Genomic DNA, 56,095 nt, shown 5'->3' on the forward strand with positions numbered 1-56,095 from the left:
GCTCGGAGCCCTCAGGACCAGCGGAACCTTGAGGGATGGAGCGAGGCAACGCCGCGCATGGCGGCGCGTTCCTCGGCTTCGAGGCGTTTCTTCTCTTCTTCCTCGGCGCCCTCCGGGTCGACGAGATGCACCAGCCGGGTGGCGAGGACCCGCAGCTGGGTGGGGCCCAGGGTGTCGACGTAGTCGAGGATCGTGTCCTGGCAGGTGGCCAGGTCTGCCCGGGTCAGGTGGGAGGGGAGTTTCCGCAACCCGGTCACGATGGCGTTGGCCTGCTGCAGGGAGATGCGGCCCTCGTTCAACGCGTCGGCGATCTTCGGGAACCGTTCCCCGAGTTCGAGGGAGAGTTTCAGCATGGCGGTGGCCTCGCCGACGGTGGTCGACACCGAGTGCTGCACTTCGTCCAGCACCGCGGCAGCGCCGGACAGTGACGCCTCGTGCATCGCCCGCAACCGCAGGCCGGCCAGTTGTGCCTCCACGTCCCGGGTGGAGGCGATCACCGCACCCAGGCGGGCCGCTGCGGCGCCCGGGTCTGCGATGTGGGTGTTCAAGGCATCCCACAGGGCAGCGACGTATCGCTGGCCCAGATCGACTGCCTCGTTCATGTAAACCAATCTAAACGTACACACAGACAAAACTGGACGCATGGTCTCGCGAGGGGGCGCGTGCGCCTTGGCGCTGATGTGCTCCTCCCAAGCTGGATGGCGCGAGGCACGCCCTACTCTGGGTGCATGTCAGCAGAGCCGCTGGAGATCCACATCATCGCCGACTCGACCGGCGAGACCGCAGCCCGCATCGCCAGGGCCGCCATCACCCAGTTCCCGACGCGCGAGTTCAGCCTGGTGCGGCACCGGAAGATGAGCACCACAGCGTCGCTGCTGACGGCGCTCGAGAACATCAAGGAACGATCCGAGCACGGCCCCATCGCCGTGTTCTTCACGCTGGTCAATGAGGAGCTCGCCGAGCTGGTCAAGGCGTTCTGCAAGGACATCGAGGTGCCCTACGCCGACCTCATGACGCAGGCGATGAACGCGCTCGAGCAGATCTCGGGCATCGAGGCCGACCAGGTGCCGATGCGCCCGCTCGGCGTCGAGGCCGAGTACTTCGTCCGCATGGCCGCCATCGACTTCGCCGTGCGGCACGACGACGGTTCGCTCCCCGCCGCGCTCAACGAGTGCGACATCTGTCTCGTCGGCCCGTCGCGCTCCGGCAAGACGCCCCTGTCGATCTACCTCGGCTACCTCGGTTACAAGGCCGTCAACGTGCCGCTGGTGCCGGGCATCGACCCGCCGCAGGAACTGTGGGAGCTGGACCGTTGGCGGATCATCGGCCTCACCATGGACGCCGAGCGCCTCAACCAGATCCGCAGCCAGCGGGTGCGCGGCATGGGCGGCTTCGGCACGAAGGACGGCTATGCCGACCTGGTGAAGATCTACGACGAGCTCGACGAGATCGGCCGGGTGCAGCGCAAGCTGGGCTGCCCCGTCATCGACACCACGGGCGTCGCCATCGAGGAGGCGGCGTCGCGGATCATCGACGTGGTCGACGACCGGGCCCGCAAGGTGGGCCAGCGCCTCCGTCGCCCACCCGGCATCGTCCGCCCGGCTGGTGCCTGGGCCCCGCCGCCCAAGTAGCGGCACGCCGAGAAATAGGTTCCGGGGCTCACCGGTTCTGAACCGGCGGCTGCCTAGTGTGCTCGGTGAGGAGGCCCCATGTCAGACCCCCAGATCGCCACCCTGATGAGCCGCATCGCCCAAGCCATCGGCCACGGCGGCCCCGTCGACTGGCACGCCCGGCCGGACCGCGAGGTCACCCATGCCGCACCGTCGGGTCGCGTCGAGGTGAGCCTGCGCGGCTTCACCGTCACCGATGTGCGCATCGACTCCGCGTGGCTGCGCGAGGCACCCCACGACGACGTCGAGGCCGAGCTGCGCAAGGCGTTCACCGGCGCCCTGGCAGCGCTGGTCGACGCGGAGGTCGACGCCGCCATGCACGCCGACTACGAGCAGGCCCCCGTCCGCGACCAGCTGATCCAGCTCTCGCGCGAGGCCGGCGGCCTGTTCGACGACCAACTCCGCGCGCTGGGACGGCTTGCATGAGCGTCGAGTTCGAGCCCTCCACCTGGGACCGCGGCGGCAGCGCCGTCGCCGAGGAGGCGGCGTCGTTCGCCTCGCGGGCCAGGTCCGCGCTCGGCGGCATGAGCACCGACGCCCTGGGCTGCAACGGCAACGGCACCCTGATGGACGCCGCCTTCGCCATCCTGTTCCCGGCCGCCATCGGTGCCTTCGCGGAGACCGCCGATGGACTGGCCACCGGGTTCGACAACATCGGGCTGGCGATGCAGGACATGGGTGATGCCTACCGCGGCATCGAGGTCCTCAACGCCGAAGAGGCGCGGGAGGCGGGTCTCTGATGGCGATGATGCTCCCGGGCTGGCTGGGGGAGGCCCTCAACTACCTCGGCTTCAACTGGCCGCTCAGCAACGAGGACGTCCTCTCCGGCTGGGCGGGCGACTTCCGCGCGCTCGCCGCAGACGGCCGCACGCTCGAATCGGAGATCGCGGCCGCCGTCGCGCACGTCACCAGCCACAACCACGGCCCGACTGTGGACGCGTTCGTCGGCTGCGTCCGTGACGGCGACTCCAACCTGGCGGCGCTCGGCTCCTTCATCGACGCCTGCGACACCGCGGCGGGCGTCTGCGACGTCTGCTCGGGCATCGTGGTGACGCTCAAGTGGGTCTTCATCGTCCAGCTGGGCATCATGGCCGCCTCGCTCGCCTCGGGCCCCGGCGCCCTCATCGTGCGGGAGGTGGTGCGGCGCGCCATCAACGCCGGCATCGAACTGGCAGCCGAGCAGATCCTCGAGGAGGCCCTCTGATGGCGAAGGTCCCCAGCGAGGCCGCGAAGGGCATCATGGCCAAGGCCATGCGCAAGCTGAAATGGGTCGACGAGCCGTTCGAGCGCGTCGGCAACGTGCACAAGCTCAAGAAGGACGCCATCTACGAGTCCGGCAAGAAGGGCACCAACGTCCGCTACGTCTACACCACCGACGCGCAGGGCCGCATCTCGTCGGCACACGCGCGCCCGCTGGAGCTGCCGCCCAAGACCCCGCGCGCCAACCACAACTCGAAGACGCCGGACAAGCTGCCCGGCGACCACGCCGGGCACCTGTTCGCCGACATGTTCGGCGGCTCCGGCAGGCTCGACAACCTCGTCTCGCAGGCCAGCGACGTCAACCTCGGGAAGATGGGCGCGTTGGAGCGCGACTGGCGCAAGCGCCTCGAGGCGGGCGAGAAGTTCGACGTCGACATCGACGTGCGCTACGGCGACAACGCACGCCCGACGCAGTTCATCGTGCGTGAGACACTGGCCGACGGCACCGTCGTGCGACACAGGTTCAGGAACGAGTAGGGGACGAACATGACTGGTCTGAGAGAGGCGTTCGAGCAGGCGGCGCCGCAACTCGTCGCGGCGGCGTGGGACTACACAGGCCGTGACGACGCGGTGGAGAAGCTGTGGGTCTACGTCACCGAGGAGGAGCGGGTCGGCGTCGTGCAGGCGTACTACCAGGTGCGCGGTGAGGTGCACACCGCCCGGGGCGTGGCACAGGTGCTGCCGGACGTCGACGGCTCACCGGCCGCACAGGGTGCGCTGTTCGACGAACTCGACGACGTCGTGAGCGACATGTACGACGCGCGCGGCGACGACGAGTTCCCCACCCGCCTGGTACTGTCCTTCTCGCCGGCAGAGCAGGAACTCAACGCCGACTTCTCCTACGAGCCGCTGCAGCCGGGGGTGCCCGACGATGAACTCGTCCCGGACGCGCAGTTGGCGGACCGCTGGCTCGAGCGGCTGCGGGCGACGGGAAACGAGTCGGCGACGCTTTGACCCGTCGGGTGAACGACTCGCACACTGGGTGAACAACACATCTGATCACCTGAGTTCCGAAGATCCCAGGTGGCCAGCGCAGTACTTAGTGTGCCCTCGGGAACCTCCGACCCGATGACGAGCTAGGACCTCCACCATGCCGAACCTCAGACGTGCGTTCGAGCGAGCCGCCCCGAGATTCGTGGCGGCCGCCTGGGACTTCGCGGACCGCGCGCCCGCCGTCGACCACCTCTGGGTCTACGTGACCCATGAGCGCGACATCAACGTGATCATCGCCTACTACCGGGTGGGTGGCGCCGTCCACAGCGCCGCCGACCTCGCCGAGGCCCTGCCCGGCATCGACTGGTCCGACGAGGCGCAGCACCGCCTCCTCGACCGCCTCTACGCCATCCTCGACGACGTGCTCGCCGCCGCCGGCGACGGCCGGTTCCCCACCCGGATGGTGCTGTCGATGGACACCGCCACGCAGCAGGTCAACGCCGAGTTCTCCTACTCGCCGCTGCAGCCGGGCGTGCCCTACGACCAGAACGTCGCCGACGTGACACTGGCAGACCAGTGGCTCCAGCGGCTGCGCACGACGGGCAACGACTCGGCCACCCTCTGACCTTCCCCCGGCACTCCCACGGGCCGTGCACGGCTGCTCGCGACGGGGCGGGCGGCCCGGGATTTCTCCCACCCCGCCCTCCTCGCTGCGCTTGTCAGGACTACGCTGATGGCAACGGGGGGCCAACGATGGTTCCCCAGGGTGTTGTCAAAGGAGATATCCCCACATGAGCGAGGATCGTTACATCTACGACCTGTCCGAGGGCGACGCGTCGATGCGCAGCCTCCTCGGCGGCAAGGGCGCCAACGTCGCTGAGATGGCGAAGGTCGGCCTTCCCGTCCCGGACCTGTTCACCGTCACCACCACGGCATGCGTCAAGACGATGAACAACGGTGGCACGTGGCCCGAGGGCCTGGCCGACGAGATCGCCGAGGCCTTGAAGCGCCTCGAGCAGCGCACCGGCCGTACGCTCGGCGCCGCCGAGAAGCCCCTGCTGCTGTCGGTGCGCTCCGGCGCGGTCCACTCGATGCCCGGCATGATGGACACCGTCCTCAACCTCGGTATCTCCGATGAATCCGTCAAGGCGCTGGCGGAGGAATCCGGCAACGAGCGCTTCGCCTGGGACTCCTACCGCCGCTTCATCCAGATGTACGGCGAGGTCGGCGAGGGCGTACCGGCGCACCTGTACGAGGACGCGCTGGCCGCGCTCAAGCACGAGCGCGGCGCGGCCCAGGACACCGACCTGACCGCAGACGACCTCAAGGCCCTCGTGGCCACCTACAAGGAGATCTCCAACGAGTACCTGGGCGGCGAGTGGTCCTCCGACCCGCACGAGCAGCTCAACCGCGCCGTCGACGCGGTGTTCCGCTCCTGGAGCAACCCCCGCGCGGAGGTCTACCGCCGCGCCCACAACATCTCCGCCTCGCTGGGCACCGCCGTCAACGTGCAGCAGATGGTCTTCGGCAACCGCGGCGACACGTCGGCCACCGGCGTGTGCTTCACCCGCAACCCCTCCACCGGTGAGAAGGCCCTCTACGGCGAGTTCCTCGTCAACGCGCAGGGCGAGGACGTCGTCGCGGGCATCCGCACCCCGCGCCAGCTGCACGAGATGCAGGAGGTGCTGCCCGAGGCCTACGCGCAGCTGATCAAGACGATGAACGACATGGAACTGCACTACAAGGACATGCAGGACATGGAGTTCACCATCGAGGACGGCAAGCTGTACATGCTGCAGACCCGCAACGGCAAGCGCACCGCGGCCGCTGCGCTGAAGATCGCCTCCGACCTGGTGGGCGAGGGCGTCATCACGCAGAAGGAGGCGCTGCTGCGCATCGAACCGGGCCAGCTCGACCAGCTCCTGCATCCCGCCATCCCGCCGAAGCACGGCAAGGACCCGATCGCCACCGGCCTGCCCGCGTCGCCGGGCGCCGCCGTCGGTGGGGTCGTCTTCGACGCCGACACCGCCGCCGACCTGGGCGGCAAGGGCGAGGCCGTCGTCCTGGTGCGCTACGAGACCACGCCCGACGACATCCACGGCGTCATCGTGGCCCAGGGCATCCTCACCGCGCACGGCGGCATGACCTCGCACGCCGCCGTCGTGGCGCGCGGCATGGGCAAGCCGTGCGTGGCGGGCGCGCAGGGCATCAAGATCGACACCGCAGCCAAGACCCTCACCATCGGCGACCGCGTCATCCGCGAGGGTGACGTCATCACGCTCGACGGCTCCGAGGGCAAGGTGTACGGCGAGGCGCTCGAGCTCATCCCGCCGCAGATCAACGAGGACTTCCTCAACGTGGTGCAGTGGGCCGACGACGTGCGCCGGCTCGGCGTGCGCGCCAACGCCGACAACTTCGAGGACGCCTCCAAGGCCCGCGAGCTGGGCGCCGAGGGCATCGGACTGTGCCGCACGGAGCACATGTTCATGGCGCAGGACCGCCTGCCGGCCGTGCGCAAGATGATCCTCGCGGAGACGCCCGAGCAGCGCGCCGCGGCGCTGGAGGAGATCCTCCCGATGCAGCAGCAGGACTTCGAGGGCATCTTCACCGCCATGAAGGGGCTCCCGGTCACGGTGCGGCTGCTCGACCCGCCGCTGCACGAGTTCCTGCCGAACCTGGTGGAGCAGTCGTTGCTGGTGCAACGCCTGGAGCTGACCGACGGCGACTCGGGGGAACTGGCCGAGGCCCGCGCCACGCTGGCCCAGGTGAAGCGGCTGCATGAACTCAACCCGATGCTCGGCACCCGCGGCGTCCGGCTGGCGATGCTGTACCCGGAGATCCCGGACATGCAGGCCCGCGCCATCATCCGGGCCGCGCTGGCCGTCAAGGAGCGTGAGGGTGAGACCGTCGGCGTGGAGATCATGATCCCGCTGGTGGCGCTCAGCCAGGAGCTGGAGACGCAGCGCGCCATCGTCGTGGCCGCCGTCGACGACGAGCTGGCCAAGGCGGGCCAGCAGCTCGACTACACCGTCGGCACCATGATCGAGCTGCCGCGGGCAGCGCTGGTGGCCGACAAGATCGCCGAGCACGCCGACTTCTTCTCCTTCGGCACCAACGACCTCACCCAGACCACCATCGGCATCTCGCGCGACGACGCCGAGAACGGCTTCCTCACCAACTACGTGATGGAGCACGTGTTGGAGCGCAACCCGTTCGAGTCGATCGACGTGGAGGGCGTGGGCTCGCTGGTGGAGATCGGCGTCGAGAAGGGCCGCCAGACGAAGGCCAAGCTGAAGACCGGTGTGTGCGGTGAGCACGGCGGCGACCCGGACTCCGTGTCGTTCTTCCACGGGGCGGGCCTGGACTACGTGAGTTGCTCCCCGTTCCGGGTGCCGATCGCCCGGTTCGCGGCGGCGAAGGCGGTGCTCCAGGAGCAGGCCGGCTGATTCCTTCGGCGGGAGTGTCGCCCCGGGCGTGAGACTGGTTGCAGCCACGCCCGGGGCTTCACCACTTCGGCCCTAGACTGGCGGCGAGACCAGGAGGTTCATCGGTGTCGAACGACCAGTACCCGCCGTCGGAGCCCAAGCCCTACGGCACGCCGCGAGGCCCGGAATTCGGTGGGCCCGGCTACGACCCGTACCAGGCTGAGCCGTACCGGCAGCCCTCGCCGCCCCCGCCGGTCAGCCCCTACCAGGCGGCCGCTCCGGTGGCGCCGCAGCCGTCGCCCTATGGTTACCCCTCGGCGCCACACCAGCAGCCCAACCCGTACCAGCAGCCGAACCCGTACCAGCCGAACCCCTATCAGCCGGGGCCGTACCCCCAGCCGGGTCAGTACTGGCACCCCTACCCGGTGGCGCCGGAGCACCCGTCGAACGGCACCGTTCTGGTGTTGGGCATCCTCAGCGTGTTCTTCATGGTCACCGGGCCCTTCGCGTGGTGGCTCGGCAGCAAGGCCAAGCGGGAGATCGCCGACGGCGCCCCCTACCGGTGGGCAGCCGGCGGCCAGGTGGGCTGGGTGCTGGGCATCATCTATTCGGCGTTCATGATCTTCATCGCCCTCATGGTGCTGATCGGGATCACCACCGGCTGAGCGGCCACTGACCGGTTTGCAGGTCCTTGTGGACAATTCCGCCACGGTGGACCGGGGATGCACCACAATTGCGGCGTCCGCTACCGAAAGGAACCGACATGTCCCAGCAGGACTACCAGGGCCCGCAGGGCCAGCCCGATCCTCAGCAGAACCCCTACGGCCAGGCCCCCGATTACGGCCAGACCCCCGCCGCGCCCTACGGCCAGCCCTCGCCCTACGGTGAGCCGGCGCAGCAGCCCTACGGCCAGCCGGCCTACGGCTACGGTGCCCCCAAGCAGGAGCACCCCCAGGCCCAGACCGTGCTCATCCTGGGCATCGTCGGCATCTTCTTCAGCATCTGTGCCTTCATCGCCTGGTACATGGGCGGCAAGGCCAAGAAGGAGATCGAGGCCGGTGCGCCCTACTCCTTCGACGGCAACCTGAAGGTGGGCTACCTGCTCGGCAAGATCATCTCGATCCTCGCGATCGTGGGTGCCGTGCTCGCCATCGTCTTCATCATCTTCGCGGGCGTCCTCGCGGCCTCGGCCGGCTACTGAACCTCCACGAACGACGACGGCGCGGCCACCGCGGTGGCCGCGCCGTCGTCGTTGTCGTGTCAGGGGGTCAGTCGTCGCCTTCGTCGACGACGACCTCCGGGGTGCGCAGCAGGTGGACCACTGCGGTGAGCAGGCCGCCCCAGAGGGTCAGCATGGCGATGATCATCATGGTGAGGGCGGTGGGCGTCATTTCTGCATGATCTCCTCGTACTTGGCGTCGAGAGCGAGCTCATCGACGGTCTCGATGGTGCCGTGCTTCCACGGCGTGAACGCGAGGATGGCGGCGCCGATGATGAGCGACGCCACCATGCCCCATCCGAAGACGCCCAACATGCCCAGCGGGTAGCCGCCGTAGGGCTCCGTGACGTGCTTGATGACCTCGTTGACCAGGATGTACCCGAGGACGACCGGCACGACGATGGCGACCAGTACGCGCCACAGGCTGCCGAAGCGCACGGTGGACACGCGGTAGAGGTGGTGCTGCAGCAGCGGGATCTTGCGCAGCACCCAGGCCACCACGATCACCATCGCGAACGCGCCCAGCAGGATGCCGAACTTGTTGATGAACTCGTCGGTGATGTCCAGGAAGAACAGGCCGGTGGTGGTCGACAGCAGCAGCATCGAGGCGATAGCCATCGGGAGGCCGACGGCCAGCGTGGCCTGCACGCGGCCCAGGCCGAGCTTGTCCTGCAGGGCCGCCGTGCACACCTCGACGATCGAAATCATCGACGTGAAGCCGGCGAACACCAGCGACGCGAAGAACAGCACGCCGAGCACCGGGCCGATGGAGGTGGACGACACGATGCTGGGGAACGCCACGAACGCCAGGCCGATGCCGCCGGAGGCGACGTCGCCGACGGCGCTGCCCGAGGCCTGCGCCATGAAGCCGAGGACGGCGAACACGCCGATGCCGGCGAGCAGCTCGAAGCCGGAGTTGGCGAAGCCGACCACCAGACCGGACCCGGTGAGGTTCGTGCGGCGGCGCAGGTACGACGAGTAGGTGATCATGATGCCGAAGCCCACCGACAGGGAGAAGAAGATCTGGCCGTAGGCCGCCGCCCACACGCCGGGCTTGGCAAGGGCCGCCCAGTCAGGGGTGAAGAAGGCGTTGAGGCCGTCCGTGGCGCCCGGCAGGGTGAGGGCCTGGATCACCAGGACGAGGAACATCACCAGCAGAAGGGGGATCATGACGAGGTTGGCCGCCGCGATGCCCTTCTTCACGCCCAGGCCGATGACCACGAGGGTGAGGACCCACACCAGCAGCATGGGGATGGCCACCTGGGGCACGAAGTCGAACCCGATGTGGGGGGTCTCGGCGACCTGGAGGAACTCGCCGAAGAGGAAGCCCTCGGGGTCGTCGCCCCACGCCTCGGTGAAGCTGAAGATGAAGTACATGGCGGCCCACGCGAGGATGGCTGCGTAGTAGACGGCGATGACGAAGCACACCAGCACCTGCCACCAGCCGAACATCTCGGTCCACTTCCTGCCCACGCGGCGCAGGGCCAACGGAGCCGAGGCGCGGTACCGGTGGCCCAGCGCGTAGTCGAGGAACAACAGGGGGATGCCCGCGCTCAGCAGGGCGGTGAGGTAGGGAATCAGGAAGGCGCCGCCACCGTTGGTGTACGACACGTAGGGGAAACGCCAGATGTTGCCGAGGCCGACGGCCGAGCCGATGGCCGCCAGGATGAACACGTTGCGGGAGCTGAACATCTCGCGGCGGTGCGTGCTGGTCACCGGGGGTCGCGTGACAGATGGATCGCTCATCCGTCCTCCTTGGGGGTAGGGATACCGGCTGAGCGTATAGGTCGCGACGCGGGCGCGATAGGGGTGGTGGCGAATCGACGTTTCGTGGTTGCCCACGCGCCGGGACCGTTGTGGCGTTCATGCCCGCGGCGTGGGCACCATTCGTGGGACACTCGGGAGGTATCCACCGACGCAGGAGTCCTCGTGAGCGACGTGCCGCCCTACCGCCCCGACGAGTTCGCCGAGCCGTCGGCACAGCAGCAGAATCCGCAACCCTACGGCCGGCCGTCCCCCTATGGACAGCCGTCCCCGTACGCCCAGCCGGTGCGTCAGCCGCAGCAGGTTCCGCAGCCCATGCCGCCGTCGATGCCGTACGGGTGGGCGCGGCCGGAACACCCCCAGGCGCAGATGGTGTTCATCCTCGGCATCGTGGGCATCTTCACCGGCATCGTTTCGTTCGTGGCCTGGTACATGGGTGGCCAGGCGAAGAAGGAGATCGAGGCCGGCGCCCCCTACGCGTGGGACGGCCAACTGAAGACCGGTTACGTCCTGGGCAAGGTCTTCGGCATCATCACCATCGTGTTCACCGTGCTGGGCATCGGCTTCTGGATCCTGTACGCGATCTTCTTCATCGGCCTCCTGGCGATGGGCGGCTAGCCGCAGGGCTCGTCACGAGGGGTTCAGCCCCCGTTCACCACCGAGCAGGTTGCCGAGATCGCAGTCAAGGGCCAGGAAACCACCACCACCCGCACCGTCGCCGCCCTGAGGTCGGGCGCCGCCAATGCGGAGGGCATGACCTTCCGCCAGACCACCCTGACCGGGCTCGAGCCGGAGACCACCTACGTCTACAAGGTGGGCTCGGAGGCCGACGGCTGGTCCGGCACGCACGAGTTCACCACGGGCGGGGCCGGCGGCTTCGACATGCTGATGTACGGCGACCCGCAGATCGGTTCCGGCGGCGGACAGCCGTCCGACGGCGCCGCATGGGCGAAGACCGTTGCGGACTCCATCGCCCAGTTCCCCGCCGCCGACTTCCTCTACAGCATGGGTGACCAGGTCAACACCGCCGGCAGCGAGGCCGAGTACGTGCAGTTCCTGGCCCCCGACGGCCTGCGCCAGTACCCGCTGGCGACGACCATCGGCAACCACGACAACGGCTCCACGTCCTACGGCCAGCACTTCTTCATGCCGAACACGTCGACGACGGTGGGCGTGCCCGGTACCCCGCCGCGCGAGGGCATGGGCAACTACTGGTTCAAATACGACAACGTGCTGTTCCTGAACGTCAACTCGAACGCCGGCACCGACGACCAGCACTTCGCGTGGCTGCGCGAGGTCATCGCGGCCGAAGGTGCGGGCGTCGATTGGAAGGTGCTCACCTTCCACCACAGCCCGTACTCCACCGCGTCGCACGCCGATGACACAGACATCATCCGCCGTCGCGCTTCGTTCCCGCCCGTCATCTCGGAGTTGAACATCGACCTCGTGTTCGGCGGCCACGACCACATCTACTCCCGCACCCATCTCCTCAACCGCGGCCACGCCGTCGGGGACCTGACCGCCCCCGCCACCCTGGCCAAGCAGCCCGGTGAGAACCTGTGGCTCACCCTGAACTCGTCGTCGGGCTCGAAGTACTACGTCGAGGACCCGATCGTCGCCGACTTCACCTTCAACGCCGTGTCCGCGCAGGCCCGCGTGCCGTCGTACTCCCGCGCCGAGGTGACCCCGACGTCGTTTCGCGTCGTGACGTACCAGGCCGACGGCGTGGTCACCGACGACGTGACGCTCACCCGTGCGCCGGAGGGCGCGACGCCGAACCCGGTGCTGGTGGGCGACCCCGTCGTCGACTTCTGGGGCGACGGCTCGAACGCCACGCTGGGCGACAAGCCCGTCCCGAACGTGACCGACGAGAACGGCGTCACCACCGTCGAGGCCCGCATCCTGCGCCCCAACGACGACGTGGAGGAGTACGTCCTCACCGAGGAGATGTACCTCGACTCCTCTGACCTCGAGCTCACCTGGGAGCGCCCGACCTCGACCACCGACGTGGAGGACCAGCTGATCGGCCTGCGCTACGACGCGGTGCAGATCCCCGCGGGCGCGTCCATCGAGTCGGCGTACATCCAGTTCACCGTCGACGAGCCGAACAAGTCGGTGGGTGAGTCCAACCTCGACATCCGCATCGAGGACACCGACCACGCCGAGAAGTACCTCCTGACCGCCGGGAACGTCTCCGAGCGCACGTTCTCCGAGGCGTCCGTCAACTGGCGGCCCGCCGAGTGGCCCGTCGCCCAGGAGGCCGGCCCGGCCCAGGCCACGCCGGACCTTGCCGCGCTGGTCCAGTCGGTCGTCGACCGCGACGACTGGTTCCGTGGCAACGCGCTGAGCTTCGTCATCACCGGCACCGGCGCCCGCACCGCCGAGGCCTACGAGGGCGGCACCGGCCTGCAGGCGCCGCGCCTGTTCGTGACCTACACGATGGGCGACAGGACCGAGGTCGAGGCCCGGATCCAGACGGACCGCGACGACGTCGAGCAGTACCTCGAGGGGGCCAGCGCCGGCGCGATGGACCACGGCTCCTCCGACCTGGAACTGACCTGGGAGCGCCCCACGCGCGAGGTCAAGGACAACCAGATCATCGGCCTGCGCTACGCCGGGCTCGACATCCCGCAGGGCGCGGTCATCGAGCAGGCGCACGTGCAGTTCACCACCGACGAGGCCACGAAGACGGCCGACCCGTTCCTGGTGACGTTCCGCGGCGAGGCCGCCGACGACTCGGCCCCCTTCTCCGACGCGGCCTGGGACCTGAGCAACCGCGCCAGGACCGACGTCGGCGTGACTTGGGGCGAGGGCGTGCCCGTGTGGACTCTCGACCAGGAGCAGCGCCGTGACCAGCGCACCACCGACATCGCGGCCGCGGTGCAGGAGGTCGTCGACCGTGACGGGTGGAAGGCCGGCAACGCGTTGACGCTGCTGATCGAGGGCCAGGGCACCCGCACGGCCGAGTCGTTCGAGGGCGGTGGGGCCGCCGAGGCCCCCGTGCTGTTCGTGGTGTACTCAGACCCCAAGGACGAGGAGCCGACCGAGGAGCCGTCGCCGGAGCCCTCCGCGGAGCCGTCGAAGTCGCCGTCGGGCCAGCCGACCAAGCCGGCGGAGCGCGGGCGGAAGGCGCCCTACGAGGTGCCGGGCCTGCACAAGGGCCTCAACGGCCGTGACTGGCTGACCTCCTGCGAGGCCTACTCGCAGACCGAGCGTTGCCGCACGGACATCTGGGCCACCACCGTCGTGGCCGAGAATGGCCGGTTCGTGGTGAAGCAGGGGTGGGCGTTCAACAACATGACCTACCTGGCGTCGGCCCGCGCGCTGTGGAAGGGCAACCCGCTGGGCGAATCCGGTGAGTTCAGCTCTGCTGGCCGCCAGTGGCGCACCGAGTGCGACACGGAGGCCACCGGCCGGGGCGCCTGCCGTTCGTACGCCCGTGCCACCGTGGTGAGCGCCAAGGTGAACGCCTTGGGCACCTACGAGTTCAGCCAGGCAGCGCAGTGGGTGTTCAACAGCGCCGTGCTGTTCAGCAACTGATCCGCTGAGGAGGTCGGGCCCGGGGTGTTCGCCCCGGGCCCGACCGTTTCCCGAGCCGATCGCGAGTCGGGTCAGCGGACGAAGACCGGCTGGTCCTTCGTCGAGCGGGCCTCGTCGTACAGGTAGCCGTCGCCGTCGAAGTCGAGCAGCTTCGACGGCGTGCGCACCCGTTTCTTGACCAGCCAGGCCGCCATGGTGCCGCGGGCCCGCTTGGCGTAGAAGCTCACGATGCGCGGCTCGCCGTCCTTGTCGCGGTCCTCGAAGCGCGGGGAGATGATGCGCGCCCCCAGACGGCCACCGTCGAGCACCTTGAAGTACTCGGTGCTGGCGAGGTTGACGAGGACGTCGGCGCCGGGGGAGGCGTCGAGGTCGCGGCGCAGCAGGTCTGTCACCTGGGTGCCCCACCAGTCGTAGAGGGACTGGCCGCGGGCGGAGGTGAGGCGGGTGCCCATCTCGAGGCGGTGCGGCTGGATGAGGTCCAGCGGGCGCAGCAGCCCGTAGAGCCCCGACAGGATGCGCAGCGACTTCTGCGCCTCGGTGAAGTCCCGGGCGTCGAACGACGCGGCCTCGAGGCCCTGGTAGACGTCGCCGTTGAAGGCGAGGATGGCGGGGCGGGAGTTCTTCGGCGTGTGCTGGCTGGTGAAGTCCTGGTACCGCGTGGCGTTGAGGTGGGCCAGGTCGTCGGAGATGTGCATGAGCTGAGAGATGTCCGCCGGCGACTTGGTGCGCATGATCTCGATCAGCCCGTCGGACTGCCCGATGAGGCGGGGCTCCGAGTGCTTCTTCGTGGGCAGCGGCGACTCGAAGTCGAGTGACTTCGCCGGGGACAGGACAGACAGCATGCCGCAGAGTCTACGATGCCCAATGCCAGGGTGCCCGCCCGCGCAGGGAATACCCCAGGCCGTATCGTGGTTTGACTCTGTGAGGAGGATGAATTCCATGTTGGACCCCGCCAGCCTGTACCAGTTCGAGACGCACGTCGACCCCCGCACCATCCGCGCCAAGGCGATGGTGGTGACGCTGGGTGCCTTCGTGGACGCCGGACACGTGCAGCGGCTCGTGGACGAGCAACTCCTGGAGACGCTGCCCAACCACGTGCTGGCGCGCTTCGACGCGGACCAGCTCGTCGACTATGCCGGCCGTCGCCCTCCCATCACGTTCGACCGTGACCACTTCACGGAGTACGAGCGTCCCCAGATCACGCTGCACCACGTGCTCGACGCCGACGGCGTGCCGTTCCTGCTGCTGAACGGGCCGGAGCCCGCGTTCCAGTGGGAGCGGATGGCGGCCGCCGTCGTGCACCTTGCCGACACGTTCGACGTGGAGCAGGTCATCAACGTGCAGGGCGTGCCGATGGCGGTGCCGCACACGCGGCCGGTGTCGCTGTCGCGCTATGCCACGAGCCTCGACCTCATCCCCGGCCACCAGCCGATCTTCGGCACGATGCGCATGGGCGCCTCACTCCCCGCGCTGCTCAGCGTGCGGCTCGGTGAGGCCGGTGTCGCGTCCGTGGGCCTGGCGGCCCACATCCCGCCGTACCTTGCGGAGACGGACTTCCCCGAGGCCGCCGTCGCGCTGCTTGATTCGCTGGGCACGCATGCGCGGCTGAACCTGCCCACTGGCGCCCTGGAGGCGAAGACGGAGCGCGTCGCCGCCCGCCTGGCCCAGGGGATGGCTGAGGACGGTGACCTGCGCGATTTGGTGGAGTCGCTGGAGGAGCAGCACGACCAGGTGGTGCGGGCCCTCGGGCAGCATGAGGAGCCCGAGGAGGTGCCCACGGCCGACGAGCTGGGCGCCCAGGCCGAGGCGTTCCTCAGGTCCCTGGACGACCCGCAGTAGTCGCAGACAGCACGCCGGCCCAGCGGCCCCCTGCCGACCTACCGAGGAGGCAGGGCTGGTCAGGCCATGTGGTCGGCGGAGTTCGTCGAGATGCCGGGGGCGCCGTCGTGGATGATCTTGCCCGGGTTGAGGTTGCGGCCGGGGTCGATGCCCTCGAACAGCGTGCGCTGGATGTGCACGCCCGCGGGTGAGATGTCCTGCTCCATCCAGGGGCTGTGTTCCTCGCCGACGCCGTGGTGGTGCGACACCGTGCCGTGGTTGTCCATGAACGCCTGCTGGATGGCGCGCTTGGCCACGTCGTAGGTGACGAGGTTGTTCTCGGAGTCGTCGTTGATGGCGAACGTGAAGTACTGGCACGCGCCGGAGTGGTACGAGTGGCTCAGGTGGCAGAACACGACGCCACGCAGGCCCAGTTCGTCCATCGCCTTGTAGAACGCACCGGTGGCGTTGGTGTGCATCTGCTCCGCGTAGGCCCACGGGGTGGTGGTCTCGGACACGTCGCACACGAGGCCTCGGTCCAGCATGAAGTCACGCAGGTAGGGCGTGTCGTACTTCTTCTGGTCGTACAGCGCGCCGGGGCCCTTGCCGACGCCCATGCCGCCGTTGTCGCGCACGATCTTGCCGACGATGCCCTTGGTGTAGCGCACGTGGCTCTTCGAACCCTCGAAGCCGACGAAGCTCATCGCGATCTGGCTGAGGTCCCAGCCCTTCTGCAGCATCAGCTTCTGGATGCCCTTGCTGACCAGCGACGACAGCTTGCTGCCCTTCTTGCCGTTGGCCATGATGTACTCGGTCTCCAGCGCGTCGGAGACGCGGGCCATCATGACCTCGGCGTCGGACTCGACGATCTGGCGGCAGGCCTTGAGGCCGTCGGCGTAGGTGGGGTAGAAGTACGCCTGGATCTCACGGACCTCGGGCACCCGGTGCACGTTGACCCATGCCGACGTGATGATGCCCAGGCGGCCCTCGGAGCCCAGCACCATTTCCCGCACGGACGGGCCGGACGACGTCGACGGCAGGGGCCGCAGCTCGAGCACGCGCCCGGGCATGACCATGGTGAGACCGCGCGTGATGTCGGCGATGTCGCCGTACTTGTCGGACTGCATGCCCGACGAACGGGTCGCGATCCAGCCACCCAGCGTGGACCACACGAACGAATCAGGGTGGTGGCCCATGGTCCAGCCGCGCGCCTGGAGCTGGTCCTCCATGTCGGGGCCGAACACGCCAGCCTGGATGTGCGCCAGGCCGGAGACCTCGTCGATCTCCAGCACCTTGTTCAGGCGGCCGAGGTTCACCGAGACCACCTGCCGCGACTCACCCGGCTCGGCCTCCAACGCAGCCACGATGTTCGAGCCGCCGCCGAACGGGATCAGCACGGCGTCGGCATCGACGACGGCGTCGACGAGCCGTTCGACCTCGCGCTGGGTGCCGGGGTAGAGCACGACGTCGGGTACGCGCCCCAGTTCGCCGCGGCGCACGCGCACCAGGTCACGCACGCCCTTGCCGAACGCGTGCACCACGCGCGTCTCGTCGTCGGTCTGGACGTACGTCTCGCCGAGGATGCCGACGAGCGTCTGGCGCAGCGACTCCGACAGCCGCGACGGCGGGACGTCGAGCGAGGAGAACGGCGGGATGGGCTTGACCGGCAGCGCGATGTCGACGCCGACCTTCTTCATCACGAAGGGCGCGAACTTCGGCTTGTCCTTGTAGCCGTAGCTGTGGCCCTCTTCGCCCCAGCCCCACCACTTCTGCTGCTTGACGCCCTCGATCATTGAGGATCCTCCTGCTTGTCTGCCTGTTCCCGGGCATGCTCTGCCAGAGTAGCGATCTCAGACTCCTGGGCCCGCTCGAGCGCGGCATTCCGCTCATACTCTGCCAACGTCTTTTTACCGTACGCGCGGGCGGTCGTGTCGTGCAGTTCCAGCACTTGGCGACGCATCCGCTCGTTGAACTCGTGTGCGATCTCCCCGGGCAGCGGCGTCATCGGCCGGCCGAAGACCACGTGCACCTCGGGGCGGCCCTTGGGGAGGTGCTTCTGCTTCGACGGCCACGCCTCGTAGGCTCCGACGAGGGCCACGGGGAGGGCCGGTACGCCGCGCGAGATGCACAGCGACGCGACGCCGGGCACGTACTTGCCCATCGCGCCGGTGCGCGAGCGGGTGCCCTCGGGGAACAGCAGCAGCGGGACGCCGTCGGAGAGCAGTTGGCCGGACATGCCGCGCCTGCCCTTGCCGCCCTTGCCGCGGTCGATGGGGAAGCCGTTCATGAACAGCGCCATCGACATTGACTTGAACCAGTTGCCGAAGAAGAAGTCGCCGGCGGCGCCGGTGGCCACGCGCTTCGACAGCCGGGTGGGCAGCGAGCAGAGGATCAGCGGGGCGTCGAGGTGCGAGGAGTGGTTGCCGAACACGATGAACGCGCCGTCGAGGGTGTCGAGGTTGCTGACGCCGTGCACGTGCACCTTCAGCAGCCGCAGCAGCGCGGGCTTGAGCAGCAGCATCTGCGCGGTCTGACGTGTCGTCGCCTGGATCTTCGACGTGTACCGCGAGTTGCTCGACTCGAGTTCGGCGGCCATGTCAGTGCTTCCGCGAGTTCGTGAGCTTCTTCGAGAACCAGCGCGTGAGAGTTCGGGGGCCGTGGTCGGCGAGGAACATCGCCACCTTCCACTTCCAGTCCGGCACCGACTCGAAGCGGCCCTTGGCCGCGTCGTCGAGGGCGGTGCGCACGAGCTTGCCCGAGTCGATCCACACGATGCCCGGCAGCTTGGAGGCGTTGATGCCGGCGCGCTCGTGGAACTCGGTGCGGACCCAGCCGGGCAGCAGGGCGGTGGCGGTGACGCCGGTGCCGCTGAGCTCCAGCGCCAGGGAGTTTGAGAAGGTGCGGGCCCACGCCTTGATGGCCGAGTAGTTGCCCGAGAAGATCGACGACGACGACGAGGCCACCGTGATGATCTGGCCGCGGCCGCGGGCCTTCATGGCGCGGGCGGCGGCGCCGCTAAGGATGAACACCGCCACGCACATCACCTCGATGGCGCGGGTGTTGACGTCGACCTCGGCGGGGTTCAGCGCCGTCGAGTGCAGGCCGAAGCCCGCGTTGTTGATCAGGATGTCGACGGGGCGGCTGGCGTCCTCGAGCCGCTCGGCGACGCGGTGCATGTCGTCGCGCTCAGACAGGTCCGCGGTGATGGTCTCGACGGCGATGCCGTACTGGCCGCCGAGCTCCGCCGCAGTCGCCTCGAGGCGGGCGGCGTCACGGGCCACCAGGACCAAGTCGGTACCTCGACTCGCCAGCTCCTGCGCGAATGCGTACCCGATGCCAGACGTGCCACCCGTGATCAAAGCTGAAGCCATGGAGTCAAAGGTACGCCACCGGAGCGGGGGTCCGCGAAGCGCGACTGGCCCTGCCGCGCGCGGTTCGTCGTGTTCCCACAACGGGAGAGTGCGGATTTGTCCGATCAGGACAGAACGCGGGCTGGCTTGGGCCGGTGGGTGGGCCTGGCCGAGCCTGGCACTTGGCCCGGGATAGGCCGCAGGGGCAGATGAAGTTCCTCCGCAAGTACGCGGTCTTCACCCTGCTCGTGATCGGCGCAGCGCTCTGAAGCCGCGAAGCAGGTCGAGGAGGCCCTGAATGCGCACCCTCTTTCCCAGCTCCTGATGTCAATGCCCGGAGTCGGCATCAGGACCGCAGCCCGACTCCTCCTCGACATCGGCGACGGCACAGCGTTCCCCACCGCCGGCCACCTTGCCGCCTACGCCGGCCTCGCGCCGGTCACCCGCCGCTCAGGCAGCAGCATCCGCGGCGAACACCCATCCCGAGGCGGGAACAAACACCTCAAACGGGCCCTGTTCCTGTCTGCCTCCGCCGCTCTCCACGACCCCGACTCGCGCGCCTACTACGACCGGAAACGCGCTGCGGGAAAGAAACACAACGCTGCCATCATCTGCCTTGCCCGACGACGGGTCGACGTCCTCCACGCCATGCTCCGCAACAGCAGCTACTACCAACCCTGGACTCCAGCCGCGGCTTGACAGGAACTATAGGGACACCCCCCGGGTCCTCGCATCAGCGGGAGATGACGTCCAAGGTCTCCTGGGCCATGGCCAGCTCCTCGTTGGTGGGCACCACGAGCACGCGGACCTTGGACTCGGGCGTGGAGATCTCGCGGGGCTGCTTCGAGCGGGCCAGGTTGGCCGCGACGTCGAGCTCGAAGCCCAGGTTCTTCAGCCGCTCGACGACCGGCCGGCGCACGTGCGCCGCGTTCTCGCCGACGCCGGCGGTGAACACCAGCGCGTCGACGCCGCCGAGCACGGCGATGTAGGAGCCGATGTAGCTGATGAGCCTGTGCACGTAGACGTCCAGGGCCAGCTTGGCCCGCTCATCGCCGCTGTTGATGGCGGCGTCGACGTCGCGCATGTCGGTGAACCCGCACATCCCGCCCATGCCCGACTGCTTGTTCAGCAGGGTGTCGACCTGGTCGATGCTCAAGCCGGTGCGCATCAGGTACTTGTGCAGGCCGGGGTCGACGTCGCCCGAGCGGGTGCCCATCACGAGGCCCTGCAGCGGGGTCAGGCCCATGGACGTGTCGACCGCGACGCCACCGTCGACCGCGGAGATCGAGGCGCCGTTGCCGAGGTGGCACACGATGGTCTTGAGGTCCTCGACGGGACGGCCCAGGAACTCGGCGGCCTTCTTCGACACGTAGCTGTGCGAGGTGCCGTGGAAGCCGTACTTGCGCACCCCCAGGCGGTGGGCGGTCTCGTGGTCGATGGCATAGGTGTACGCCTCGGCGGGCAGCGTCGAGAAGAATGCGGTGTCGAAGATGGCCACGTGTGGGACGTCCGGCAGCACCTCCTTGGCGGCGTTGATGCCGGCGATGCCGGGCGGGTTGTGCAGGGGCGCCAGATCCGACAGCTCGACGAGCTTGTCGATCACGGTGTCGTCGATCAGCACCGACTTCACGAAGGTGGCGCCGCCGTGCACGGTGCGGTGCCCCACGGCGACGACGCCGTCGAGGCTGGGGCCGTGGTCGGTGAACATCTTCACGACGGCGGCGACGGCCTCGGTGTGGTCCGCGAACGGGCGGGCCTGGTGGTACTCCTGGTCACCCACCTCGTGCGTGATGGTGCCGACCTCGAGCCCGATGCGCTGCACGATGCCGACCGCTTCCGGGGCCCCCACCTCCGGATCCAGCAACTGGTACTTGATGGATGACGATCCGCAGTTGAGCAGGAGGATCGGCTGGCTCATGACGCTTCCTTGTTCGTTGGGGGGTGGTGGATGAGTGACGCGGCAGAAGCGTGGTGCTCCTGCCGCGTCATGTCCGGACTCAGTTGGCCTGGGCCTGGATGGCTGTGATGGTGATGGTCGAGACGATGTCGTCGACCAGGGCGCCGCGCGACAGGTCGTTGACCGGCTTGCGGAGGCCCTGCAGCACCGGGCCGATGGCGACGGCACCGGAGGTGCGCTGCACGGCCTTGTAGGTGTTGTTGCCCGTGTTGAGGTCGGGGAAGATGAACACGGTGGCGCGCCCGGCGACCTCCGAGCCCGGCATCTTCTTGGCGGCGACCACCTCGTCGACGGCCGCATCGAACTGGATGGGGCCCTCGACCTTGATGTGCGGCGCCCGCTCCCGGACGAGGCGGGTGGCCTCGCGCACCTTGTCGACGTCGGCGCCGGAGCCCGAGTCGCCCGTCGAGTACGACAGCATCGCCACGCGGGGCTCGATGCCGAAGTTCTCCGCGGTGGCGGCCGAGCTGATGGCGATGTCAGCCAGCTGCTCGGGCGTGGGATCGGGGTTGACGGCACAGTCGGCGTAGACCAGCACGCGGTTGCTCATGCACATCAGGAACGAGCCCGACACGACGGAGACCTCGGGCTTGGTCTTGATGAACTCCAGCGACGGCCGGATGGTGGCAGCCGTGGTGTTGATGGCGCCGGAAACCATGCCGTCGGCCATGTCGAGGTGCACCATCATCGTGGCGAAGTACGAGTGGTCGCGCATGCGCTCGCGCGCCTGGTCCACGCTGATGCCCTTGTGGGCACGCAGCTTGGCGTACTCCTGTGCGAACTGCTCGAGCAGCTCTGGGTCCTCCGGGTTGACGACGGTGGCGTCGGAGAGGTTGAGGCCGAGCTCGGATGCCCGCTGGCTGATGCGGGGCAGGTCACCCAGCAGGATCAGCTCGGCCACCGAGCGCTGCAGCACGACGTCTGCCGCCTCGAGGATGCGGTCGTCCGAGGCCTCCGGCAGCACGATGCGCTGCTTGTTGGCGCGGGCCTGCTGCATGATCTGGTACTCGAACATCGTGGGCGTGCGGATCTCGGTGGTGGTGAGATCGATCTTCTGCAGCAGCGCCGCCTCGTCGACGTGTTGCGAGAACAGCGCCCGCGACACCTCGATCTTGCGCGGCGAGCTGGTGGACGTGCCGCGCACGCCCTGCAGCTTCACGGCTGTGGAGAAGGTGTCGCCCTTGGTGACGGCGATGGGCAGGTCGATCGTCGAATCCGTGAACAGCTTCGACACCGACTCCGGGATCTCGAAGCCGCCGGTGAGCACCATGGCCGACAGCGGGCCGTAGTGCGGGGAGCGGTGCGCCATGACCAGCCCGGGGAGCAGGTCGAGGCGGTCCGCCGGCATGATGACGGTGGACTCGCGCTTCAGGTACGGCAACAGGTTGGGCAGCGTCATGCCGCCCACGATGGTGTGCAGCGACTCGTGCGCCAGGAACTCGCTCTGGCCGAGCCACTGGGTGGCGCCGACGGCGGCGAACTGCGCGCCGACGGAGGGGGCGCGCAGCACCGGGCTGTCCGGCAGGACGGCGACCACGGCGTCGCGCACCTTGTGCAGCGCCGAGGCGACCTCCTCCTCGTGGCCCTCGTCGGCGTGCGTCGCGATGAGCGCGATGACGGTGTTGTGCCGCGACTCGAACGCGTCGACGGCGGACTCGGTCATCCGCTGGACCTGCTCGGCGGAGCGGTCCTTGGCGCGGGCCACGAAGATGACCGGCGAGTTGAGGTTGGCGGCGATGACCGCGTTGTGGTCGAGTTCGAGCGCCGACTCGAAGTCGTCGTAGTCGGATCCGACGATGACGACGGCGTCGCGGCTCTCCGACAGCGCGCTGTACTTCGCGACGATGGTGTCGATGGCCTCGTCCGGGTCTGCCGCGTACTCCGCGTAGGTCACGCCCACCGCCGATTCCAGCGACTGGTTGACCCCCTTCGGCGAGAGGAGGGCCTGGGTCACGGCATCGGCCTCGAGGGAGTGCACGAGCGGGCGGAAGACGCCCACCGAGCGCACTTGGCGCGCGAACAGGTCGATCACGCCGAGCGCAATGGAGGACTTGCTGACCAGCCGCTCCGACGAGGCAATGTAAACACTCTTGGTCACGATGACCACCTTATCGCGATTCGTTTGTCTGATTTGCCCGGGTCTGCGTCGTCAGGACTGGAGCTTCGTGGCAGCCAGCACGACGGCGTCGTACAGGTGCCGCACCGCCCCGGCCCTGCGTTCAGCTGGCCGGACCTGGTTGCCGTCGAACTCGGTGGCGTTGTCGAGCGCCACCTGGTTGCGCAAACCCCACAGGTGCATGGCCGCGAGGATCGGGCGCCACGCCTCGACGGCGCGCACGCCGCCCTCGAAGCCGTAGGACACGAACGCCACCGGCTTGAACGCCATTTCCATGCCCAGGTAGTCGACGGCGTTCTTGAACCCGCCGGGGACGCCGTGGTTGTACTCCGGGGTCAGCCACACGTAGCCGTCGCACGCCTTCAGCGCGTCGGCCCACGCCTGCACGTTGGGCTGGGGGTAGGTGCCCTCGTAGTCGAAGGGCACGGTCTCGTCCGTGAGCACCGGGAGGTCGTAGTCGGCCAGGTCGATGAGCACGAACTCGGCGTCGGTGCGCTCTGCCGCGATGCCCATCAACCAGGCAGCCGCTGACGTGCCCTTGCGCCCCTCGCGCACCGATCCCAGCACGATGCCGATCCTCATGGTTGCTCCCCTTTCACACGGCCGCGGCGGCGGAGATGGTGGTATACCAGCCCGGGGCGACTGTATCGCGCCCACCAGCCCGGGGGAAGGGTCATGAGGCGAGCAGGGCTTCGGCCAGGAGTTCGAGACCGCGTACCTTGGCCGGCCAGCGGTCCGCAGGGTCGTCCTCGTAGGCGCCCTGCACCGGGTGCACCATGATCTCGTCGACGCCGAAGTCGGCCGCGGTGGAGCGCAACTGGTGCGCCACCTGCTCCGGGTCGCCCACTGCCCACGTGTCGACGATGGGCCGGGCCGCGCTGCGCAGGTCGTCGGTCAGCAGTTGCTTGACGTCGTCCCCCACGAAGGGCGCCGGCGCCAGGCCGCCGCCGGTGGTGAACCGTGCCATCGTGTACAGGTGGGGTTCGACGAGCTCCCACGCCTCGTCGGCCGTCTGGGCCACGCACACGTTGATGGACAGGAACGTGCGCGGCGTGCCGCCGTGGTCAGTCGGCTGGAAGCTCCCGCGGTACAGGTCGAGCGCCTGCTGCGTGCCGCGGCCGCTGAAGTGGTGCGCGAAGACGTACGGCAGCCCGAGTGCCGCCGCGAGCTGCGCCGAGTAGTCGCTCGAGCCCAGCAGCCACACCTGCGGCGAGTGCTGGATGTCGGGCGCGGCGCGCAGCTGGTAGGTGCGGCCGTGCGCCAGCCGCACCTCGGCGCCGCCCGGGCTGAGGAGCGCGAGGATGTCGCTGACGTTGCGCGGGAACTCGCGCACGGGGTCGACGGGGCGGCCGTCCACGTCGACGAAGTGTCCGCCACCCAGATGGCCGCGGATGGCGGCCGAGGTGATCGGGTCGGTGCCGGGGGCCCGGCCGATGCCGAGGTCGATGCGGTCACCGTAGACGGCGGTGAGCAGCGAGAACTGCTCCGCGACCGCCAGCGGCGAGTGGTTGGGCAGCATGACGCCGCCTGAGCCCAGGCGGATCCGCCGGGTGTCCTGCCCGAGGTACATGAGTTCGACGGCGGGGGAGGTCGAGGCGACCGACTCGGTGTTGTGGTGCTCGGCCACCCAGTAGCGGGTGAACCCCAGCCGGTCCGCCGTTTCGGCCAGCTCCCGGCTGGCCCTGAGGCTGTCGGCCGTGGTCTGTCCCTTGCGGATGTTGATGAGGTCGAGCACCGAGAGTTGCATGAACCGACCGTAGCCGCTCACCCAAGCCAACTCTCCAGGAACGCGACGTCGGGCCCGTGCCAGAACTGGGTCATGCGATGGTCAGTCCAGGTGGCGGAAGCCCGCGCCCTCGAGGTCCTCGGCGAGGTGGTTGACCAGCAGTTCCGAGTCGTCGGCCAGGCCGCTGCGGTAGGCCGAGCGCGAGACGAGGCTGGCCGACACCGGCGCGGTGAGCAGCTGGAGCACGATGATCAGCACGCACAGGCCCACGGCCCACCACGTGCGAAGGCTGAGCGCGATGCCCACGGACACGAAGATCAGCCCCAGCACCTGCGGCTTGGTGATGGCGTGCATCTTGCCGAGCACGTCCGGGAACCGCACCAGCGACACGGCCGCGCCGAAGCACAACAGGGCGCCGACGAGCAGGAACAGCGAGCTGACGAAGTCGAAGACCTGGTCGGTCATGGTCGTTCCTTCCGCCTCTTGTTGTAGCGGTGCCGCTGCAGCATCCGGTCCGAGACCATCCGTGCCACCGACACGGCGCTGGTGAAGCCCAGCATCGACAGCAACACCAGCACCATCAGCTCGGTCGACATGTCGGTGTAGACCACCCACAGGCCCAGCGAGGCGACCACCACGGCGACGATGAGGTCTGCCGCGACGGAGCGGTCGAGCTGCGAGGGGCCGGCGGCGATCCGGTTGACGCCGATGAACGCCGACAGCGCCAGCAGCGCCGCTGCGATGCCGAGGATGACGTTGGTGGCGGTGATCATGCCTCGACCTCCATCTCGGGGGCTTCAGGGGCGGGATGGTCGTGCAGCGACGCGTTGAAGTCGTCGATCTCCTGCCGCGAGCCGAAGGCCCGCACCACCCGTGACTCCACCGCGACGGCCATCTTCTGCACCCGCCCGATCGGGTCCGGGCCGTGGAGGTCGATGGCGTGCAGGTACAGGCGGCGCGGGTGGCGCACCACCTCCACGACGACGGTGCCGGGCACCAGCGAGATCATCTCCGCCACCTGCACCTGGTAGAGGTCGTTGTCGGTGATGAGGTCGATGCGCACGATGCCGGCGCGGAGGTCGACCTTGCGGTGGAAGGCCAGCAGGAACACGCGCACCGACGACACGACGAGGTCGTAGAGGAGGTGCGCCGCCAGCCGGACGATGCCCCAGGGGCGGGGCCGGCCCTGCCAGAAGACCGGCGGCAGCGGCAGGACCACGCCGACCAGGTACCCCAGCAGGATCCCCGACAGGATGCTCATCGGCGTGAAGCTGCCCCACAACAGCACCCAGACCACGGCCATGGCCAGCACGGACAGCGGGCGGAACTTCAGGCGCTCGGGCCAGGGCGTGCGGGACTTCGCGATCATCGCAACCCCTCCGGGAGGACCGCCTGGACGTAGGAGCCGTCGCGCAGCATGGCCGCGGCGGCGTGCGCGTACTCGTAGAGCGGCCCGGCGAACACCGAGAGGGCCAGTCCGAACGCGATGAGGCCGACGGTGGCGCCCACCTGCAGCGGCGGCATGGGGCGGGTGTCCTCGTCGACGACGTCTTCCGCCCCGAGGTCGTGGGCGGCGGCGTCTGCGCGGCGCTGCTCTGCGGGCGTGACACCCCAGAACGCCCGGTTCCAGACCTTCGCCATGGCCATCAGCGTCAGCAGGCTGGTGAGGACGCCGCCGGCGACCACCGTCCAGGCAAGCGGGGTGCCCACCTCGGCGCCCGCCTGCAGCAGGCCGAGCTTGCCGATGAACCCGGACAGCGGCGGGATGCCGCCCAGGTTCATGGCGGGGATGAAGAACAGCGCGGCCAGCAGCGGCGCCACCTTGAGCAGGCCGCCGAGCCCGTCGAGCGACGACGTGCCGCCGCGTCGCTCGATCAGCCCGGTGACGAGGAACAGCGTGGCCTGGATGGTGATGTGGTGCGCGGTGTAGAAGATGGTGGCGGCCAGGCCCGCGTCCGTGCCCAGCGCGATGCCGAAGATCATGTAGCCGATGTGGCTGATCAGCGTGAACGACAGCATTCGCTTGATCTCCACCTGCGCGACGGCGCCCAGGATGCCCAGCACCATCGTCAGCAGCGAGGCCACCAGCAGCACGTTGTAGATGGTGTGCGCGGGGAACAGCAGCGTCTCCGTGCGGATGATCGCGTAGACGCCCACCTTGGTCAGCAAGCCGGCGAACACGGCCGTGACGGGTGCGGGCGCCGTCGGGTAGGAGTCGGGCAACCACGACGACAGCGGGAACACCGCCGCCTTGATGGCGAAGGTGACGATCAGCAGCACCTCGAGCAGCAGCTGGACGGGCTCCGTGAGGTCGCGGAGGCGGACGGCGAGGTGCGCCATGTTGACCGTGCCGGTGGCGGCGTAGACGGCGGCCAGCGAGATCAGGAACAGCGACGAGCTGAGCAGCGACACCACGACGTAGGTGGTGCCCGCCCGGATGCGGTCCGACGTACCGCCCAACGTCAGCAGCACGTAGGACGCGAACAACAGCATCTCGAAGCCGACGAACAGGTTGAACAGGTCACCGGCGAGGAACGCGTTCGACACGCCCGCCATCAGCAGCAGGAACGTGGGGTGGAAGATCGACACCGGGGTCTCGCGCTTGACCTCGTCCTTGTCCTGGCCGGTGGCGAACAGGAGGACGCCCAGCGCGATGACCGAGGCGACGAACAACATCAGCGCGCTGAGCCTGTCCACCACCAGCGAGATGCCCAGCGGCGGGTCCCAGCCCGCCAGCCAGATGGCCATGGGGCCGTCGCGGTGCGTGAACCACATGAACGACGCGGCCAGCGCGACGATGCCGGAGAGGCTGATGATCGACACGAGGCGCTGCAGCCCTGGACGGCGGGGCAGGGCCAGGGCGACGGCGGCGCCGCCGATGGCGAGCAGCACGGGCAGGGGGATGAGGTTGTGGAGCATCATTCGCTCACCACATCCGCGCCGGTGTCGGAGAACGTGGTGTCCTCGTAGGACTCGGAGGTGACGTCGGCCTGGGCCAGTTGGCGGATGCGGGCGTCCTCGACGTCGTCGGCCACCTCGTCGTGCCCGTGCAGCTGGAAGCTGCGGTAGGCCATGGTGAGCACGAACGCGGCCACCGCCATCGTGATGACGATCGCGGTGAGCACCATCGCCTGCGGAAGCGGGTCCGACACCCCGTCGGCGCCGGAGTCGCCCAGCCCGACGATGGGCGGCAACGCCGGCTTGCCGGCTGCCACCAGGAACATGAGGTTGACCCCGTTGCTGGCCACCATGATGCCCAGCAGGATGCGGGTGAGGGAGCGTTCGAGCAGCAGGTAGACGCCCGCGGCGACGAGGATGCCGGCGGTGATGGCGAGGACCAGGTTGGCGGTCATCGGCGCCCCCCGTAACCCGGGATGGCCTTGGTGGAATCCGGGATGGGCATGGGCGCGATCTCCTCGGTGGCGTGCTGGTCGATGCCGGAGCCGAGGCTGCGCGCCACGTCGAGCAGCATGCCGACCACGACGAGGTACACGCCGATGTCGAACACCGTCGACGACACGAGGTGCAGCTCCCCGAGCAGTGGGATGTCCAGGTGGACGTCGTAGCTCTGCAGGATGTTGCCGCCGAAGAAGACGGGCATGATCGCGGCGGCCAGGGCCAGGAGCAGGCCCCCACCCAGCAGGCGTCCGGCGTCGAACGGGGCGGCCTCGTCGAGTTCGTGGCGGCCCGCGGCGAGGTAGCGGATGATGAGCGCCATGCCGGCGACCAGGCCGCCGGCGAAGCCGCCGCCGGGCCAGTTGTGGCCGGCGAGCAACAGGTAGATCGACACCACGATCATCACGCCGAACAGCATCCGGGTGGTCACCTCGAACACCAGGGAGCGCACCATGGGCGACAGCGTCTGGCCCGCGCGCAGCCACACGCCGGGCGCGCTGTCTGCCTGCGGCTCGTCGTCGCGCGACTCGAAGGCCTGTGCCGTGGAGGTGAGGCCCACCACGCGGGAGCGGAGGAAGATCAGCGAGGCGACGCCGGTGGCGGCGATGACGAGCACCGCGATCTCACCGAGGGTGTCCCAGGCGCGGGTGTCGACCAACGCCACGTTGACGATGTTCTTGCCGTAGCCGAACTCGTAGGCCGCCTCGTACCAGGCCTTGGAGACCGGTTCGGCGACTCGGGCGCCGACGGCGACGAGCGAGATCAGCGTCACGGTGAGGCCGACGGCGAGCGCGATCAGCACGCGCCACCACCTCGTCGAGCTCAGGGGGCGGTTGGTGAAGTAGCGCGGCAGCTTGCGCACCACCAGCACGAACACGATCAGCGTGACGGTCTCGACGAGCACCTGGGTCAGCGCAAGGTCCGGTGCGCCGCCCATCGCGAAGAGCAGGGCCAGGCCGTAGCCGGTCACGCCGACCAGGAGCACCGCGCGGATGCGGCCGCGGGAGGCGGCGGCGAGGACGGCCGCCGTCGCCATCACGGCCACGACGAGCAGTTGCGGCCAGCTGTCGAAGAGGCGGTAGGTGGGCCAGATGTGGATGCGCAGCATGGCGTAGGTGGACAGCCCCACCAGCACCAGGAGGATGGTGCCCAGGTAGATCGACAGCGAGCCGCGCTGCGTGCGGGCGGTGACCTCGACGGAGACGCGGTCCAGCCCGTGCATCGAGCGGTGGAACAGTTCCTCGGCGGTGGTGGTGGTCGGGAAGGTGGCCTGGATGGCGGCGATGCGCTCCCGGAAGACGAACAGCAGCACGCCGGTGGTGAGCGCGATGACGGACATGATCAGCGGCCAGCTCACGCCGTGCCACAGCGCGAAGCCGTGGCTGGGCTGGCCGTGCCCCACCGACTGGGCGTAGGGCTTCAGCATCGCCGTCAGGTGGGGGCCGAGGAAGCCGCCCACCAGGCTCAGGGCGCCGAGGAACATCGGCACGCCGGCCATGCCGAGCGCCGGGCGGTGCCAGCTGAGCGCGGGCGCGCCCTCCTTGGACGCGAACGCACCCCACCAGAACCGCAGCGAGTAGGCCACGGTGATCGCGGAGCCGAACACCAGCGCTGCGGCCAGCGCGGCCGCCGCGAGGGGGGTGATGGCCTGGATGTCGCCGACGACGAGGTAGGCGATGGACTCGAACGCGGCCTCCTTGGTGAGGAAGCCGACCAGCGGGGGCATGCCCGCCATCGACAGCGCGGCCAGCCCCGCCAGCACCGCGAGCCACGGGACGCGGTAGCCGACGCCGCTCAGCTCGCGGACGTCACGGGTGCCTGCCGAATGGTCGATGAGGCCCACGCACATGAACAGCGTGGACTTGAACAGTGCGTGGGCGATGACCGTGCCCATGCCGGCGAGCGCGGCCGCCTCCGTGCCCACGCCCACCAACAGCACCATGAAGCCGAGCTGCGACACGGTGCCGTAGGCGAGCAGCAGCTTGAGGTCCGTCTGGCGCAGCGCCCGCCAGCCGCCGATGATCATCGTGAGCGTGCCCAGCAGCATGACGGCGGGCCGCCAGAACGGCACCGTCGCGAAGGCCGGGGCCAGCACGGCGACGAGGTAGACGCCGGCCTTCACCATGGCGGCGGCGTGCAGGTAGGCGGAGATGGGCGTGGGCGCGGCCATCGCGCCCGGCAGCCAGAAGTGGAACGGCACGAGCGCGGATTTCGACAGCGCACCCACCAGCATCAGGAGCGCGCCCACCGTGGCCAGGGTCCCCGTCGGCGGGTTGGCGATGACCTGCTCCAGCGAGAGCGTGCCGGAGGCGCTCCAGAGGGCGACGATGCCCACGAGCATGGCCAGGCCGCCCGTCGTCGTGACGATCAGCGCGGTGTGGGCGGCGCCGCGGTTGGCGCGCCGGGTGGGGTCGTGGCCGATGAGGAGGTAGGAGAAGATCGTGGTGAGTTCCCAGAAGACGTACAACACGACCAGGTTGTCCGCGGTGACCAGGCCCAGCATGGTGCCGGCGAACAGCGTGGACTGCGGCAGAGCGGCCCTGCGTGAGGCCCTCGAAGTACCAGCGCGAGTAGACCAGGACCGCCACGCCGATCCACGACACGATCATCGCGAGCACCCACTGCGCCAGGCCCATGCGAAGCGTCAGGTCGACGTCGAGGGCGGGGATCCAGCCGTAGGCTTCGACGTAGGGACGGCCCGCGAGGACGAGGGGAGCCTTGGTGAGCAGCCAGATGCCGGCGGCCAGCGGCGCGGGGGCAAGGAGGAAGTAGACACGGGCCCCCATGCGCTTGACGAGCACGGGAGTGAGCGCACCCAGAATCGCATGGACGGCGATCAGGGCATAGAGCACGCCAGGACTCCCATCGGTTGAGTTCTTGGTGGCGGGCTCAGCTTATCGGGTGGCGCAAAGCGGGCTCAATGTGACGCCCCCATGTGGCATCATGCGGGCCCGCAATGTTATTGTTTTAGGGAAAAACAATCTCAATGAGGAGAATTCGGTCATGACATTGGTGGCAGGCGTCGACACCTCGACGCAGTCGTGCAAGGTCCTCATCGTCGACGCCGCCTCCGGGCGCGTGGTGCGGCGCGGCCAGGCGTCGCACCCGGACGGCACCGCCGTCGACCCCGAACACTGGTGGCGGGCATTCCAGCAGGCCGTCGAGCAGGCCGGTGGCCTGGGCGGCGTCGAGGCGTTGAGCGTCGGCGGGCAGCAGCACGGGATGGTGGCGCTGGACGCCGACGGCCGCGTGATCCGCGACGCGCTGCTGTGGAACGACACCCGCTCCGCGCAGGCCGCCGAGGACCTGCGCGCGGAGTTCGACGGCTGGGCGGAGGCGGTGGGCCACCTGCCGCTGGCGTCGTTCACGCAGACCAAGCTGCGCTGGCTGGCAGACGCCGAACCCGAGAACGCGGCACGGGTGGCCGCCGTCGCGTTGCCGCACGACTGGCTCACCTGGCGCATCCGCGGTGCCCGCACGCTCCAGGACCTGGTCACCGACCGCTCCGACGCCTCCGGCACCGGCTACTTCGACTCGGTCGCCGACGAGTACCGCCGCGACCTGCTCTCCCTCGCGCTGCGCCGTGACGCCTCCGACGTGGTGCTGCCCCGCGTGTTGCGGCCCGACGAGGCGGTCGAGGGGCCGGGCCTCCTCGTCGCGGCAGGGGCCGGCGACAACGCCGCGGCCGCCCTGGGCCTGGGCCTGGCGCCGGGGCAGACGTCGCTGTCGATCGGCACGTCCGGCGTGGTGGCGGCGGTGTCGTCGACCCCGGTGGCCGACGCCAGCGGAACCGTCAACGGGTTCGCCGACGCCTCGGGAGCGTGGCTGCCGCTGACCGCCACGCTCAACGCCGCGCGCATCCTCGACGCCGCCCGGACGGTGTTGGGCGTGGACTTCGACGAGCTCTCCCGGCTGGCCCTGGCGGCCCAGCCGGGCGCCGGCGGCCTGACCTTGGTGCCGTGGTTCGAGGGCGAACGCACGCCCAACCTGCCCGACGCGAACGCGTCGCTGGTGGGCATGACGCTGGGCAACTTCACGCGCGAGAACGTGGCCCGGGCCGCCGTCGAGGGCCTGCTGGGCCTCATGGGGACCGGTGTCGACGCCGTGCGCGCGCTGGGCGTGGACGTGCGGCGGGTGTCACTGATCGGGGGCGGCGCAAGGTCGGAGGCCGTGCGCCGGATCGCGCCGGAGGTGCTTGGGGTGCCGGTCGACGTGCCGCCGTCGGGTGAGTACGTGGCGCTGGGCGCCGCGCGCCAGGCGGCGTGGGCCCTGACGGGCACGCTGCCGCAGTGGGAACTCGAGGGCTCCGAGACCTACGAGGCCCAGGCGCGCCCGGAGGTCATGGAGCGCTACCGGGAGCAGGCGGACAGGATCGCGGCGTCCAACGACTGGTGAGTCGTGAGACCCGCTGGCCCTTCGACCGCTCGCAGGGCTCGCGGCTCAGGGGACTCAGGGGGCTCAGAGGCGCTCGCGGAGCCACGCCAGGTCGGCGTCGTGCTCGAGGACGCCGCCCGGGGTCTCGAGGATCGTCGGGGCGGCCGCGTCGCGGACGATGCTGATCAGCGCCTCCGGGTCCACGAAACCCTTGCCGAGGTTCGCGTGGCGGTCGGCGCCGCTGTCGTAGGCGTCGCGCGAGTCGTTGCAGTGCACCACGTCGACCCGGCCGGTGATGGCCTTGAGGCGCCCCACCAGGCCGTCGAGTTCGAGGCCGCCGGCGTGCGCGTGGCAGGTGTCGAGGCAGAAACCCACCTGGGCGATGTTGTCGGAGCCGGAGATGGCGTCCCACAGCCGCTGGATGCCCTCCTCCTTGCGTGCCAACGCCCGGCCGCCGCCGGCGGTGTTCTCGATGAAGATCGGCACCGGGAGCTTCAGGCCGTCGACGCACTTGCGCCAGTTGTCGTACCCGACGGCGGGGTCGTCCTTGGCGGTGACGTGGCCCCCGTGCACCACCACGCCGAGCGCCCCGACGGCGGCCGCCTCGTCGACCGTCTGCTGCAGCAGCTTCCGGCTGGGGATGCGCACCCGGTTGTTGAGCGAGGCGACGTTGAGCACGTAGGGGGAGTGGACCACGAGCTGCACCCCCGCCTCGGCCGCCCCCCGGCGCAGCGCGTCCGCGCCTCCCTCGGTGAGCGCAGCCGGCTTCTTCCAGGACTGCGGGTCGCCCAGGAAGATCTGGACGACACCCGCGCCGAGCGCGGCGGCATCGGCGAGCGGGTTGACGGAGTCGACGTGGGCGCCAAGGGGGAACGACATGCGGCCCAGCCTAGCCAAGTCGCCGGCCCTGCCCGCCTCCCGAGCCACGGCTCAGCGAGCGTGCTGCCTCTCGTCCATGATGCCCAGGCCGAGGGCGAGCAGGAGGCACAGCACGATGCCGACGAACGCGCCGATGAAGGCCAGCGACCATGAGCCCCCCGCGGCCACCGCGAAGAAGACGCCGGTGATCGCCGCGTTGCCCAAGGCGGTCGTGATGCGCTCGACGGTCTGCTTCAACCCGCTGGCGGTGCCGCCGTGGCGCACGGGCACGTCCTGCATGCTCAGCGTCTGGTTCGCGGAGGCGAACGCCCCCATCGCGGCGCCGTTCAGCGCCAGGGTGGCCGACAACCACCAGAAGGACAGCCCGAAGGCGCCGATGCCCCACGCCACCAGGATGCTCAACACGGCCCCCGTCACCATCGTGGCCAGCGCGACGACCACGAGCCGCCGGCCGCGCGTCATCACGAACCGCACGGTGTAGATCGACGCCACCGCGCTCAGCACCGCGTTGGGCAGGCCGAGCAGGCCGGTGCGCAGCGCGTCGACGCCCAGGCCGGTCTGCAGGAAGATCGCCACGACGGCGAACGTCGAGGTCAGCCCCAGGAACGCGGCGCCGGAGACCAGCAGCCCGTTGCGGAACGAGCGGTAGCGGAAGAGCTCGAGGTCCACCAGCGGCTCGCGCCCGGCCGACTTGTAGCGCCGCTCCCACGCCCACCAGGCGGCGATCAGCGCCGCGCCCAGCGGGAGCAGCGCCCAGACCCAGGGGTCGCGCGCCATGAACGGGTACATCACCGCCACGACGGAGGCGGTGATGAGCAGCGTCCCCACGGGGTCGAGGTCCACCCGCGCCGCCGTCGCGTCGAGGCCCAGGCGGCGTCGCCGTTCCGTCACGAACGGGAACCACAACAATCCCAGCACCACTGCGGCCAGGCCCAGCGGCAGGTAGCCGAAGAACGCCCAGCGCCAGCCGGTCTCCGGACCGGCGGCCTCGATGATCGCGCCCGCGATGACGGGGCCGGCCGCCACCGACGCGGAGATCGTCACCCCCAACAACGCGAATGCCTTGGCGCGGCCTCCGCCGCTGAAGTACTGCTGGATCATGCCGGTGACCTGCGGCGAGAAGATCCCGGCGCCGACGCCCTGGGCCAGCCGTGCCGCGTTGAGCACGACGGCGTTGGGCGCCAACCCGCACGCCAGCGAGGCGACCGTGAACACCGCCGCGCCCACGACGAACCACGAGCCCCGGCCCAGCACGTCGCCCGCGCGGCCCGCGGGGATCAGCGTGACGCCGAACGCCAGGGCGTAGCCGGCCAGCACCCACTGCAGGTCCTGATCCGTGGCGCCCAACCCCTCCTGGATGGTGGGCAGTGCCACGTTGACCGACGACACCGCCATCATCGACATCCCCATGGACATCAGGATGACGGCGAGGACCTTCATCCGGTGGAAGGTCCTGGCCGTGCCCGGGGCCGAGATCAGGTTGCGATCAGTCACCCAGCGAGTATGTCACCGCGCGGCGACATCACCACGGCGGCGTGTAGCCGTCCGAGGGCGCGAACCAGAAGATCTGGAGGCCGCCCGCGTCGAACTTGGGCTTCAGCACCGTCCAGTTCGTCACGCTGTTGTCGAAAGCGAAGATCAGCCGCAGCTTCGGCACGCTGACAAGCGGCGACACGTCGGTCACCGGGGTGGAGTCGAAGAACACCTCCCGCAGCGTCGGGTGGCCCGCCACCGGCGCGAGGCTCGCCAGCTTCGACCCCTCCACGGCAAGGGTGGTGAGCCTGGGCAGCTTCGCCAGCGACGGCAGCGCGGCCACCCCGGTCCCCTTCAGCGAGATCGTCTCCAGGCCGGTGGCCGTGGCCAGGGCGGACACGTCGGTCAGCCTGGGGGAGCCGTCGCCGGTGAAGACGCGCAGGTTGGGGCCGCCGACGGCCGCGCCCAGCGACGTGAGCGTGGCCGATTCGACGGTGAACACGTCCAACGGGGCCACCCGCGTGAGCGGGGAGAAGTCGGTGACGGCTGTGGCGCGCAGCGTCAGGTGGGCCAGTCCGGTGAGCCCGGCCAGGGGACGCAGGTCGCGCAGTTGCGCGTTGTCGTGCAGCGTCAGCTGGTAGAGCTTGCCGAGCCCGCTGATCGGCGTGAGGTCGGTGTAGGAGCCCGAGAGGTGCAGGTTGGTGAGGTTCACCGCGTGCTCGAGGCCGGTGAGGTCGTCGGCCTCGCACCTGAGGAAGTGCAGCCCGGCCAACGTGGCGGGCGTGGCCGGGGCGCCCTGGAGGGTCTCGGTGACGCAGGCGCGGAGCCGGTCGTCGGGGATGGTGACCGGCGAGGTGAGGTCCGGCATGGTGCCTGGCGTGAAGCGCACGATGTTGTTGAACACCCAGAGGGAGGAGACGAGGTACTGGTCGCTGCTGGCCTGGTGGTGGGCGACTGAGACCTTGGCGTAGGAGCGGCAGCCGTTGCGGCCCGTGGCGGCCGTGTTGCACTCGGTGATCCACTGCCGGCCGTCGGGGGCCGTCCAGCTGCCCGGCACGGCGAGCGGGTTGCCCTTCCAGATGGCCCAGGAGGACGGCTGGTAGGTCAGGTTGTTGAAGGCCCAGTCGGTCTTCTGGCTGAACCGCGCCGTCGCGGCGTCATACGAGATGACGGTGGCCCTGATCTCCGTGCGGCACCGCACCGTCGCCGAGTAGGGCTCGCAGGTGGTGCGCCAGTCGCGGCCGTTGACGTGGTGGGAGCCGGGGGTCGAGTAGACGTCGACCTCCGCCCTCGCGGCCGGCGCGCCGACGATGGATGAGGCAGCGATGAGGGCTGCGGTGGCCGCTGCAATGAGGCTGCGCCGCACTGTCCGGATCATGTGGGTCTCCTTGCGCGGCTCAGTTCGAGAAGAGCACCTGGTTGTTGAAGACCCACTTGGCCTCCTGGACGTACCTGCTGGGGGTGGCGCTGATCACGGTGGCGAGGATGTAGCTGCGGCAGGCGCCGCGGCCGGTGGCGGCGGTGTCACACTCGGTGCGCCACCGGCGGCCGTCCTCGCCGTCGGCGACCCAGCCCGCGTTGGTGTTGCCCAGCGGGTTGCCCTTCCACAGCGCCCGGTCCGACCAGCGGTAGGTCAAGGAGTTGAACGCCCAGCCGTCGGTCTTGACGTACCTGCCGCCCTCGAGCAGCACGACGGTGGCCCAGATCTCGGTGCGGCAGCGCGCCGTCGCGGAGTAGGGCTCGCAGCTGGTGCGCCACTGCCGGCCGTTGACCGTGCGGGTGCCCGGCACGGTGTAGACCTCCATCATCGGCCTGAACAGCGGCGGGGTGTTGACGACTGCCGCGTCGCTCCAGACGCCGAACAACTCGGCGGTCACCCCTGGGGCGAACTGCCAGTACACGAACGACGGGCTGGCGTCGGCCCACCGGAACGCACCCGGGCCGAGGCTCGGCACCGGCCTGGGGTCGAAGGGATAGGGCGCTTCCTCGGGCCAGTTCGCGGCGATGTCGGCCTGGGCCTCGGCCGGCGTGGCGTAGTCGGTCAGTTCGAACAGCACCGTCGCCGTGCCGCCCGCGTAGTAGGTGCAGGTCTCCGGCGTGGCGGCCATGGTGGTGACGGGGACGCCCGAGGCGGCCTTGACGGCGGCCACCGAGGGGCAGGAGACCCGGCGCACAGGGGCGACCGTGTCGGCCTGGGCGGGCAGGGCGAGCCCCGCGGCCAGGAGGGCCGCGACGGCGAGCGTGGTGAGTGTGGTGCGGAGCTTCATCGGTGTCACCTTCCTCGAGGAGATGCAGGTAGCACGCGGTGGTCCACGGTCCTGGTTGACATGGATGTCAGTGTTCTCGGAAGAAGATGCTGGCCAGCACCCGCGCGCCGAGCGTGAACGCGAGGAACAGCAGCGTCACGCCGAGGAACGGCCACAGCGCCAGCTGGGGCAGCAGCATGGGGCCACCGTCGCGGGTGAGGAGGTACAGCCCACCGATGCCCAGCGCGCTGCCGAGCAGCGTCAGGTTCAGCTGGCCGCCGATGCCGGCCAGGTAGGCGCGGTCCACCGGATGCCCGAGGGTGCGGACGTTGACGGCGAGCGTGCCGTCCTCGAGCTGCTCGGTGATCCGCGAGATGCGACGCGGCAGCCTGGCCAGGATCGGCAGCAGGGTGGCGAGCTGGTGGTCGACCTGCTGCTTGATGGCGTCGCGCCCGGTGAGTTCCCTCGCCACCTCGGCACCGCGGGCCTTCGCGGTCCGCATGAGGTCGATGTCGGGGTCCAGGAGGCGCAGGGTGCCGTCGAGCGTGCCGAGGGTGCGGAACACCGCAGCGAGTTGGGGCGGTACGCGGAAGCCGTGCCGGACGACGAGGTCCAGCAGCGCGGTGAACATGGCGGCGGATCCGCCTGGGGCGAGGCCGTCGCCGTAGCGGACGATGAGGCCGCCCACCTCGCGTTCCAAGTCGCGGTCGTCGAGGTCGTCCGGCCGGTCCATCAGGTCCAGCAGTGCGTCTGTCGCGGCGATGGAGTCCTGCCGTTCGACTGCGAAGAGCAGCATCACCAGCGCCGACCTCGTGGGGCGGTCGAGGCGCCCGACGGAGCCGAAGTCGAGCAGCGCGAGCTCGCCGTCGTCGGTGAGGACGACGTTGCCCGGGTGCAGGTCGGCGTGGAAGACGCCGGTGACGAAGATCTGCCGCAGGACGCCGGAGAGGAGCTCCTCTGCCAGCTCGGCACGACGATGGGGCGCGAGCGCGTCCACGTCCGCGGCCGACAGCGGCTGGCCGTGGAGGCGCTCCATGACGATCACCCGCTCGCCCGAGAACTGGTCGTAGACTTGCGGCACCTTGAGGCTGCTGGCGGCCGCCACGCCGCGCATGTTGGCCACCTCCACCCTGTAGTCGAGCTCTTCGTGGAGTGACGCGGCGAATCCGTCGCTGAGCCCAACCGCGCCGATCTGGCGGCCCCACACCGTCGTCTTCTCCAGGCGGTGGGCCATGCGGTCGAGGATGTCGAGGTCTGCGGTGACCTGCCGGCGGGCGCGCGGCCGCTGCACCTTGACGACGACGTCCGTCCCGTCGACGAGCCTGGCAGTGTGGATCTGGGCGACGGAGGCGGCCGCGAGCGGGGTCTCGTCGAGCTCGGCGAACACCTCCTCGAGCGGCCGGCCGAGTTCGTCGTCGATGACGGGGCGCACCGCGGCCCACGGTTCGGCCTCCACCTGGCTGTGCAGCTTCGACAGTTCGCGGACGAAGGCCGGCGGCAGGAGGTCGGCGCGGGTCGACAGCATCTGGCCGAACTTCACGAACGTCACGCCCGCGTCGGTGAGGGCCCGGCGCAGCGAGCGGGCCACCCGCGGCGACTCCACGTCGCCCTTCGACGCCGGCCCCAGGTAGGCGCTCAGGCCGCGGCGCGTCACGATCCACCAGATGGCGACGTAGCGGCGCACCCGGCGCAGCGCGGCGGGGATGCCGGTGACGAACTGGGTGAAGCTGGGCACGTTGCGGGTGGGGATGAACACCTCGAGCAGCGTCAGGACGATCAACTCGAACGTGATGAGGCAGCCCACGCTGACCACGAGCAGCAGCGTCAGCGGGAGCGGCTCGGTGTCCTGGTCGAGGCCGTAGTGCGCCATCACCGCGTCGAGGCTCTCGTACGTCACCGCGAACACCGCCGCGCTGACCAGGGCGGCACGGCCCCAGCCCACGGGGACCCCGAGGAGTCGCCGGGCGACGTAGATGAGGATCAGAACATTGACCAGGGCGCCGATGGCACCGCCGAGAGCGTCCACGACGCGAGCCTATCCCGGGGTCAGCTGAACAGGACCTGGTTGTTGAACACCCAGCCGGTGGTGGTGACCAGCTGCCCGTCCGGCCCCACCTCGACGGTGGGTTGGCGCAGCCAGGTGCGGCACGCGCCGCGCCCCGTGACGGCGGTGTCGCATTCGGTGCGCCACACGCGGCCGTCGGCGCGCCACGTGCCGTCGGTGGCCAGGGGGTTGTCGGCCCAGAGCGCGCGCTTGGACCACAGGTAGGTCAGCGAGTTGAACGTCCAGCCGGCCTGACGGCGGAACGAGTTCCCGTCGGGCACGACGGTGTGGGCCCAGATCTCGGTGCGGCAGCGGGTGGTCTCGGAGTAGGGCTCGCACGTGGTGCGCCAGAGCCTGCCGCCGACGGTGCGCTCGCCCGGCACGGTGTAGACCTCCATCTGCGGGCGGAACAGCTGCGCGGTGGCCACGGCCCTGGCGTGGTCGTCGACGCCGCTCAGCGTGCCCACTGCGCCGGGGCTGACCTCCCAGTAGATGTTGGCCGGGCCGGCCGACTCCCACGAGAACGCGTCGGCGCCCAGCGCCTCGGCGGCGCGGACGGTGGCGTCCTTCCAGGCCTCGACCCGCGCGCGGGCGGCCGTGAGGGTGGCGTCCTTGGTGTAGGTGAACTCCACCCGCTGGCGCAGCGACTGCGCCGAGGCGCTCTCGTACCAGCAGGACGTGCGGGTGGCGGTGAGCGACGTCAGGTCGTAGCCGGAGGCGGCCGAGACCTGCTCGGCAGTGGGGCACGAGATGCGGCGCATGGGCGTCACGGGGGCCGCGCCCTCGTCGGCGTGGGCGACGGCGGGTGCGGCGAGCGTCAGGGCGGCGGCGACTGCCAACGCCTTGCGCAGCACGTACATCGCTTCCTCCTGCCCCCCACCGCGTGTGGCATCGGCCCAACAGACACACTCTAAACCCAGCATGGGCCGGGCGGGAACGGGTAGCTTGGCTGGCATTCAGTGAAGGAGAATCCATGGCCTACTCAGAGGGTTACGAGTACCACATCCACCTCAAGCAGGGCGACATCGGCCGCTACGTCTTCCTGCCGGGCGACCCCGGCCGCTGCGAGGTCATCGCACAGCACTTCGACAACCCGCGGTTCGTCGCGTCGCACCGCGAACACACCACGTGGGCGGGCGAACTCGACGGCGTGCCCGTCGCAGTGACCTCCACCGGCATGGGCGGCCCGTCGACCGCGATCGCGGTGGAGGAACTGATCCACGTCGGCGCCGACACCTTCATGCGGGTGGGCACCTCCGGAGCCATGCAGCCGGAGACGCAGCCCGGCGACGTCGCCGTGATCAACGCCGCCATCCGCGACGAGGGCACGGGCCTGCACTACCTGCCGGTGGAGTTCCCCGCCGTCGCCCACCAGGACCTCATCACCGGCCTGACCGAGGCGGCCCGCGACATGGGCAAGCGCTACCACGTGGGCGTCTCGCAGTCGAAGGACTCGTTCTACGGCCAGCACTCGCCGGATTCGATGCCGGTGGCGGCGCGGCTGAAGGAGCGGTGGGACGCGTGGGTGGCCGGCGGCTGCCTGGTCTCCGAGATGGAGTGCGCCACGCTGTTCCTGGTCGCCGCGACGCGCCGCGTCCGCGCCGGCGGCGTGATGATGATCATGGGCCACCACGACTTCCAGCCCATGACGGAGGAGGAGAAGGACGCCTCGCAGATCGGCAACCTCATCCCCACCGCCATCGAGGGCATGCGCCGCGTGATCGCGGCGGACAAGGCCCGCGCCTGAGGCGTCCGGCGGCGTGACGGCGCTCGCACCGCCCGCCGCCGGTTACCCTTGGGTACGCCCAACGAAGGGGGAACCCCATGAGCAACCACGTCGTCGAGCGAGTGCGCCGGGTCATCGACGAACACGGCCACCGCACCGCCACCCGGATCCGTGAGGGCGAGGGCTGGCGCACCCAGACCTACGCCGAGTTCGGTGAGCAGGTCCGACGGGTGGGCCAGGGCCTGCTGGACCTTGGCGTCGAGCCCGGTGGGCGCGTCGGCATCTTCCAGGGCAACAGGCCCGAGTGGTCGGAGATCGACCTGGGCGCCGGCACCGTGCGGGCCGTGCCCGTGCCGCTGTACGCCACGTCCACCCCCGAGCAGATCGAGCACATCGCTGCCGACTCGGGGCTGACGGTGATGTTCGTCGGCAACAAGTCTGAGGCCGAGCGGGTGCTCGAGGTGTTCGACGCGCTCCCGGCGCTGCAGCACGTGGTGATCGTCAAGCCCTACGGCGGCATGCCCGCGCCGCTGCGCAGCTACGCCGACTTCCTGGCCGAGCCCACCCCCGCCGTCGAGGAGCGCTTCGAGGCGGCCACCGGCGACGACCTGGCGTCGATCATCTACACCTCCGGCACCACCGGCAGCCCCAAGGGCGTGATGCTGCAGCACAAGGCGTTCGTGATGCAGTCGGACGCGCTGGACCAGTTCTTCGACATCAGCGCCGACGACGAGTCGCTGTGCTTCCTGCCGCTGTCCCACGCGCTGGAACGGGCGTGGACGTACGTGGTGCTGATGCACGGCTGCATGAACACCTACGTCGAGAACGCGCGGACGGTGGCCGAGCAGATGGTGCTGGCCGAGCCGTCGATGATGGTGTCGGTGCCCAAGCTGTACGAGACGGTCTACACCACGGCGCACCAGAAGGCGGCGGCGTCGCCGCTGAAGCGACGCATCTTCGCGTGGGCGCTGAAGATCGGCCGGCACAACCAGTACGCCTTCCGCGCGGGCCGCACCCCCAGCGCCGCGCTGCGGGCGAAGCTGAGGGTCGCCGACAAACTGGTGCTCAGCAGCGTCCGGGCCGCGCTCGGCGGGTCGAAGAAGATCCTGGCGTGTGGTGGCGCGCCGCTGCGGCCGGAGATCGAGGAGTTCTTCGCCTCCGTCGGCCTGCCCATCCTGCAGGGCTACGGCCTGACGGAGGCCTCGCCGCTGGTGTCGTTCAACGCACCCGACGACTTCAAGGAGAACACCGTCGGCAAGGTGCTGCCGGGCGGCGAACTGCGCATCGGGGAGTTCGGCGAGATCCTGTACAAGGGCCCCAACGTGATGCTCGGCTACTGGAACAACCAGGAGGCCACGGACGAGCTGATCAAGGACGGCTGGCTGCACACCGGCGACGTCGGCTACGTCGACACCGACGGCTTCCTGATCATCACCGACAGGCTCAAGGACATCATCGTCACGCTCGGCGGCAAGAACGTGGCGCCGCAGCCCATCGAGGGGCTGATCCTGGCGGACCCGCTGTTCGAACACGCCGTGCTGCTGGGCGACAACCGCCCGTTCGTGACGCTGCTGGTCAAGCCGTCGCTGCCCGCCGTCGAGGAACTCGCCAAGCGGTTCTCCTGGCCGGGCGAGATGAAGGACTGGGTGAACTCCAGCGAACTGCTCGACGAGCTGCGCCGCCGCGTCGACGAACTCACCGCGAGGCTCCCCTCACAGGAGCGGCCGAAGGAGACCACCGTGCTGGACGAGGAGTTCACGATGGACAACGGCCTGTTGACGCCCACGCTGAAGGTGCGCCGGCGCGAGGTGGAGAAGCGCTTCCGGCACCTCGTCGACGAGATGTACGCCCGCCTCGAGAAGGCCCGCCGGGGCGACTGACCGGCGGCGCAGTATCGTGTGGGCCCCGACGACACAGGAGGCGCCATGACCAGCACACTGCCCGCAGACCTCGTGGTGATCGGCTGGGGCAAGGGCGGCAAGACGCTCGCGGCGAAGGCGGCCGCGGCGGGCCGTCGCGTGGTCATGGTCGAGCGCGACGAGGCCATGGTCGGGGGCGCCTGCATCAACGTGGCGTGCATCCCCACCAAGGCCCTGGTCCACTCGGCGGCCGAACGCCGGCCGGAGGACGACCCCGAGACCTACCTCGCCGAGTCCCTGCGCCGGCGCGACTCGCTCGTGGAGCAGCTCAACGCCGCCAACCGGGCAATGCTCGAGGGCAACGCCCACGTCACCGTCGTGATGGGCGAGGCCGAGTTCGTCGGGCCGCGGCGGGTCTCCGTCGGGGCCGGCGGTGAGCGGCTGGAGATCGACGCCGCCGCCGTCGTCATCAACACCGGCTCCGCGCCGCGGCCGGGCGGGGTGCCCGGCGCCGACCTCCCGCACGTGCACGACTCCATCTCCATCCAGCGGATCGACCACCTGCCCGGCCGCCTCGTGGTGGTCGGGGCGGGCGCCGTCGGCTTGGAGTTCGCCGAGATGTTCGCCGGGTTCGGCAGCGACGTGACGCTGCTCAGCCGCGGCGCCGCCCTCGCGGGGGAGGACGACGACGTGCGGGCCTCCGTCCTGTCGGCGCTGGCCGATTCGGGTATCACCGTGGTGGACGGCGTGGAGGTCACCGAGGTCACGGCCGCCACCGTCGAGACCACCGGGGGCAGCTTCGAGGCCGACACGGTGCTGTTCGCGATCGGCCGGGTGCCGGCGGTGCCTGCCGGGCTCGAGGCGGCGGGGGTCGACGTCGACGAGCGCGGCTTCATCGTCGTCGACGATTCGCTGCGCACCAGCGCGGAGAACGTGTGGGCCGTGGGCGACGTCAACGGCGGGCCCCAGTTCACCTACATCTCCCTCGACGACTACCGCATCGTCGGCTCGCAACTCCTGGGTGACGGTGGGCGCAGCCGGACCGACCGCCTCGCGGTGCCCACCACGACGTTCGTCACGCCGCCGCTGTCGAGCGTCGGCCTCACGGAACGGCAGGCGCGCGAACGGGGGCTCAACGTGAGGGTCGCCGCCAAGCCGGTGGCCAGGTTGGCGATGGTGCCCCGGCCCAAGACGCTGGGGGAGACGCGCGGCATCGCCAAGGTCGTCGTCGACGCCGACACCGACCAGGTGCTGGGCTTCGCGCACCACGGCGTCGACTCGCAGGAGGTGGTCAACCTGGTGGCGCTGGCGATGCGCACGGGGATCACGGCCAGCGAGCTGCGCGACGGGATCTGGGTGCACCTCTCGTCCACGGAGCTGCTCAACGAACTGTTGGCCGCGCTGGCGTGAGTCACCAGAGGTAGAAGAAGATCTGCAGCTGCGGGTAGCGCACGTGCACGATCGACAGGAACACCACCACGTCGAACAGCAGGTGCACCACCAGCACGTACAGCAGGGACCGCGTCTTGGAGTACAGGTAGGCCTGCAGCAGCGCGAACGGCGTGGTGAGCAGCGGGCCCCATTCCCGGTAGCCCAGTTCCCACAGGAACGAGACGAAGATCACCGCCGTGAGCGCGTTGGCGAACCAGAACGAGAAGTGGCGGCGCAGCAGCACGAAGATGGTGATGATGAAGAAGAACTCGTCCCAGGAGCCGACGAAGTTCACGCCGACGAAGAAGCGCGCCACCTCCGTCCAGTCCGCCAGTGCGGGCCAGTTGCGGTAGGCGCCGGAGCGGACGAAGTAGGTGGGCAGCAGCACCCAGCCGATCACCGGCACCGCGACGAGGTAGGCCCACATCCACCTGTTCCAGCGGCCTGAGAGCCAGTGGAAGCGGATGGTGTGGTCGCCGTAGCCGAACCGGTTGAGCAGGTACGGCACCGCGACGGCGAGCGTCAGCACCGTGCCCATGAGCGCGACGTTGCCCCAGCTGACGTCGGCGCGCACCGAGATGGTCGACACGATGATGAGCCCGACGGCGACCAGCAGGAGGTCGCGCAGGAGCACGCGGTCGAGCCACGCGGCGAGCGCGATGCCCGCAGCCATGGCGAGGTAGCCGAGGGGGCGCGCCTCGAGTGCGAAGAGGAAGAACGCGGACAGGGAGACCAGGGCGGCCGGGACCAGCGAGACGCTCCAGCCGGGCCTGCGCCCGCCGTCGGGGATGTCAGTGGTGCCTTCTGTCACGCCGACAACCTACCGAGCTTGCTCACGGTTCGACGCCGAGCCGCGGGATCGCGGCGATGAGCCCCTGCGTGTAGGGCTCCCTCGGTGCGCTGAGCACGTCGAGCGTGGGGCCTGACTCGACGGCGCGCCCACCCTGCAACACGAGCACGTCGTCGCACAGCGCGGCGACGACGCTGACGTCGTGCGACACCATCACGATGCTCAACCCCCGCTCGCGGCGCAGCCGGTCCAGCAGTTCGATGACCTCGATGCGCGTGGTCACGTCCAGGGCGCTGACGGGTTCGTCGGCGATCAGGACGGCGGGATCGGTCACCAGCGCCCGGGCGATCGCGATGCGCTGCCGCTGACCGCCGGAGAACTCGTGTGGGTAGCGCCCCAGCGCCTCCGCGTCGAGGCCCACCTCCGCGAGCGACTCCGCCACCCGCGCCCGACGGCGGGCCCCGTCGAGCTCCACCCCCAGCGACACCAGCGGCTCGGCCACGATCCGGTCCACCCGCATCCGGGGGTCCAGCGACGCGTACGGGTCCTGGAACACCGGCTGCACGGCCCGGCGCAGGCGGCGCGCCTGGCCGGAGTTGCGCCGCAGCAGTGGCTCGCCGTCGAACAGCACCTGCCCCTCCGACGGCGTGGTCAGCGCCAACAGCAGCCGGAGCGCCGTGGTCTTCCCCGAGCCGGATTCGCCGACGATGCCCAGGCTGCGGCCCTTCTCGACGGCGAGGCTGACGCCGTCGAGTGCCGCCTCGGTGGCCCCGCGGTAGCGGTACGTCGCGCCCTCCAGCGCCAGCACGCTCATGCGATCCTCCCCGTCGTCAGGGCACGGTCCAGCGCGAGTGCGCTGCCCACCAGCCGCTGCGTGTACGCCTCGCGGGGCCGGCTGATCAGCGCGCCCACGGCGCCCTCCTCGACGACCTGCCCGCGGCGCATCACCAGCGCCCGGTCCACCGTCTGCGACACGACGGCGAGGTCGTGCGAGACGAACAGCAGCCCCATGTCGTGCTCCTCGACCACCCGCTGGAGCAGCGCGAGGATGCCCGCCTGCACCGTGACGTCGAGCGCGGTGGTGGGCTCGTCGGCCAGCAGCACCTTCGGCCGGCACGCCAGCGCCGCCGCGATCGCCACCCGCTGCCGCTGCCCACCGGACAGCTCGTGCGGGAACGCGCGCAGCACCCGCTCCGTCGACGGCAGCGACACCTCCTCGAGGCCCTGCCGGACGGCGGCCTCCAGCTCGGAGCCGCGCAGGCCCCGGTGGCGGCGCAGCGGCTCCGCGAGGAACGCCCCCACCCGCGTCAACGGGTCGAGCGCCGTCGACGGGTCCTGGAACACCATCGCCACCTTGCCCCCGCGCACCGCCTGCAGGGCCCGCTCGGACGCGCCGACGACCTCCTGCCCGTCCACCCGGATCGAGCCCTCGGCCCGCAGCCCACGGGGCAGCAGGCCCATGACGGAGAAGATGCTGAGCGACTTGCCGGAGCCGGATTCGCCGATGATCCCGACGCGCTCGCCGCTGTCGACGGCGAACGACACGCCGTCGACCACCCTGCGGCCGCCGGCCACCACCGCCAGGTCCTTCACTTCGACGTGGCTCATCCGCGCTCCCTCCGGGTGGGGTCGAGGCGCTCACGCAGCCCGTCGGCCAGGAAGTTCGCGCCCAGCACGATCAGCACGATGACCACGCCCGGCGCGATGGCGCCCCACGGCGCCGTGTTCACCGTCGACTGCGCCTCCTGCAGCAGTCGGCCCAGCGACGAGTTCGGTGGCGGCACGCCCAGGCCCAGGTAGGACAGCGACGCCTCCGCCAGCACCGCCGCGCCGAAGATCAGCGCGGCCGCCACCACCAGCGTGGGCCACATGTTCGGCAGCAGGTGCGAGCGGATGACGCCCAGCCAACTGGTGCCGGACGTGCGGGCGGCCGTGACGAACTGCGTGCCGAGCAGCCGCTTGGCGAGGATCCGCGTGAGGCGGGCGACGATCGCCGAGGCCGCCAGGCCGATCGACACGACGGCGGAGCCGAGGCTCGCGCCCTGTGCGGCGCCGATCAACATGGCGAGCAGCAGGGTGGGGAACGCGATCAGTACGTCGAGCAGCGACGACTGCACGTCGTCGAGCCAGCCGCGCGAGAACGCCGCGACGAGCCCGATGGCCGTGCCGACGACCATGGCGATGGCCGCGCTGCCCAGGCCCACCGTCAACGCGATGCGGGTGCCGGCCATGATGAAGCTGAACGTGTCGCGGCCGAGCCTGTCGGTGCCCATCCAGTGCTCGGCGCCGGGGGCCTCGAGTCGCCCGCCCGAGGTGTCGGCCAGGTCGAACGGCAGCCACACCAACGACAGCGCGCCCAACGCGACGGCGAACAACAGGAACGCGGCGCCCACCACGAGCGTGAGCGGGAGTCGGGTGCGACGGCGGGCCGGCGTCGTGTCGACGGCGCCGGGCAGCTCCACGGGGGCGCTCACGCGTCGGCCCCCGAGAGCGAGACGCGCAGGCGCGGGTCGACGATGCGTTGCACCACGTCGGCGAGGAAGCCGATCAGCAGCACGAAGAGCGTGGTCACCAGCAGGACGCCCTGGATGCTGGGGTAGTCGTGTTCGGCGATGGCCTTGGTCAGCATGGAGCCCAGGCCCGGCAGGTTGAACACGGCCTCGACGACGACGGCGCCCAGCAGCGTGGACGCCAGCTCGATGCCGAGGATGGAGATGACCGGCACCGACGCGTTGCGCAGCCCGTGCCGCAGGAACGCCTCGCCCGGGCCGGCGCCGAGCGCGCGGGCGTTGCGGAGGTGGTCGGCGTCGAGCACGTCGAGGACCGCGGAGCGCACGTAGCGGGTCAGTGAGGCGCTCATCACCACGACGATGGTGACCACGGGCAGCGTCAGGGACACCAGCGCGGCCCCCGGGTCCTCCCAGTCGGTGCGCGGGAACCCGCCCGACGGCAGCAGCCGCAGTTCGAGCGCCAGGAGCCACACCAGCAGGATGCCGATCCAGAACACCGGCACCGCGATGCCCACCTGCGCCACGCCCGACAGCGCGACGCCCAGCCGGGTATCGGCCTTCACCGCGGCGAGGTAGCCCACCAGCGCGGCCACCACCACCGACAGGACGAAGGCGATGAGGGTCAGGGGCAGGGTCACCACGAGCCGCTGCCCGATCTCCGGCAGCACGGCGGCACCGGAGATGAAGGACTTGCCCAGGTCGAGGCGGGCCACGTCGGCCAGCCAGGAGGTGAGCTGCTCCCACAGCGGCAGGTTGGAGCCCACCTGCTCCTGCGCGGCCCGGATCTGTTCGGGGGTGGCGTCGACGGAGAGCAGCGCGTTGGCGGGGTCGCCCGGCAACAACCGCAGCAGGACGAAGATCAGCAGCATCGCGAGCACGAAGCTGAGCAGCAGGAACCCGAGCCGGCGCACCAGGTAACTGGTCACGTGCCTGCTCGGGTTTCTCGCTGGGTCATCCGGAAAGGTTAGCGGTTAGCCCTTGGTGATGTCGTAGACGAAGAACTGCGAGTTGAGCCCGTTGACGGGGAACCCGGCGATGTCCTTGTGTGCCACGACGATCTGCGGGAAGAGGTACAGCCAGTTGCTGGCGGCCTCGTCGGCGATGATCCGGTTGGCCTCCTTCAGCTTCTCGGCCTGGGCCTCGGGGGAGTCGGCCTGTTCGGCCTCGGCCACCAGTCGCTGCACGTCGGCGTTGTCGTAGCCCCAGTAGAAGTCGGGGTTGGCGTACCAGACGACGTCGCGGTCGTTGACGTGCTCCTGCAGCGTGGCCTCGAACGCGCGCTCCTTGAACACGTTGGAGTACCACTCGTCGGCGGTGATGGTCTTGATGTTGACGGTCACGCCCACCTTGGCCAGTTCGGACTTGAGGAATTCGGCGACCTGCGGGTGCGGGTCGTAGTTCGGGGTCTGCAGCTCGAACGCGAAGCCGTCGGCCAGGCCGGCCTCGGCCAGCAGTTCCTTCGACAGGTCGGGGTCGTACGGGTTGAGGTCCGTCAGGTCCTCGTACCACGGGTCCGTGGGCGGAACCATGGAGCCGATGAGCGTGCCGCGGCCGTCCCAGATGGCGTCGAGCAGCTTCTGGCGGTCGACGGCGGAGTAGATGGCCTTGCGGACCTTGGCGTCGTTGAACGGCTCCACGCGGTCGTTGAACGCGAGCAGTTCCTTCACCGTCGAGGTGCCCTCGGAGATCTGGAAGTCCTCGTTGTCCTCGAACGGCACCAGCGAATCGGGGCTCTGGATGGTGGTGACCAGGTCCAGCTGGCCGGTCAGCAGGGCGTTGCCGAGCGCGCTGGCGTCGGTGAAGTAGTTGAAGGTGACGCGGCCGTTCTTCGCCTTGTCGCCCCAGTAGTCGTCGTTGCGCACGAGGCTGAGCGAGCTGCCGCGCTTCCACTCGTCGAGCGTGTAGGGCCCGGTGCCGTCGGTCTCGGTCAGCGGGTCACCGAGCTCGGGGTTGACGATCCACACGTAGGCCATGAGGTACGGGAACGAGATGGTCTTCGAGCTGAGCTGGAACGCCACCGTCCTGTCATCGGTGGCCTCCACCGATTCGACGACGGCGAAGCTGGACTTGCGCGCTGCCTGCGAGTCCTCGGCCACGACGGCCTCGAAGCTGGCCTTGACGTCGTCTGCCGTCACGTCGCGCCCGGAGTGGAACTTGACGCCGTCGCGCAGGGTGAAGGTGTAGGTGAGGCCGTCGTCGCTGACCTCGTAGTCCTCCGCGAGGAGGTTGCTGGTCGACCCGTCGTCCTCGAGCTTGATGAGCGCCTCGTAGACGTTGCCGCCGAGCGCCTCCGTGACGCCCTGGCCGCCGCCGCCCGTGTTGCTCAGGTTGCCGGGCTCGTAGATCGAACCGATCTCGATCTGCGCCTCCGGGTCAGCGCCCACCGCGCCGGGTTCGGCGTCGTTGTCGGAGCCGCAGGCGGTCAGCATCATCCCCACGGCTGCTACGGCGGCGACTGCTTTCCACAATGTCTTCATGACTGGCTCCTGATGTTCATCCGAGGGTGGCCGGGCGGCCGTCCTCGCCCCCTTCCAACCGAAGGGGAAGCGGTTTCATTCCCGGTTGGCGGGCACCATTTCGACGGGCGTTCCGATGGCCACCGTGCGCGAGACGGTGCAGAGGAAGTCGCGGGCCCTGGCGATGGACTGGTCGAGGATGCGACGGGCGCGGTCGCCGTCCTCACCCTCGGGGAAGCGGACGTCGAACGTGACGCGGATGTCCTCCAGGCGGTTGCCGGTCGCGTCCTTGACGCTGGTGCCCGCGGCCTCGACGGCGAAGACCTCCGGCACGGCGCGTCGGGTGGTCAGCATGTCGACGTCGATGGACCCGCAGGCCGCGATGGCCGCCAGGAGCAGCTCGACCGGGGTGAAGAGCTCGTCGCCGCCCGTGCCGATGGCGATCTCGCCGCCGCGCTCGTTGGTGGCGCGGAAGTCGGTGGACGAGACACGGTGCACGTCGACGGCGCGGGGGCTCTTGATCTGTTCGGTCATGGCGCCAGCGTAGGCCGTGGGGGCGTACGACGGCGACCCCCCGTCGTCGGGGGCGGCCGGGGCGTGGCGTGGCGCCGAGACCCGGCGCCCGTCAGCACAGAGCACCTGCAACGTCCACGCGGCATGGCGGCCGCCCACCCCAAGGCCGAGTTTCATGGGTGGACCTCAGCGTGGCGCGACGCCGGGCGGGGATACCATCACATCCATGGCCCAGTTCTCGATCAACCGCACCACGACGCCCACAGCCGACGCAGCCCGCAAGGCCGCGCTCGCAGACCCCGGGTTCGGGCGGTACTACGTAGACCACATGGCAGTGGTCGACTACATCGGGGGCGACGGCTGGCAGGAGCCCCGGATCGTCCCGACGACCGAGTGGGCGCTGCACCCGGCCTCCGCCGTGCTGCACTACGGCCAGGAGATCTTCGAAGGCATGAAGGCCTACCGCCACGACGACAACTCGATCTGGCTCTTCCGCCCCGAGCGCAACGCCGCCCGCTTCGTGAACTCCGCCCGCCGCATGGGCATGGCCGTCCTGCCGGAGGACATCTTCCTCGCGTCCGTCGAGGAACTGGTCAAGCTCGAGCACGAATGGGTGCCGGTCAGCGAGAACGAGCAGAGCCTGTACCTGCGCCCGTTCATGATCGCGTCCGAGCCCTACCTCGGCGTCCGCGAGGCCAACACCTACCGCTACGCCGTCATCGCCACGCCCGCCGGCCCGTACTACTCGGAGCCGGTGAAGCTCTGGATCACGCCCAACTACACGCGCGCCGCCCCCGGCGGCACCGGCACCGCCAAGTGCGGCGGCAACTACGCCGCCAGCCTCATCGCCACCGAGGAGGCCTACGCCAACGGCTGCGGCCAGGTGCTGTGGCTCGACGGCGCGGAGCGCAAGTGGGTCGAGGAGTGCGGCACCATGAACATCATGTTCGTGACCGCCGACGGCGAACTGCTCACCCCGCAGCTCGGCACCATCCTCCCCGGCGTCACCCGCGAATCCATCCTCAAGCTGGCTGCCGACCACGACCTCAAGCCCGTCGAGCGGATGATCTCCATCGACGAGGTGCTCGACGGCGTGGGCAACGGCCAGATCGCAGAGGTGTTCGCCTGTGGCACCGCCGCCGTCGTGACGCCCATCACCGGCTTCAACTCGCCGGATCGCGGCCCGCAGGAAGTGGGCGACGGCACCCCGGGCCGCAAGACCCGCGAGATCCGCCAGCACCTCGTCGACATCCAGTACGGCCGGGCAGAGGACAAGCACGGCTGGATGCGCCGCGTCCTCTGACGCCCACCCGCACCACCCTCTCAGGGGTGCCGCAGCGGCGCCCTGAATGTGAGGCTGGAACATGTTTGCAGTCACCTGGCAGGGCATCGAGGACATCCGCACGGTCGAGGTGGATGAGCCCCGGATCACCGAACCGACCGACGCCATCGTGCGCGTCACCTCCACCGCCATCTGCGGCTCCGACCTGCACCTCTACTCCGTCTTCGCCCCATTCCTCAGGAAGGGCGACATCCTGGGCCACGAGTTCATGGGCATCGTCGAGGAGGTGGGCAGCGGCGTGCAGGGGCTGGCCGTCGGCGACCGCGTCGTCGTGCCCTTCAACATCTCCTGCGGCCACTGCTGGATGTGCTCGCGCGGCCTGTTCGCGCAGTGCGAGACCACGCAGGTGCGCAACGAGAGGCGCGGCGCAGCGCTGTTCGGGTACACCTCCCTCTACGGCTCGGTGCCCGGCGGGCAGGCTGAGCTGGTGCGCGTCCCGCACGCCGACTTCGGCCCCGTCCGCCTCCCGGAAGGGCTTCCCGACGAGCGCTTCCTCTACCTCAGCGACATCCTGCCCACCGCCTGGCAGGCCGCGAGGTTCGCGGAGGTCAAGGAGGGCGACACCGTCGCGGTGCTGGGCCTCGGCCCGCTCGGGCAGCTCGCCGTGCGCTCCGCGCTGCGCCAGGGCGCGGCGCGCGTCATCGGCGTCGACCGCGTCGACGAACGCCTCCGCCTGGCAGAGGAATGGGGTGCCGCCACCGTCGACCACCGTGACGCCGACGACGTGGCCGAGGCGCTGCGCAGCCTGACGGAGGGCCGCGGACCCGACGCGGTGATCGACGCCGTCGGGATGGAGGCGCACGGCAACCCGGTGGCCGAGAAGGTCATCGCGGGCGCGGCCCGCATGCCCAAGCCGCTCGGCCGCGAGATGTTCCGCCACGCGGGCATCGACCGCCTCGACGCCGTGCACACCGCCGTCGACGCCGTGCGCCGCGGGGGAGTGGTTTCGCTGGTGGGCGTCTACGGCGGCATGGTCGACCCCATGCCGATGAGCACCATGTTCGACAAGGGCCTCACGGTGCGCATGGGGCAGTGCCACGTGCGGCGGTGGACCGATGAACTGCTGTCGCTGGCGTTGGAGGACGGCGACATCATGGGCCTCGAGACCCTGGCCACGCACCGCGTCCCGCTGTCCGAGGCCGCCGACGCCTACAAGATGTTCCAGGCCAAGTCCGACGCTTGCGTCAAGGTGGTCCTGCAACCCTGAGCCCCGGTCCAACCAGCCCCAACAGGGGCCGCCCCACCATTGGGCCTGATTCCTACGAAGCGTAGTATTGTTCGCACACCAGCCGGGACACACCCGGCGGCAATCCCCCGAAGGGGGTGGCCCTCATGTCAGTTGAGATGGTGCACTCGAGGCTCGGGCAAGCAGCGATGGTTGTCGGAGGCCTGGTGCTGGCGATGATCGTCGCCATGTTCTTCATCCCGTCCACGGAGACCCGGGCATGGGTCTTCACGGTGATGTTCGGCGTCCTGACGCTCGGCCTTGCCCTGCTCGCCGTCGACGACCTGCGGCGCCGGCACGACAAAGTCGCCTTCAAGCCCCAGACGAAGCTGGGGTGGTGGGCGATCTGGCTGAGCATCACAGGCATCGCCGCGATGGTCCTGTCGGCCGCCTACGTCGCGATCCTCAGGGTTGGCGAGGTCGGCGCGACGGGCCTGTTCCTCCCGATGTTCGTGTTCACGGCAACCGGGTTCCTGCTGATGGTGGCGGCCGGCGTGCTGTCGCTCATCGCCTGGTTCCGCAGCGACGAGCGGTCCTGGGTGGTCCTCCTCCCGCTGCTGCCCGCGCTGTTCGCCGTCTACTTCGTGATCGGCGAATTCACGTTCCCGCACTGACGCCCGGCTAGTGCTGGGCGTGCACCTTGCCCACGCCGTGACAGGTGGGACATTCGATGAGGGTGGCCTCCTCGTCGGGCGTGGGCTGGGGGCGCGGTGAGATGCGGCCGTCGCTCTTGGGGATGGTCATCACGATGGACAGGATGGCCAACAGCAGGAACACCAGCGACACGCCGATGGCCACCATGGCGGCCAGCCGCAGCGACTCGTTGTCGGAGCGGCCCTCCATGACGATGAGGTCGGGCACGCGCGTGCCCATGAGGCCGTAGTACACCGCCAGTGACACCGCGGTGCCGATGGCCCCGCCGAGCGTCGATGCCATCTTGTAGATGCCCGAGCCGGAGCCGGCCTGCACGGCGGGCAGGTTGGTGAGCGCCGCGTCGGTCGACGGCGTGGCGTAGAACGCGAGGCCGAGGCCGAAGAGGCAGTAGGCGATGATCGCCAGGATGGCGTACTGGCCGATGAGCACGTGCGTGGCCATCAGCATCAGGCAGGCGACGATGCTGATCAGTGAGCCCCAGATCATCGGCTTGCGGGCGCCGAACCGCTGCAGCAGTTTCTCGCCGACGCGGATGAACGCGATGATGAAGATGCCGTAGCCCAGCGACAACAGGCCGGCGTCGAACGCGGTGTACGGGCTGCCGTCGGGTTTCTCGCCGGCCATCTGGATGACCTGCTGCGAGATGATCAGCATGCCGATGGTGCCGTTGACCAGGAAGTTGGAGATCGTGGCACCGGTGAAGGTGGTGTTGCGGAACAGCGTGAAGTCGATGAAGGGGTTGTCCTGCCTGCGTTCCCACACGACGAACGCGACGTAGGCGACGACGGCGACCACCGCCAGCAGGAGCGTCAGCCAACTCGTCCATCCCAGCTGCGAGCCGTACAGCAGCACGATCATCAGGCCCAGCGTGCCGACGATGAACAGCACCAGGCCCACCACGTCGAAGCGGGTGCGTTGCGTGACGACCTTGTTCTCCGGCGTGCCCATGATCATCACGAACGCGACGGCGGAGATGAGCACCGACGCGATGAAGATGCCGCGCCACCCCACGAACTGGACGACGGTGCCGCCGAAGATCGCGGCCAGCCCGGAGCCGCCCCACGAGCCGATCGACCACATCGACACGGCGCGCTGGCGGCCCTTCCCGTCCCAGTACGCCTTCACCAGTGCCATCGATGCCGGCATGATCGCCGCCGCTCCGAGGCCCTGGATCGCCCGGCCCACGAGGAGCAGCGGCAGCGCGGCGGCGCCGGAGGCGAACACCAGCAGCAGCGAGCCCACCGCGTTGAGCACCACGCCGGCCAGCGTGATCCGCACGCGGCCCATCTTGTCGGCGAGCCCGCCGAACAGCACCATGAACAGGCCGGAGAACAGGCCCGTCAGCGACACCGCCAGGTTGAGCGACGAGGCGTCGATGTGGTCTCCGGTGGAGTTGATGTCGGCCATCATGTCGGGTGCGACGGTGCCGGCGGTGCCGGCGAACAACCAGAACGTGACCACCGCGAGCACGATGCCCCAGAGCAGCTTCTCAGTGCCGAGCTGCTTCGTCGTTGGCGTGTCGGACATGGCCCTCACTCCTTTCCGAGCCACGACAGCGCGGCGACGACGGCCGCCTCGCTGCCGGTTGTCAGGGTGGGCTGCATCGCGGGTGCGAAGCCCGGGTTGTGGTTGGGGAACACCGGTTGGTCCGGCAGGAAGCCGCCGATGCCCCAGTAGGTGTACGGCACGCCGAATGCGGTCGGCAGCACGCTGAAATCCTCCGACGCGGGCACGGGGTCGAGGTCGGCGACCCGGTCGGCGCCGAAGTGGGCCACGAACGCCTCGTGCACCCGGCTGGTGACTTCGGGGTCGTTGTCGGTGAGCGGGTACTGGTCGTAGGGGCCGAACTCGGGCTCCCTGGGTGACCCACTGGCCTCGCACTCGGCGCGCACGATGCGTTCGATGGCTGCCAGGAGGTGGTCGCGCACGTCGTCGTCGTAGGCGCGGATGTTGATCAGCAGGACGGCGTGATCGGGGATGATGTTCGACTTGGTGCCCGCCTGGAGGCTGCCGACGGTCACCACCGCCATCGTGAAGGGGTCCACCTCGCGCGCCACGATGCCCTGCAGGCGCAGCACGATGGAGGCCGCCAGCACCACCGGGTCGATGCCGAGGTGCGGCATGGCCCCGTGCGAGCCCTTGCCGTGGACGGTCACCCTGATCGAGGCGCCGGTCGACAGCATGGCGCCCTGGCGGGTGCCCACCTGCCCGGCCGCGGGCCTGGTGAGGACGTGTTGCCCCAGCACGACGTCGGGTGCGGGTACCTGGCCCACCAGCCCGCCGTCGACCATCGCCCGGGCGCCCTCGGCCGTCTCCTCACCGGGCTGGAAGAGCGCGACGTAGGTGCCGGCCCAGCGGTCGCGGGCCTCCGCCAGCACCCGGGCGGCGCCGATGCCGGC

Annotated in this window: 52 protein-coding genes and 2 pseudogenes (1 of these 54 running past the window's edge); 22 read left to right on the plus strand and 32 right to left on the minus strand. The window is 69.7% G+C overall.

Annotated features, from left to right (window positions below):
- Positions 1–11: 11 nt before the first annotated feature.
- A complete protein-coding gene (locus tag ABEA30_RS05015) occupies positions 12–602 on the minus strand; it encodes a DUF222 domain-containing protein (protein WP_345579896.1) in 591 nt (196 codons plus the stop codon).
- Positions 603–728: 126 nt separating this feature from the next.
- On the opposite strand from ABEA30_RS05015, the gene ABEA30_RS05020 reads away from it, so the two are divergent.
- The 10 genes from ABEA30_RS05020 (at position 729) to ABEA30_RS05065 (ending at position 8,489) form a co-directional block, all read left to right on the plus strand.
- Entirely contained in the window at positions 729–1,631 is a 903-nt protein-coding gene (locus ABEA30_RS05020) for a pyruvate, water dikinase regulatory protein (RefSeq protein WP_345579899.1), read from the plus strand.
- 78 nt (positions 1,632–1,709) lie between these two features.
- Positions 1,710–2,096, plus strand: a complete 387-nt coding sequence (locus ABEA30_RS05025) for a hypothetical protein (protein ID WP_345579902.1) — start codon at positions 1,710–1,712, stop codon at positions 2,094–2,096.
- Complete coding sequence (locus ABEA30_RS05030) at positions 2,093–2,410, plus strand: hypothetical protein (RefSeq protein ID WP_345579905.1); 318 nt, start codon at positions 2,093–2,095, stop codon at positions 2,408–2,410. The genes ABEA30_RS05025 and ABEA30_RS05030 overlap by 4 nt, the downstream gene beginning before the upstream one ends.
- Positions 2,410–2,874, plus strand: a complete 465-nt coding sequence (locus ABEA30_RS05035; protein ID WP_345579908.1) for a hypothetical protein — start codon at positions 2,410–2,412, stop codon at positions 2,872–2,874. Before ABEA30_RS05030 ends, ABEA30_RS05035 begins: the two co-directional genes overlap by 1 nt.
- On the plus strand, positions 2,874–3,407 hold the full coding sequence (locus tag ABEA30_RS05040; RefSeq protein ID WP_345579911.1) for a DNA/RNA non-specific endonuclease: 534 nt from the start codon (positions 2,874–2,876) through the stop codon (positions 3,405–3,407). Before ABEA30_RS05035 ends, ABEA30_RS05040 begins: the two co-directional genes overlap by 1 nt.
- A gap of 9 nt (positions 3,408–3,416) precedes the next feature.
- On the plus strand, positions 3,417–3,884 hold the full coding sequence (locus ABEA30_RS05045; protein WP_345579914.1) for a hypothetical protein: 468 nt from the start codon (positions 3,417–3,419) through the stop codon (positions 3,882–3,884).
- A 136-nt stretch (positions 3,885–4,020) separates the two neighbouring features.
- A complete protein-coding gene (locus tag ABEA30_RS05050) occupies positions 4,021–4,488 on the plus strand; it encodes a hypothetical protein (protein ID WP_345579917.1) in 468 nt (155 codons plus the stop codon).
- A gap of 166 nt (positions 4,489–4,654) precedes the next feature.
- Positions 4,655–7,309 (plus strand): pyruvate, phosphate dikinase, encoded by a 2,655-nt coding sequence (gene ppdK, locus ABEA30_RS05055; RefSeq protein WP_345579919.1) that lies wholly within the window; start codon positions 4,655–4,657, stop codon positions 7,307–7,309.
- A 104-nt stretch (positions 7,310–7,413) separates the two neighbouring features.
- A complete protein-coding gene (locus ABEA30_RS05060; protein ID WP_345579922.1) occupies positions 7,414–7,953 on the plus strand; it encodes a DUF4190 domain-containing protein in 540 nt (179 codons plus the stop codon).
- 98 nt (positions 7,954–8,051) lie between these two features.
- A complete protein-coding gene (locus ABEA30_RS05065; protein ID WP_345579924.1) occupies positions 8,052–8,489 on the plus strand; it encodes a hypothetical protein in 438 nt (145 codons plus the stop codon).
- 67 nt (positions 8,490–8,556) lie between these two features.
- Here the strand turns inward: ABEA30_RS05065 and ABEA30_RS05070 are convergent, their stop codons facing one another.
- Positions 8,557–8,679, minus strand: a complete 123-nt coding sequence (locus ABEA30_RS05070; RefSeq protein WP_345579927.1) for a methionine/alanine import family NSS transporter small subunit — start codon at positions 8,677–8,679, stop codon at positions 8,557–8,559.
- A complete protein-coding gene (locus tag ABEA30_RS05075) occupies positions 8,676–10,253 on the minus strand; it encodes a sodium-dependent transporter (RefSeq protein WP_345579930.1) in 1,578 nt (525 codons plus the stop codon). Before ABEA30_RS05075 ends, ABEA30_RS05070 begins: the two co-directional genes overlap by 4 nt.
- A gap of 183 nt (positions 10,254–10,436) precedes the next feature.
- On the opposite strand from ABEA30_RS05075, the gene ABEA30_RS05080 reads away from it, so the two are divergent.
- The 3 genes and pseudogenes from ABEA30_RS05080 to ABEA30_RS05090 all read left to right on the plus strand — a co-directional run bounded on the left by ABEA30_RS05080 (position 10,437) and on the right by ABEA30_RS05090 (position 13,811).
- Positions 10,437–10,889, plus strand: a complete 453-nt coding sequence (locus tag ABEA30_RS05080) for a hypothetical protein (protein WP_345579933.1) — start codon at positions 10,437–10,439, stop codon at positions 10,887–10,889.
- A 48-nt stretch (positions 10,890–10,937) separates the two neighbouring features.
- Positions 10,938–11,120 (plus strand): annotated as a pseudogene (locus tag ABEA30_RS05085) (fibronectin type III domain-containing protein); the annotation flags it as partial.
- A 39-nt stretch (positions 11,121–11,159) separates the two neighbouring features.
- Positions 11,160–13,811 (plus strand): metallophosphoesterase family protein, encoded by a 2,652-nt coding sequence (locus ABEA30_RS05090; RefSeq protein WP_345580166.1) that lies wholly within the window; start codon positions 11,160–11,162, stop codon positions 13,809–13,811.
- A 71-nt stretch (positions 13,812–13,882) separates the two neighbouring features.
- On the opposite strand, the gene yaaA is transcribed toward ABEA30_RS05090, so the two are convergent.
- Positions 13,883–14,653: a peroxide stress protein YaaA gene (gene yaaA / locus ABEA30_RS05095; protein ID WP_345579936.1), complete on the minus strand. Its 771-nt coding sequence runs from the start codon at positions 14,651–14,653 to the stop codon at positions 13,883–13,885.
- Positions 14,654–14,750: 97 nt separating this feature from the next.
- Here yaaA and ABEA30_RS05100 point away from each other — a divergent pair, with 97 nt between their 5' ends.
- Positions 14,751–15,650 (plus strand): PAC2 family protein, encoded by a 900-nt coding sequence (locus tag ABEA30_RS05100; RefSeq protein WP_345579939.1) that lies wholly within the window; start codon positions 14,751–14,753, stop codon positions 15,648–15,650.
- A gap of 59 nt (positions 15,651–15,709) precedes the next feature.
- Here ABEA30_RS05100 and ABEA30_RS05105 read toward each other — a convergent pair whose 3' ends face one another.
- The 3 genes from ABEA30_RS05105 to ABEA30_RS05115 are packed head-to-tail and all read right to left on the minus strand — an operon-like array spanning position 15,710 to position 19,000.
- Positions 15,710–17,422, minus strand: a complete 1,713-nt coding sequence (locus ABEA30_RS05105) for an FAD-binding oxidoreductase (protein WP_345579942.1) — start codon at positions 17,420–17,422, stop codon at positions 15,710–15,712.
- Positions 17,419–18,225, minus strand: a complete 807-nt coding sequence (locus ABEA30_RS05110; protein ID WP_345579945.1) for a lysophospholipid acyltransferase family protein — start codon at positions 18,223–18,225, stop codon at positions 17,419–17,421. Before ABEA30_RS05110 ends, ABEA30_RS05105 begins: the two co-directional genes overlap by 4 nt.
- Position 18,226: 1 nt before the next feature.
- Positions 18,227–19,000 (minus strand): SDR family NAD(P)-dependent oxidoreductase, encoded by a 774-nt coding sequence (locus tag ABEA30_RS05115; RefSeq protein ID WP_345579947.1) that lies wholly within the window; start codon positions 18,998–19,000, stop codon positions 18,227–18,229.
- 237 nt (positions 19,001–19,237) lie between these two features.
- Here ABEA30_RS05115 and ABEA30_RS05120 point away from each other — a divergent pair.
- Positions 19,238–19,678: pseudogene (locus ABEA30_RS05120) on the plus strand (transposase); the annotation flags it as partial.
- 34 nt (positions 19,679–19,712) lie between these two features.
- Here the strand turns inward: ABEA30_RS05120 and ABEA30_RS05125 are convergent.
- The 10 genes from ABEA30_RS05125 to ABEA30_RS05170 all read right to left on the minus strand — a co-directional run bounded on the left by ABEA30_RS05125 (position 19,713) and on the right by ABEA30_RS05170 (position 30,707).
- The gene (locus tag ABEA30_RS05125; protein WP_345579949.1) at positions 19,713–20,897 is read right to left on the minus strand and encodes an acetate/propionate family kinase; all 1,185 of its coding nucleotides are present in this window, start codon (positions 20,895–20,897) and stop codon (positions 19,713–19,715) included.
- A gap of 79 nt (positions 20,898–20,976) precedes the next feature.
- Complete coding sequence (gene pta / locus ABEA30_RS05130) at positions 20,977–23,034, minus strand: phosphate acetyltransferase (RefSeq protein WP_345579951.1); 2,058 nt, start codon at positions 23,032–23,034, stop codon at positions 20,977–20,979.
- Positions 23,035–23,085: 51 nt separating this feature from the next.
- Positions 23,086–23,634 (minus strand): NADPH-dependent FMN reductase, encoded by a 549-nt coding sequence (locus tag ABEA30_RS05135; RefSeq protein WP_345579954.1) that lies wholly within the window; start codon positions 23,632–23,634, stop codon positions 23,086–23,088.
- Between the two features lie 91 nt (positions 23,635–23,725).
- Positions 23,726–24,799, minus strand: coding sequence for an LLM class flavin-dependent oxidoreductase (locus ABEA30_RS05140; RefSeq protein WP_345579957.1), 1,074 nt, complete (start codon positions 24,797–24,799; stop codon positions 23,726–23,728).
- Positions 24,800–24,880: 81 nt separating this feature from the next.
- Positions 24,881–25,243, minus strand: coding sequence for a monovalent cation/H(+) antiporter subunit G (gene mnhG / locus ABEA30_RS05145; protein WP_345579961.1), 363 nt, complete (start codon positions 25,241–25,243; stop codon positions 24,881–24,883).
- Positions 25,240–25,551, minus strand: a complete 312-nt coding sequence (locus ABEA30_RS05150; RefSeq protein ID WP_345579964.1) for a monovalent cation/H+ antiporter complex subunit F — start codon at positions 25,549–25,551, stop codon at positions 25,240–25,242. Before ABEA30_RS05150 ends, mnhG begins: the two co-directional genes overlap by 4 nt.
- On the minus strand, positions 25,548–26,147 hold the full coding sequence (locus tag ABEA30_RS05155; RefSeq protein WP_345579967.1) for a Na+/H+ antiporter subunit E: 600 nt from the start codon (positions 26,145–26,147) through the stop codon (positions 25,548–25,550). Before ABEA30_RS05155 ends, ABEA30_RS05150 begins: the two co-directional genes overlap by 4 nt.
- Positions 26,144–27,700, minus strand: a complete 1,557-nt coding sequence (locus tag ABEA30_RS05160) for a Na+/H+ antiporter subunit D (RefSeq protein WP_345579970.1) — start codon at positions 27,698–27,700, stop codon at positions 26,144–26,146. The genes ABEA30_RS05155 and ABEA30_RS05160 overlap by 4 nt, the downstream gene beginning before the upstream one ends.
- Entirely contained in the window at positions 27,697–28,131 is a 435-nt protein-coding gene (locus ABEA30_RS05165) for a Na(+)/H(+) antiporter subunit C (protein ID WP_345579973.1), read from the minus strand. Before ABEA30_RS05165 ends, ABEA30_RS05160 begins: the two co-directional genes overlap by 4 nt.
- Positions 28,128–30,707, minus strand: coding sequence for a Na+/H+ antiporter subunit A (locus tag ABEA30_RS05170; protein WP_345580169.1), 2,580 nt, complete (start codon positions 30,705–30,707; stop codon positions 28,128–28,130). The genes ABEA30_RS05165 and ABEA30_RS05170 overlap by 4 nt, the downstream gene beginning before the upstream one ends.
- A gap of 470 nt (positions 30,708–31,177) precedes the next feature.
- On the opposite strand from ABEA30_RS05170, the gene xylB reads away from it, so the two are divergent.
- A complete protein-coding gene (gene xylB, locus ABEA30_RS05175; protein ID WP_345579976.1) occupies positions 31,178–32,569 on the plus strand; it encodes a xylulokinase in 1,392 nt (463 codons plus the stop codon).
- A 63-nt stretch (positions 32,570–32,632) separates the two neighbouring features.
- Here the strand turns inward: xylB and ABEA30_RS05180 are convergent, their stop codons facing one another.
- The 6 genes from ABEA30_RS05180 to ABEA30_RS05205 all read right to left on the minus strand — a co-directional run bounded on the left by ABEA30_RS05180 (position 32,633) and on the right by ABEA30_RS05205 (position 40,050).
- A complete protein-coding gene (locus ABEA30_RS05180; protein ID WP_345579979.1) occupies positions 32,633–33,427 on the minus strand; it encodes a deoxyribonuclease IV in 795 nt (264 codons plus the stop codon).
- A gap of 51 nt (positions 33,428–33,478) precedes the next feature.
- Complete coding sequence (locus ABEA30_RS05185) at positions 33,479–34,921, minus strand: MFS transporter (protein WP_345579982.1); 1,443 nt, start codon at positions 34,919–34,921, stop codon at positions 33,479–33,481.
- A gap of 28 nt (positions 34,922–34,949) precedes the next feature.
- Positions 34,950–36,278 (minus strand): leucine-rich repeat domain-containing protein, encoded by a 1,329-nt coding sequence (locus ABEA30_RS05190; RefSeq protein ID WP_345579985.1) that lies wholly within the window; start codon positions 36,276–36,278, stop codon positions 34,950–34,952.
- A gap of 19 nt (positions 36,279–36,297) precedes the next feature.
- Positions 36,298–37,167: a hypothetical protein gene (locus tag ABEA30_RS05195; protein WP_345579988.1), complete on the minus strand. Its 870-nt coding sequence runs from the start codon at positions 37,165–37,167 to the stop codon at positions 36,298–36,300.
- 67 nt (positions 37,168–37,234) lie between these two features.
- Positions 37,235–39,172, minus strand: coding sequence for an ABC1 kinase family protein (locus tag ABEA30_RS05200; RefSeq protein ID WP_345579991.1), 1,938 nt, complete (start codon positions 39,170–39,172; stop codon positions 37,235–37,237).
- A gap of 20 nt (positions 39,173–39,192) precedes the next feature.
- Complete coding sequence (locus tag ABEA30_RS05205; protein WP_345579994.1) at positions 39,193–40,050, minus strand: glycoside hydrolase 64/thaumatin family protein; 858 nt, start codon at positions 40,048–40,050, stop codon at positions 39,193–39,195.
- 113 nt (positions 40,051–40,163) lie between these two features.
- Here ABEA30_RS05205 and udp point away from each other — a divergent pair, with 113 nt between their 5' ends.
- The 3 genes from udp to ABEA30_RS05220 all read left to right on the plus strand — a co-directional run bounded on the left by udp (position 40,164) and on the right by ABEA30_RS05220 (position 44,185).
- On the plus strand, positions 40,164–40,937 hold the full coding sequence (udp, locus tag ABEA30_RS05210; protein ID WP_345579997.1) for a uridine phosphorylase: 774 nt from the start codon (positions 40,164–40,166) through the stop codon (positions 40,935–40,937).
- A gap of 77 nt (positions 40,938–41,014) precedes the next feature.
- Positions 41,015–42,796, plus strand: coding sequence for an AMP-dependent synthetase/ligase (locus ABEA30_RS05215; protein ID WP_345580000.1), 1,782 nt, complete (start codon positions 41,015–41,017; stop codon positions 42,794–42,796).
- Positions 42,797–42,841: 45 nt separating this feature from the next.
- Positions 42,842–44,185, plus strand: coding sequence for a dihydrolipoyl dehydrogenase family protein (locus ABEA30_RS05220; RefSeq protein ID WP_345580003.1), 1,344 nt, complete (start codon positions 42,842–42,844; stop codon positions 44,183–44,185).
- Between the two features lies 1 nt (position 44,186).
- Here ABEA30_RS05220 and ABEA30_RS05225 read toward each other — a convergent pair whose 3' ends face one another.
- The 7 genes from ABEA30_RS05225 to ABEA30_RS05255 form a co-directional block, all read right to left on the minus strand.
- Positions 44,187–45,017 (minus strand): CPBP family glutamic-type intramembrane protease, encoded by an 831-nt coding sequence (locus tag ABEA30_RS05225; RefSeq protein ID WP_345580006.1) that lies wholly within the window; start codon positions 45,015–45,017, stop codon positions 44,187–44,189.
- Positions 45,018–45,039: 22 nt separating this feature from the next.
- Entirely contained in the window at positions 45,040–45,810 is a 771-nt protein-coding gene (locus ABEA30_RS05230; RefSeq protein WP_345580009.1) for an ABC transporter ATP-binding protein, read from the minus strand.
- Positions 45,807–46,604: an ABC transporter ATP-binding protein gene (locus ABEA30_RS05235; RefSeq protein WP_345580012.1), complete on the minus strand. Its 798-nt coding sequence runs from the start codon at positions 46,602–46,604 to the stop codon at positions 45,807–45,809. The genes ABEA30_RS05230 and ABEA30_RS05235 overlap by 4 nt, the downstream gene beginning before the upstream one ends.
- The gene (locus ABEA30_RS05240; protein ID WP_345580015.1) at positions 46,601–47,470 is read right to left on the minus strand and encodes an ABC transporter permease; all 870 of its coding nucleotides are present in this window, start codon (positions 47,468–47,470) and stop codon (positions 46,601–46,603) included. The genes ABEA30_RS05235 and ABEA30_RS05240 overlap by 4 nt, the downstream gene beginning before the upstream one ends.
- Positions 47,467–48,432: an ABC transporter permease gene (locus tag ABEA30_RS05245; protein WP_345580018.1), complete on the minus strand. Its 966-nt coding sequence runs from the start codon at positions 48,430–48,432 to the stop codon at positions 47,467–47,469. The genes ABEA30_RS05240 and ABEA30_RS05245 overlap by 4 nt, the downstream gene beginning before the upstream one ends.
- 45 nt (positions 48,433–48,477) lie before the next feature.
- Positions 48,478–49,983, minus strand: a complete 1,506-nt coding sequence (locus ABEA30_RS05250; RefSeq protein WP_345580021.1) for an ABC transporter substrate-binding protein — start codon at positions 49,981–49,983, stop codon at positions 48,478–48,480.
- Between the two features lie 75 nt (positions 49,984–50,058).
- Complete coding sequence (locus ABEA30_RS05255) at positions 50,059–50,496, minus strand: OsmC family protein (RefSeq protein ID WP_345580024.1); 438 nt, start codon at positions 50,494–50,496, stop codon at positions 50,059–50,061.
- Positions 50,497–50,701: 205 nt separating this feature from the next.
- Here ABEA30_RS05255 and ABEA30_RS05260 point away from each other — a divergent pair, with 205 nt between their 5' ends.
- The 3 genes from ABEA30_RS05260 (at position 50,702) to ABEA30_RS05270 (ending at position 53,656) form a co-directional block, all read left to right on the plus strand.
- Positions 50,702–51,778, plus strand: coding sequence for a branched-chain amino acid aminotransferase (locus ABEA30_RS05260; protein ID WP_345580027.1), 1,077 nt, complete (start codon positions 50,702–50,704; stop codon positions 51,776–51,778).
- 61 nt (positions 51,779–51,839) lie between these two features.
- Positions 51,840–53,024: a zinc-dependent alcohol dehydrogenase gene (locus ABEA30_RS05265; protein WP_345580030.1), complete on the plus strand. Its 1,185-nt coding sequence runs from the start codon at positions 51,840–51,842 to the stop codon at positions 53,022–53,024.
- Positions 53,025–53,149: 125 nt separating this feature from the next.
- On the plus strand, positions 53,150–53,656 hold the full coding sequence (locus ABEA30_RS05270) for a hypothetical protein (RefSeq protein WP_345580033.1): 507 nt from the start codon (positions 53,150–53,152) through the stop codon (positions 53,654–53,656).
- Positions 53,657–53,663: 7 nt separating this feature from the next.
- Here ABEA30_RS05270 and ABEA30_RS05275 read toward each other — a convergent pair whose 3' ends face one another.
- Positions 53,664–55,223 carry an MFS transporter gene (locus ABEA30_RS05275; RefSeq protein WP_345580036.1) on the minus strand — a complete coding sequence of 520 codons (1,560 nt, stop codon included), beginning with the start codon at positions 55,221–55,223 and terminating at the stop codon, positions 53,664–53,666.
- A 5-nt stretch (positions 55,224–55,228) separates the two neighbouring features.
- A protein-coding gene (locus ABEA30_RS05280; RefSeq protein ID WP_345580039.1) for an amidohydrolase crosses the window boundary here: on the minus strand, positions 55,229–56,095 show its 3' portion. Its footprint extends 363 nt past the window's final position; 867 of the gene's 1,230 nt are visible here — the last part of the coding sequence; its start codon lies off the right edge, out of view — the gene reads right to left on this strand; it ends in the stop codon at positions 55,229–55,231.

This window comes from Tessaracoccus lubricantis (assembly GCF_039544535.1).
GTDB classification, from domain to species: domain Bacteria; phylum Actinomycetota; class Actinomycetes; order Propionibacteriales; family Propionibacteriaceae; genus Arachnia; species Arachnia lubricantis.

Coding starts and splice junctions, on each gene's coding strand:
- ABEA30_RS05205 (WP_345579994.1), bottom strand. CDS start 40,050: ATGTACGTGCTGCGCAAGGCGTTGGCAGTCGCCGCCGCCCTGACGCTC.
- ABEA30_RS05135 (WP_345579954.1), bottom strand. CDS start 23,634: ATGAGGATCGGCATCGTGCTGGGATCGGTGCGCGAGGGGCGCAAGGGC.
- ABEA30_RS05150 (WP_345579964.1), bottom strand. CDS start 25,551: ATGATCACCGCCACCAACGTCATCCTCGGCATCGCAGCGGCGCTGCTG.
- ABEA30_RS05265 (WP_345580030.1), top strand. CDS start 51,840: ATGTTTGCAGTCACCTGGCAGGGCATCGAGGACATCCGCACGGTCGAG.
- ABEA30_RS05160 (WP_345579970.1), bottom strand. CDS start 27,700: ATGATGCTCCACAACCTCATCCCCCTGCCCGTGCTGCTCGCCATCGGC.
- ABEA30_RS05155 (WP_345579967.1), bottom strand. CDS start 26,147: ATGATCGCGAAGTCCCGCACGCCCTGGCCCGAGCGCCTGAAGTTCCGC.
- ABEA30_RS05075 (WP_345579930.1), bottom strand. CDS start 10,253: ATGAGCGATCCATCTGTCACGCGACCCCCGGTGACCAGCACGCACCGC.
- ABEA30_RS05110 (WP_345579945.1), bottom strand. CDS start 18,225: ATGGCCGCCGAACTCGAGTCGAGCAACTCGCGGTACACGTCGAAGATC.
- ABEA30_RS05180 (WP_345579979.1), bottom strand. CDS start 33,427: ATGTCGTTCCCCCTTGGCGCCCACGTCGACTCCGTCAACCCGCTCGCC.
- ppdK (WP_345579919.1), top strand. CDS start 4,655: ATGAGCGAGGATCGTTACATCTACGACCTGTCCGAGGGCGACGCGTCG.
- ABEA30_RS05030 (WP_345579905.1), top strand. CDS start 2,093: ATGAGCGTCGAGTTCGAGCCCTCCACCTGGGACCGCGGCGGCAGCGCC.
- ABEA30_RS05040 (WP_345579911.1), top strand. CDS start 2,874: ATGGCGAAGGTCCCCAGCGAGGCCGCGAAGGGCATCATGGCCAAGGCC.
- ABEA30_RS05255 (WP_345580024.1), bottom strand. CDS start 50,496: ATGACCGAACAGATCAAGAGCCCCCGCGCCGTCGACGTGCACCGTGTC.
- ABEA30_RS05035 (WP_345579908.1), top strand. CDS start 2,410: ATGGCGATGATGCTCCCGGGCTGGCTGGGGGAGGCCCTCAACTACCTC.
- ABEA30_RS05260 (WP_345580027.1), top strand. CDS start 50,702: ATGGCCCAGTTCTCGATCAACCGCACCACGACGCCCACAGCCGACGCA.
- ABEA30_RS05140 (WP_345579957.1), bottom strand. CDS start 24,799: ATGCAACTCTCGGTGCTCGACCTCATCAACATCCGCAAGGGACAGACC.
- ABEA30_RS05165 (WP_345579973.1), bottom strand. CDS start 28,131: ATGACCGCCAACCTGGTCCTCGCCATCACCGCCGGCATCCTCGTCGCC.
- ABEA30_RS05190 (WP_345579985.1), bottom strand. CDS start 36,278: ATGATCCGGACAGTGCGGCGCAGCCTCATTGCAGCGGCCACCGCAGCC.
- mnhG (WP_345579961.1), bottom strand. CDS start 25,243: ATGACCGACCAGGTCTTCGACTTCGTCAGCTCGCTGTTCCTGCTCGTC.
- ABEA30_RS05090 (WP_345580166.1), top strand. CDS start 11,160: ATGTACGGCGACCCGCAGATCGGTTCCGGCGGCGGACAGCCGTCCGAC.
- ABEA30_RS05100 (WP_345579939.1), top strand. CDS start 14,751: ATGTTGGACCCCGCCAGCCTGTACCAGTTCGAGACGCACGTCGACCCC.
- ABEA30_RS05220 (WP_345580003.1), top strand. CDS start 42,842: ATGACCAGCACACTGCCCGCAGACCTCGTGGTGATCGGCTGGGGCAAG.
- ABEA30_RS05045 (WP_345579914.1), top strand. CDS start 3,417: ATGACTGGTCTGAGAGAGGCGTTCGAGCAGGCGGCGCCGCAACTCGTC.
- ABEA30_RS05065 (WP_345579924.1), top strand. CDS start 8,052: ATGTCCCAGCAGGACTACCAGGGCCCGCAGGGCCAGCCCGATCCTCAG.
- ABEA30_RS05270 (WP_345580033.1), top strand. CDS start 53,150: ATGTCAGTTGAGATGGTGCACTCGAGGCTCGGGCAAGCAGCGATGGTT.
- ABEA30_RS05125 (WP_345579949.1), bottom strand. CDS start 20,897: ATGAGCCAGCCGATCCTCCTGCTCAACTGCGGATCGTCATCCATCAAG.
- ABEA30_RS05115 (WP_345579947.1), bottom strand. CDS start 19,000: ATGGCTTCAGCTTTGATCACGGGTGGCACGTCTGGCATCGGGTACGCA.
- ABEA30_RS05275 (WP_345580036.1), bottom strand. CDS start 55,223: ATGTCCGACACGCCAACGACGAAGCAGCTCGGCACTGAGAAGCTGCTC.
- ABEA30_RS05070 (WP_345579927.1), bottom strand. CDS start 8,679: ATGACGCCCACCGCCCTCACCATGATGATCATCGCCATGCTGACCCTC.
- ABEA30_RS05250 (WP_345580021.1), bottom strand. CDS start 49,983: ATGAAGACATTGTGGAAAGCAGTCGCCGCCGTAGCAGCCGTGGGGATG.
- ABEA30_RS05025 (WP_345579902.1), top strand. CDS start 1,710: ATGTCAGACCCCCAGATCGCCACCCTGATGAGCCGCATCGCCCAAGCC.
- ABEA30_RS05235 (WP_345580012.1), bottom strand. CDS start 46,604: ATGAGCCACGTCGAAGTGAAGGACCTGGCGGTGGTGGCCGGCGGCCGC.
- ABEA30_RS05105 (WP_345579942.1), bottom strand. CDS start 17,422: ATGATCGAGGGCGTCAAGCAGCAGAAGTGGTGGGGCTGGGGCGAAGAG.
- udp (WP_345579997.1), top strand. CDS start 40,164: ATGGCCTACTCAGAGGGTTACGAGTACCACATCCACCTCAAGCAGGGC.
- yaaA (WP_345579936.1), bottom strand. CDS start 14,653: ATGCTGTCTGTCCTGTCCCCGGCGAAGTCACTCGACTTCGAGTCGCCG.
- xylB (WP_345579976.1), top strand. CDS start 31,178: ATGACATTGGTGGCAGGCGTCGACACCTCGACGCAGTCGTGCAAGGTC.
- ABEA30_RS05230 (WP_345580009.1), bottom strand. CDS start 45,810: ATGAGCGTGCTGGCGCTGGAGGGCGCGACGTACCGCTACCGCGGGGCC.
- ABEA30_RS05050 (WP_345579917.1), top strand. CDS start 4,021: ATGCCGAACCTCAGACGTGCGTTCGAGCGAGCCGCCCCGAGATTCGTG.
- ABEA30_RS05215 (WP_345580000.1), top strand. CDS start 41,015: ATGAGCAACCACGTCGTCGAGCGAGTGCGCCGGGTCATCGACGAACAC.
- ABEA30_RS05015 (WP_345579896.1), bottom strand. CDS start 602: ATGAACGAGGCAGTCGATCTGGGCCAGCGATACGTCGCTGCCCTGTGG.
- ABEA30_RS05195 (WP_345579988.1), bottom strand. CDS start 37,167: ATGAAGCTCCGCACCACACTCACCACGCTCGCCGTCGCGGCCCTCCTG.
- ABEA30_RS05020 (WP_345579899.1), top strand. CDS start 729: ATGTCAGCAGAGCCGCTGGAGATCCACATCATCGCCGACTCGACCGGC.